Origin of the sequence: Fictibacillus macauensis ZFHKF-1 (assembly GCF_000269865.1) — a bacterium.
In the GTDB taxonomy this organism is placed as follows: Bacteria; Bacillota; Bacilli; order Bacillales; family Fictibacillaceae; genus Fictibacillus_C; species Fictibacillus_C macauensis.
Genome location: NZ_AKKV01000024.1, coordinates 230,687 through 285,739 on the forward strand (window position 1 = coordinate 230,687; position 55,053 = coordinate 285,739).

General features: G+C 40.9%; 73 protein-coding genes and 1 riboswitch (2 of these 74 only partly in view). Of the genes, 4 read left to right on the forward strand and 69 right to left on the reverse strand.

Features of this window, described 5'->3' with window-relative positions; all coding sequences use genetic code 11:
- Positions 1-1,439: the 5' portion of an ABC transporter ATP-binding protein gene (locus A374_RS08575; protein ID WP_007201813.1), read on the reverse strand. It extends 571 nt beyond the left edge of the window; the window shows 1,439 of its 2,010 coding nt (coding positions 1-1,439); its start codon is at positions 1,437-1,439; its stop codon lies off the left edge, out of view.
- Complete coding sequence (locus tag A374_RS08580; protein ID WP_007201814.1) at positions 1,432-3,177, reverse strand: ABC transporter ATP-binding protein; 1,746 nt, start codon at positions 3,175-3,177, stop codon at positions 1,432-1,434. The genes A374_RS08575 and A374_RS08580 overlap by 8 nt, the downstream gene beginning before the upstream one ends.
- 405 nt (positions 3,178-3,582) lie before the next feature.
- Between A374_RS08580 and A374_RS19955 the strand changes: the two genes are divergently transcribed.
- Positions 3,583-3,891 (forward strand): DUF2085 domain-containing protein, encoded by a 309-nt coding sequence (locus A374_RS19955; RefSeq protein ID WP_420794946.1) that lies wholly within the window; start codon positions 3,583-3,585, stop codon positions 3,889-3,891.
- A 26-nt stretch (positions 3,892-3,917) separates the two neighbouring features.
- Positions 3,918-4,148: a hypothetical protein gene (locus A374_RS08585; protein ID WP_007201816.1), complete on the forward strand. Its 231-nt coding sequence runs from the start codon at positions 3,918-3,920 to the stop codon at positions 4,146-4,148.
- 139 nt (positions 4,149-4,287) lie between these two features.
- On the opposite strand, the gene A374_RS08590 is transcribed toward A374_RS08585, so the two are convergent.
- From A374_RS08590 to A374_RS08620, 7 genes are all read right to left on the reverse strand, one after another.
- Positions 4,288-4,812 carry a DUF5381 family protein gene (locus A374_RS08590; protein ID WP_007201817.1) on the reverse strand — a complete coding sequence of 175 codons (525 nt, stop codon included), beginning with the start codon at positions 4,810-4,812 and terminating at the stop codon, positions 4,288-4,290.
- A 170-nt stretch (positions 4,813-4,982) separates the two neighbouring features.
- A complete protein-coding gene (gene ribH, locus A374_RS08595) occupies positions 4,983-5,447 on the reverse strand; it encodes a 6,7-dimethyl-8-ribityllumazine synthase (RefSeq protein WP_007201818.1) in 465 nt (154 codons plus the stop codon).
- A gap of 15 nt (positions 5,448-5,462) precedes the next feature.
- A complete protein-coding gene (locus tag A374_RS08600; RefSeq protein ID WP_007201819.1) occupies positions 5,463-6,656 on the reverse strand; it encodes a bifunctional 3,4-dihydroxy-2-butanone-4-phosphate synthase/GTP cyclohydrolase II in 1,194 nt (397 codons plus the stop codon).
- 18 nt (positions 6,657-6,674) lie between these two features.
- Positions 6,675-7,322, reverse strand: a complete 648-nt coding sequence (ribE, locus tag A374_RS08605) for a riboflavin synthase (RefSeq protein ID WP_007201820.1) — start codon at positions 7,320-7,322, stop codon at positions 6,675-6,677.
- Positions 7,323-7,538: 216 nt separating this feature from the next.
- A riboswitch (FMN riboswitch) is annotated at positions 7,539-7,686 on the reverse strand.
- A gap of 108 nt (positions 7,687-7,794) precedes the next feature.
- Positions 7,795-8,244, reverse strand: a complete 450-nt coding sequence (locus A374_RS08610) for a hypothetical protein (protein WP_007201821.1) — start codon at positions 8,242-8,244, stop codon at positions 7,795-7,797.
- A 14-nt stretch (positions 8,245-8,258) separates the two neighbouring features.
- Positions 8,259-8,840: a replication-relaxation family protein gene (locus A374_RS08615; protein WP_007201822.1), complete on the reverse strand. Its 582-nt coding sequence runs from the start codon at positions 8,838-8,840 to the stop codon at positions 8,259-8,261.
- Complete coding sequence (locus A374_RS08620) at positions 8,758-10,095, reverse strand: FtsK/SpoIIIE domain-containing protein (protein ID WP_007201823.1); 1,338 nt, start codon at positions 10,093-10,095, stop codon at positions 8,758-8,760. Before A374_RS08620 ends, A374_RS08615 begins: the two co-directional genes overlap by 83 nt.
- Positions 10,096-10,377: 282 nt before the next feature.
- Between A374_RS08620 and A374_RS08625 the strand changes: the two genes are divergently transcribed.
- Both A374_RS08625 and A374_RS08630 read left to right on the forward strand, forming a co-directional pair.
- Complete coding sequence (locus A374_RS08625; protein ID WP_007201824.1) at positions 10,378-10,590, forward strand: helix-turn-helix transcriptional regulator; 213 nt, start codon at positions 10,378-10,380, stop codon at positions 10,588-10,590.
- Positions 10,587-11,318: a cadherin-like beta sandwich domain-containing protein gene (locus A374_RS08630; protein ID WP_007201825.1), complete on the forward strand. Its 732-nt coding sequence runs from the start codon at positions 10,587-10,589 to the stop codon at positions 11,316-11,318. Before A374_RS08625 ends, A374_RS08630 begins: the two co-directional genes overlap by 4 nt.
- Positions 11,319-11,792: 474 nt before the next feature.
- Here A374_RS08630 and A374_RS08635 read toward each other — a convergent pair whose 3' ends face one another.
- The 60 genes from A374_RS08635 to A374_RS19960 all read right to left on the reverse strand — a co-directional run.
- Positions 11,793-12,071, reverse strand: coding sequence for a phage holin (locus A374_RS08635; RefSeq protein WP_007201826.1), 279 nt, complete (start codon positions 12,069-12,071; stop codon positions 11,793-11,795).
- Positions 12,071-12,649, reverse strand: coding sequence for a hypothetical protein (locus A374_RS08640; protein ID WP_007201827.1), 579 nt, complete (start codon positions 12,647-12,649; stop codon positions 12,071-12,073). The genes A374_RS08635 and A374_RS08640 overlap by 1 nt, the downstream gene beginning before the upstream one ends.
- A gap of 24 nt (positions 12,650-12,673) precedes the next feature.
- Positions 12,674-13,423, reverse strand: a complete 750-nt coding sequence (locus tag A374_RS20995; RefSeq protein WP_007201828.1) for a peptidoglycan recognition protein family protein — start codon at positions 13,421-13,423, stop codon at positions 12,674-12,676.
- A 19-nt stretch (positions 13,424-13,442) separates the two neighbouring features.
- The gene (locus A374_RS08650; protein WP_007201829.1) at positions 13,443-13,805 is read right to left on the reverse strand and encodes a hypothetical protein; all 363 of its coding nucleotides are present in this window, start codon (positions 13,803-13,805) and stop codon (positions 13,443-13,445) included.
- Complete coding sequence (locus A374_RS08655; protein ID WP_007201830.1) at positions 13,774-14,172, reverse strand: hypothetical protein; 399 nt, start codon at positions 14,170-14,172, stop codon at positions 13,774-13,776. Before A374_RS08655 ends, A374_RS08650 begins: the two co-directional genes overlap by 32 nt.
- 79 nt (positions 14,173-14,251) lie before the next feature.
- Positions 14,252-14,827 carry a DUF4376 domain-containing protein gene (locus A374_RS08660; RefSeq protein ID WP_007201831.1) on the reverse strand — a complete coding sequence of 192 codons (576 nt, stop codon included), beginning with the start codon at positions 14,825-14,827 and terminating at the stop codon, positions 14,252-14,254.
- 13 nt (positions 14,828-14,840) lie between these two features.
- Positions 14,841-17,102 carry a hypothetical protein gene (locus A374_RS08665; protein WP_007201832.1) on the reverse strand — a complete coding sequence of 754 codons (2,262 nt, stop codon included), beginning with the start codon at positions 17,100-17,102 and terminating at the stop codon, positions 14,841-14,843.
- A gap of 10 nt (positions 17,103-17,112) precedes the next feature.
- A complete protein-coding gene (locus tag A374_RS08670; protein WP_007201833.1) occupies positions 17,113-18,705 on the reverse strand; it encodes a hypothetical protein in 1,593 nt (530 codons plus the stop codon).
- A 29-nt stretch (positions 18,706-18,734) separates the two neighbouring features.
- On the reverse strand, positions 18,735-21,155 hold the full coding sequence (locus A374_RS08675) for a phage tail spike protein (RefSeq protein WP_007201834.1): 2,421 nt from the start codon (positions 21,153-21,155) through the stop codon (positions 18,735-18,737).
- Positions 21,156-21,176: 21 nt separating this feature from the next.
- A complete protein-coding gene (locus A374_RS08680) occupies positions 21,177-22,847 on the reverse strand; it encodes a phage distal tail protein (RefSeq protein ID WP_007201835.1) in 1,671 nt (556 codons plus the stop codon).
- Positions 22,848-22,908: 61 nt separating this feature from the next.
- On the reverse strand, positions 22,909-27,327 hold the full coding sequence (locus tag A374_RS08685; RefSeq protein WP_007201836.1) for a peptidoglycan DD-metalloendopeptidase family protein: 4,419 nt from the start codon (positions 27,325-27,327) through the stop codon (positions 22,909-22,911).
- A gap of 207 nt (positions 27,328-27,534) precedes the next feature.
- A complete protein-coding gene (gene gpG, locus A374_RS08690; protein WP_007201837.1) occupies positions 27,535-27,843 on the reverse strand; it encodes a phage tail assembly chaperone G in 309 nt (102 codons plus the stop codon).
- Positions 27,844-27,928: 85 nt separating this feature from the next.
- Positions 27,929-29,989 carry a hypothetical protein gene (locus tag A374_RS08695; RefSeq protein WP_007201838.1) on the reverse strand — a complete coding sequence of 687 codons (2,061 nt, stop codon included), beginning with the start codon at positions 29,987-29,989 and terminating at the stop codon, positions 27,929-27,931.
- On the reverse strand, positions 29,990-30,241 hold the full coding sequence (locus A374_RS08700; RefSeq protein WP_007201839.1) for a hypothetical protein: 252 nt from the start codon (positions 30,239-30,241) through the stop codon (positions 29,990-29,992).
- 118 nt (positions 30,242-30,359) lie between these two features.
- Positions 30,360-30,935: a major tail protein gene (locus tag A374_RS08705; RefSeq protein WP_007201840.1), complete on the reverse strand. Its 576-nt coding sequence runs from the start codon at positions 30,933-30,935 to the stop codon at positions 30,360-30,362.
- Between the two features lie 65 nt (positions 30,936-31,000).
- A complete protein-coding gene (locus A374_RS08710) occupies positions 31,001-31,381 on the reverse strand; it encodes a hypothetical protein (protein ID WP_007201841.1) in 381 nt (126 codons plus the stop codon).
- Positions 31,378-31,743 (reverse strand): HK97-gp10 family putative phage morphogenesis protein, encoded by a 366-nt coding sequence (locus A374_RS08715; RefSeq protein WP_007201842.1) that lies wholly within the window; start codon positions 31,741-31,743, stop codon positions 31,378-31,380. Before A374_RS08715 ends, A374_RS08710 begins: the two co-directional genes overlap by 4 nt.
- A 2-nt stretch (positions 31,744-31,745) precedes the next feature.
- A complete protein-coding gene (locus tag A374_RS08720) occupies positions 31,746-32,066 on the reverse strand; it encodes a phage head closure protein (protein WP_007201843.1) in 321 nt (106 codons plus the stop codon).
- Positions 32,067-32,074: 8 nt separating this feature from the next.
- Positions 32,075-32,266 carry a hypothetical protein gene (locus tag A374_RS08725; protein WP_007201844.1) on the reverse strand — a complete coding sequence of 64 codons (192 nt, stop codon included), beginning with the start codon at positions 32,264-32,266 and terminating at the stop codon, positions 32,075-32,077.
- A gap of 7 nt (positions 32,267-32,273) precedes the next feature.
- Complete coding sequence (locus A374_RS08730; protein WP_007201845.1) at positions 32,274-32,543, reverse strand: head-tail connector protein; 270 nt, start codon at positions 32,541-32,543, stop codon at positions 32,274-32,276.
- 18 nt (positions 32,544-32,561) lie between these two features.
- Positions 32,562-33,713 carry a phage major capsid protein gene (locus A374_RS08735; protein ID WP_007201846.1) on the reverse strand — a complete coding sequence of 384 codons (1,152 nt, stop codon included), beginning with the start codon at positions 33,711-33,713 and terminating at the stop codon, positions 32,562-32,564.
- The gene (locus tag A374_RS08740) at positions 33,710-34,441 is read right to left on the reverse strand and encodes a head maturation protease, ClpP-related (protein WP_007201847.1); all 732 of its coding nucleotides are present in this window, start codon (positions 34,439-34,441) and stop codon (positions 33,710-33,712) included. The genes A374_RS08735 and A374_RS08740 overlap by 4 nt, the downstream gene beginning before the upstream one ends.
- A complete protein-coding gene (locus tag A374_RS08745; protein ID WP_007201848.1) occupies positions 34,438-35,682 on the reverse strand; it encodes a phage portal protein in 1,245 nt (414 codons plus the stop codon). The genes A374_RS08740 and A374_RS08745 overlap by 4 nt, the downstream gene beginning before the upstream one ends.
- 4 nt (positions 35,683-35,686) lie before the next feature.
- The gene (locus A374_RS08750; protein WP_007201849.1) at positions 35,687-37,387 is read right to left on the reverse strand and encodes a terminase large subunit; all 1,701 of its coding nucleotides are present in this window, start codon (positions 37,385-37,387) and stop codon (positions 35,687-35,689) included.
- Positions 37,368-37,736, reverse strand: a complete 369-nt coding sequence (locus tag A374_RS08755; protein WP_007201850.1) for a P27 family phage terminase small subunit — start codon at positions 37,734-37,736, stop codon at positions 37,368-37,370. The genes A374_RS08750 and A374_RS08755 overlap by 20 nt, the downstream gene beginning before the upstream one ends.
- Positions 37,737-38,172: 436 nt before the next feature.
- Complete coding sequence (locus A374_RS08760) at positions 38,173-38,439, reverse strand: hypothetical protein (RefSeq protein WP_007201851.1); 267 nt, start codon at positions 38,437-38,439, stop codon at positions 38,173-38,175.
- 2 nt (positions 38,440-38,441) lie between these two features.
- Positions 38,442-38,777: an HNH endonuclease gene (locus A374_RS08765; protein ID WP_007201852.1), complete on the reverse strand. Its 336-nt coding sequence runs from the start codon at positions 38,775-38,777 to the stop codon at positions 38,442-38,444.
- Positions 38,778-38,862: 85 nt separating this feature from the next.
- Entirely contained in the window at positions 38,863-39,075 is a 213-nt protein-coding gene (locus A374_RS08770; RefSeq protein WP_007201853.1) for a hypothetical protein, read from the reverse strand.
- A 396-nt stretch (positions 39,076-39,471) separates the two neighbouring features.
- On the reverse strand, positions 39,472-39,777 hold the full coding sequence (locus A374_RS21450; RefSeq protein WP_007201854.1) for an HNH endonuclease: 306 nt from the start codon (positions 39,775-39,777) through the stop codon (positions 39,472-39,474).
- A 346-nt stretch (positions 39,778-40,123) separates the two neighbouring features.
- Positions 40,124-40,366, reverse strand: coding sequence for a helix-turn-helix domain-containing protein (locus tag A374_RS08780; protein WP_007201855.1), 243 nt, complete (start codon positions 40,364-40,366; stop codon positions 40,124-40,126).
- Positions 40,367-40,422: 56 nt separating this feature from the next.
- A complete protein-coding gene (locus A374_RS08785; RefSeq protein WP_007201856.1) occupies positions 40,423-40,635 on the reverse strand; it encodes a hypothetical protein in 213 nt (70 codons plus the stop codon).
- A 19-nt stretch (positions 40,636-40,654) separates the two neighbouring features.
- The gene (locus tag A374_RS08790) at positions 40,655-41,107 is read right to left on the reverse strand and encodes an AP2 domain-containing protein (protein WP_007201857.1); all 453 of its coding nucleotides are present in this window, start codon (positions 41,105-41,107) and stop codon (positions 40,655-40,657) included.
- A 12-nt stretch (positions 41,108-41,119) separates the two neighbouring features.
- Positions 41,120-41,509 carry a hypothetical protein gene (locus A374_RS08795; protein WP_007201858.1) on the reverse strand — a complete coding sequence of 130 codons (390 nt, stop codon included), beginning with the start codon at positions 41,507-41,509 and terminating at the stop codon, positions 41,120-41,122.
- 154 nt (positions 41,510-41,663) lie between these two features.
- Complete coding sequence (locus A374_RS08800) at positions 41,664-41,918, reverse strand: hypothetical protein (RefSeq protein ID WP_007201859.1); 255 nt, start codon at positions 41,916-41,918, stop codon at positions 41,664-41,666.
- 15 nt (positions 41,919-41,933) lie between these two features.
- Complete coding sequence (locus tag A374_RS08805; protein WP_007201860.1) at positions 41,934-42,161, reverse strand: hypothetical protein; 228 nt, start codon at positions 42,159-42,161, stop codon at positions 41,934-41,936.
- A gap of 18 nt (positions 42,162-42,179) precedes the next feature.
- Positions 42,180-42,449 carry a hypothetical protein gene (locus tag A374_RS08810; RefSeq protein WP_007201861.1) on the reverse strand — a complete coding sequence of 90 codons (270 nt, stop codon included), beginning with the start codon at positions 42,447-42,449 and terminating at the stop codon, positions 42,180-42,182.
- Between the two features lie 2 nt (positions 42,450-42,451).
- Complete coding sequence (locus A374_RS08815; RefSeq protein ID WP_007201862.1) at positions 42,452-42,877, reverse strand: DUF7448 domain-containing protein; 426 nt, start codon at positions 42,875-42,877, stop codon at positions 42,452-42,454.
- 19 nt (positions 42,878-42,896) lie between these two features.
- A complete protein-coding gene (locus tag A374_RS20575; RefSeq protein ID WP_156793179.1) occupies positions 42,897-43,037 on the reverse strand; it encodes a hypothetical protein in 141 nt (46 codons plus the stop codon).
- Positions 43,034-43,327 (reverse strand): hypothetical protein, encoded by a 294-nt coding sequence (locus tag A374_RS08820; RefSeq protein WP_007201863.1) that lies wholly within the window; start codon positions 43,325-43,327, stop codon positions 43,034-43,036. Before A374_RS08820 ends, A374_RS20575 begins: the two co-directional genes overlap by 4 nt.
- 3 nt (positions 43,328-43,330) lie before the next feature.
- The gene (locus tag A374_RS08825; RefSeq protein ID WP_007201864.1) at positions 43,331-43,768 is read right to left on the reverse strand and encodes a hypothetical protein; all 438 of its coding nucleotides are present in this window, start codon (positions 43,766-43,768) and stop codon (positions 43,331-43,333) included.
- 189 nt (positions 43,769-43,957) lie between these two features.
- Positions 43,958-44,113 (reverse strand): hypothetical protein, encoded by a 156-nt coding sequence (locus tag A374_RS20580; protein ID WP_156793180.1) that lies wholly within the window; start codon positions 44,111-44,113, stop codon positions 43,958-43,960.
- On the reverse strand, positions 44,110-44,571 hold the full coding sequence (locus A374_RS08830; RefSeq protein ID WP_007201865.1) for an ArpU family phage packaging/lysis transcriptional regulator: 462 nt from the start codon (positions 44,569-44,571) through the stop codon (positions 44,110-44,112). The genes A374_RS20580 and A374_RS08830 overlap by 4 nt, the downstream gene beginning before the upstream one ends.
- Before the next feature lie 25 nt (positions 44,572-44,596).
- A complete protein-coding gene (gene thyX, locus A374_RS08835; protein WP_007201866.1) occupies positions 44,597-45,364 on the reverse strand; it encodes an FAD-dependent thymidylate synthase in 768 nt (255 codons plus the stop codon).
- Positions 45,365-45,709: a hypothetical protein gene (locus A374_RS19515; protein ID WP_007201867.1), complete on the reverse strand. Its 345-nt coding sequence runs from the start codon at positions 45,707-45,709 to the stop codon at positions 45,365-45,367.
- Between the two features lie 30 nt (positions 45,710-45,739).
- Positions 45,740-46,420, reverse strand: coding sequence for a hypothetical protein (locus A374_RS08845; RefSeq protein WP_007201868.1), 681 nt, complete (start codon positions 46,418-46,420; stop codon positions 45,740-45,742).
- Entirely contained in the window at positions 46,417-46,767 is a 351-nt protein-coding gene (locus A374_RS08850) for a hypothetical protein (RefSeq protein ID WP_007201869.1), read from the reverse strand. Before A374_RS08850 ends, A374_RS08845 begins: the two co-directional genes overlap by 4 nt.
- A 307-nt stretch (positions 46,768-47,074) precedes the next feature.
- Positions 47,075-47,530 (reverse strand): hypothetical protein, encoded by a 456-nt coding sequence (locus A374_RS08860; RefSeq protein WP_007201871.1) that lies wholly within the window; start codon positions 47,528-47,530, stop codon positions 47,075-47,077.
- A gap of 2 nt (positions 47,531-47,532) precedes the next feature.
- A complete protein-coding gene (locus A374_RS08865) occupies positions 47,533-48,069 on the reverse strand; it encodes a RuvC family protein (protein ID WP_007201872.1) in 537 nt (178 codons plus the stop codon).
- Positions 48,069-48,545, reverse strand: coding sequence for a dUTP diphosphatase (locus A374_RS08870; RefSeq protein WP_007201873.1), 477 nt, complete (start codon positions 48,543-48,545; stop codon positions 48,069-48,071). The genes A374_RS08865 and A374_RS08870 overlap by 1 nt, the downstream gene beginning before the upstream one ends.
- 11 nt (positions 48,546-48,556) lie before the next feature.
- Positions 48,557-48,886: a hypothetical protein gene (locus tag A374_RS08875; RefSeq protein ID WP_007201874.1), complete on the reverse strand. Its 330-nt coding sequence runs from the start codon at positions 48,884-48,886 to the stop codon at positions 48,557-48,559.
- Positions 48,886-49,026, reverse strand: coding sequence for a hypothetical protein (locus tag A374_RS20585; RefSeq protein WP_156793181.1), 141 nt, complete (start codon positions 49,024-49,026; stop codon positions 48,886-48,888). The genes A374_RS08875 and A374_RS20585 overlap by 1 nt, the downstream gene beginning before the upstream one ends.
- Positions 49,027-49,037: 11 nt before the next feature.
- Positions 49,038-49,217, reverse strand: coding sequence for a hypothetical protein (locus A374_RS08880; RefSeq protein ID WP_040340441.1), 180 nt, complete (start codon positions 49,215-49,217; stop codon positions 49,038-49,040).
- The gene (gene dnaB / locus A374_RS08885) at positions 49,217-50,509 is read right to left on the reverse strand and encodes a replicative DNA helicase (RefSeq protein WP_007201875.1); all 1,293 of its coding nucleotides are present in this window, start codon (positions 50,507-50,509) and stop codon (positions 49,217-49,219) included. Before dnaB ends, A374_RS08880 begins: the two co-directional genes overlap by 1 nt.
- Complete coding sequence (locus A374_RS08890) at positions 50,493-50,867, reverse strand: replicative helicase loader/inhibitor (protein ID WP_007201876.1); 375 nt, start codon at positions 50,865-50,867, stop codon at positions 50,493-50,495. The genes dnaB and A374_RS08890 overlap by 17 nt, the downstream gene beginning before the upstream one ends.
- A complete protein-coding gene (locus A374_RS19520; RefSeq protein WP_007201877.1) occupies positions 50,867-51,718 on the reverse strand; it encodes a Lin1244/Lin1753 domain-containing protein in 852 nt (283 codons plus the stop codon). The genes A374_RS08890 and A374_RS19520 overlap by 1 nt, the downstream gene beginning before the upstream one ends.
- Before the next feature lie 14 nt (positions 51,719-51,732).
- The gene (locus A374_RS20905) at positions 51,733-51,888 is read right to left on the reverse strand and encodes a DUF6906 family protein (RefSeq protein ID WP_007201878.1); all 156 of its coding nucleotides are present in this window, start codon (positions 51,886-51,888) and stop codon (positions 51,733-51,735) included.
- Positions 51,889-51,972: 84 nt separating this feature from the next.
- Positions 51,973-52,701, reverse strand: coding sequence for a hypothetical protein (locus A374_RS08900; RefSeq protein ID WP_007201879.1), 729 nt, complete (start codon positions 52,699-52,701; stop codon positions 51,973-51,975).
- 163 nt (positions 52,702-52,864) lie between these two features.
- Entirely contained in the window at positions 52,865-53,746 is an 882-nt protein-coding gene (locus A374_RS08905) for a RecT family recombinase (RefSeq protein WP_007201881.1), read from the reverse strand.
- Between the two features lie 19 nt (positions 53,747-53,765).
- Positions 53,766-54,197 (reverse strand): hypothetical protein, encoded by a 432-nt coding sequence (locus tag A374_RS08910; RefSeq protein WP_007201882.1) that lies wholly within the window; start codon positions 54,195-54,197, stop codon positions 53,766-53,768.
- Positions 54,197-55,053 carry the 3' portion of an AAA family ATPase gene (locus A374_RS19960; RefSeq protein WP_007201883.1) on the reverse strand. Its footprint extends 667 nt past the window's final position, so the window shows 857 of its 1,524 coding nt (coding positions 668-1,524); its start codon lies beyond the right edge, outside the window — the gene reads right to left on this strand; it ends in the stop codon at positions 54,197-54,199. Before A374_RS19960 ends, A374_RS08910 begins: the two co-directional genes overlap by 1 nt.

The window sequence follows — 55,053 nt, forward strand, 5'->3', positions numbered from 1 at the left end:
TCATAATATCGCAGCAACACGTTCAATATGGAACTTTTCCCAGAACCGGTGTGACCAACTAAAGCAATTGTTTCACCTGACTTAGCGTGAAAAGAAAGATTTTTTAACACGGGCTCCTCTGGTTGGTAACTAAAGTTAACGTTTTGGAAAACAACGTCTCCACGTAAACGAGATGTAGCTGCGCTACCCACTTTTGTTCCTTTTTCATCTAACAATGCAAATACACGCTCCGCTGCCGTCAGTGATTGCTCCATGCGTGATAACTGTTCTACCATCCCTGTTATAGGCTCAAAAAGGCGGGTTAAATAGTCTACGAATGCATACAACACACCTGCTGAAATGAGCAGTTGATGATTCAACAGATTGCTACCGAAATACCATATTACAGCGACAAACGATAAATTTCGTAATACGCCAACCAAATTATGCGACGTGAAACTATCTAAATTCAATAATTTCTTTTGATACGTAAAATAAGCTTTATTTTCTTGTTCAAATTGTGCCTGAACCCTTTTTCCTGCTGTAAACGTACGAATGATAGGTAGCCCTTGAATACTTTCATATATCATTCCATTAATGACACCATACAGCTCTCTAAGCTTACGATTATAGCGCGAAGCTAGTTTTCGATAAAATCGAATCCATAGCACCATAATGGGAATGAGTATTAAACAAATACATGCTAGTCGGACATCTAAAAGAAATAATGCAATAAATATACCCACCATATACACAATGCCTGTAAAGAAATGAGCTAATACATTTACAAATAATTCTTTAATCGCTTCTGTATCATTTGTAACCTTTGAGACGATCGTTCCTGCTTGCTGGGAGTCAAAAAATGAAACAGGCAATTGCTGTAGACGCTTAAAGACATCTTGGCGCAATTTTTTCACAACAAGATTGGAGGATCGCAACAATAAGTAGCGTTGTCCATAATGAAACACACCAGCTAACAACAGCAGCACAGCATACAAACTAATCAACGCAATCACACCCGGAACTTCCGGTTGATAAAATGCCCAAATTTGTTTATTAGAGAGTGCTATTGCGTTATATTCTGTTTGTTTTTTTCCGTTTTTTATGATTAATTTTCCGTTTTGATAGGATTTTTCTCCTTTATGTTGTATGGCTCCTTTTACAAAATAATAATCATGTCCGGTTTGAACAATGGATACTTGTTCCCTCTGTTTGCGAGCAGATGAAACGTGGTCACCACGAATATATGCCTTTCCACCGTATAATACGGCGTGATTTTCTTTCGGAGAACCTTCATACCACGTTTGTTCTATTCCGAGTATATGACGATCAATGAGTGCTTTACCGATAAATGGACCGGTTAACTCCGTTCCAACGGCAAGTGCTAATAACAATAGGGCAAGACTAAATGTTTTCTTGTACTGTGCTGCATAGTGATACAGCCGTTTCATACTATTCATTTTTATCAACCTCAATACTCTGTCGATCATACTGCTCTTTATACCAACCATTTTGTTGTAACAATTGTTCATGTGTTCCTTGTTCGACAATCGCGCCCTTCTCAAGAACGATAATATGATTTGCGTGCATAACTGCCGACAAGCGATGGGTGGCGATTAAGTTTGTTTTGTCCTTACGCTCTTCACGAAGGTGCTTAATAATGGTTGCCTCCGTTTTTGCATCTACTGCAGACAGTGCATCATCTAGAAGGAGAATTTCAGGTTGAACGTATAGTGCACGTGCAATGGCAATTCGCTGCTTTTGACCTCCTGATAATGATACACCGCGTTCCCCAACCTCCGTTTGCAATCCATGGGAAAATTGCTGTACATCTTTTTCAAACGCCGCCATCGCTATTACGTGGTGTAATCGTTGTTCATTGATCTCCTCACTACCAAACGTAATATTTTCTTGTAGTGTTTTAGAAAATAACATGACTTCCTGCGAAACATAACCAAGCATTTGATGCAAAGCTTCCAATGAGTAGCAATCAATGGAATGACCAGATAGTCTAATTTTTCCCGATTGTAGGGGATATTCTCGAAGGATTTGCTTTAGAAACGTTGATTTTCCTGAGCCTGTTTTTCCAACAATACCAAGTGTTTCTCCTTTTTTTAGAACAATTGACACATCCTTCAATTGTGGTTCTTGCGCGGTTGGATAACGAAACGTTACATGTTCAAAGGAGAGATCTGTAGCCTCCGGTAATGGAAGAGGATGGCGCGGCTCTTCTACATCGACAGGATAGTTCATCGTTTCATTGACACGATCTAACGAAGCATTACCTTGCTGCATAATATTAATGAGTTCTCCTACCGCAAACATTGGCCAAATCATAAGACCAAGATACACGTTAAACGTTACAAGCTCACCTAACGTCACTTCGTTATGAAAAACGAGATACGCGCCATAGCCAAGACCAATTACATAGCTAAAGCCCGCTAATATTTTTATCGTCGGTTCAAACAAAGCATCAATTTTGGCAAGCTTCATATTTTTTTGAAATACGTCTTCTGTTTTTTGGAAAAATGACTGCATGTCTTCTTGTTCTTTAACATACGCACGGATTACACGAACACCGGTAACACTTTCTAATACTTGATTGTTCATCGCACCAAACGCAGCTTGTGATTCTGTGAAACGATGATGAACTTTTCCACCATATATGCTCATTGCTACAGCCATTAATGGCAAAGGAATCATGGCAGCAAGCGTAAGCTTCCAACTAATAAGAAAGCCCATTGTACAAAACAATACAAGCGTATAAATACTTGAATCTACAAGTGTCATGATGCCAAATCCAGCTGTTACAGAAATGCTGCGCAAATCATTCGTTCCCCTCGCCATTAAATCTCCCGAAGGAAACAGTTCATAAAATCGTGGCGTCATGCTTAACAACTTCTTCATATAACTTGAGCGTAAAGACCGCTCCACTAAAAAAGCACCACCGAATAATTGATAATTCATCACATACGTTAACAAAAAAATGACGACTAACAATCCACTATAAAACCATAACGTTGTCGTTAATGATTCCAAACTTAACGTCTCAGAAGCAATCTCATCGACGACATTGCCTAACAATTTTGGCGGAATCACTTCTAAGACACCAAGAAGAATTAACGTTCCGATGGCTATGCTGTATCTCTTCCATTCTTTTTTAAAGAACCATCGTAAATTGTACAGTACCGAAAACATTCTTTAATCCTCTTTTCTCTCTTTTCTACTATGCAAAAAAGCATACCTCCCTTGTTGGAGATATGCTTCCATTAACATCTTTCACATCCACAAGCGATTGTGACTGATGTTTTTATACGAACGCAAAAAATGTTGAATTAAAACATGCGATTACGGGACGAACAATCAGTCATAAGTTTGTTGTTTTGTTTCATGATGTACTTGTTCATCTTCTTATCCGTCCTTTCTTTTTCTAGAGAATGTAAAATAATCGTACCACTAGTAGAAAGATTTTGTCAAAACGAGCTAAACTAGATAAAAAATAAATCCCATAATCTATTCATAACGAAAATGATTTATAATGTAAATATCTACAATGTAATACTGTAAAGGAGATTACATGCAAAACAAGCACTCATTACACTTATTCCCTGTCATGGACGGCCTGACCAAAGTTTAAAATGGAATGGTAAACCTTTACCGTTATGCGCTCGTTGTACAGCCATGTACGGCGCCTATCTTTCTCTTCCTTTGATCGGTTTTTTTCCATTCATGCATTCCATCATACTTGCTTTCTGTTTACAACTACCGATGATGGTAGACGGTTTCACGCAACTGTGGAAATGGCGAGAAAGCAACAATGGATTACGAGTAGTTACAGGATGCCTAAGTGGTTTTGGACAATGCTTGTTAATCTGGTATTTAGCTGACGTATTATTCACCTTATTAAACTAATTATTACATACGAAAGGAAGGGAACCATGTTTATTGCTCTTATAATAACCGTTATGGCCCAATTGATTGCCAGTATTAACTTTTTTATATCTGGTAGTGTGCTCACGGGTGTTGCTCTTCTTGGAACCAGCTCCACCATTGGTGCAGGTACCTTTGTGTATTATCAACATTTAGAAGAAAAAAAGACCAGATTGCAAAAGGCCAAAACGTGTGTAGATGATACCATCGCTTCAATCCCATGTATTGAGCTTGACTGATGCAGCATTAAATTCGATTGTTGTGATTAATACATATAAAAAAGAAGAGTTGTTCTCAGCTATGAAGAACAACTCTTTATTATATTTCTATACGACTTCGCTTTCGAGCTCGTTTTTTTAATACTGTACGCCACGAAGCCTAACTTATAGAAGAAAGCACTCTATGTTCCCATGCCACTTTACAATCATCGGCTACATTCGGAATGATATACTGTTCTACTACTTGCACGATCACCTTTTCGGAAACAATATTATAAAAGGAAATAGCCTCCCATGTTTGATCGCTCTTAAGAATAGATAGCTGCTTAAAGACCATCCCCGTGCTCGATCGCGTATGCCAATCTGTGCTAAGCACTCTCATTTGCTGAAAAGGCACAACCTCTCCTTTTCGATTTATAATCCCTTCATGTGTTACCGTCATCAATACTTTGTTTTTTGAAAACAAAAGCGTCATGAAGGTAAACAAAGCAAATCCAAAAAAAAGGATTCCCAGACTACAAACGAATATTCCAATCACCATTTTAAAAGAAACATCCGTATCTAAGGCTAACCAAATGCCCACCATACCAACGATCACCATGAGTGAAGCGAGAAACATAAAACGTCCCGCATCTCTAGATCGATACACGACGCGTATACCTTCTTTCGTTTTTTCCGTATTCATCGTTCCATCTTCGCCTCCATATCTGCTCATTCTGTAAGGAAAACATATCCAACTTTATTATCTAAAGAACCTTCTTCCTATTCAATAGGTCCATTTACACTTTATCCTTTGAAAACAAAAAAAGATGAAACCAGTATACTAAAAAACTGGCTTCACCTTTTTATTAAAAATTAAAACTGTTTATTTAAATTGGCCATTTCAATTGCTGCCGCTGCCGCTTCCCAGCCTTTATTTCCAGCTTTCGTACCAGCACGCTCAATTGCTTGTTCAATGGAGTCTGTTGTTAATACACCGAAGATAACGGGTACTCCTGATTGAAGAGATGCTTGTGATACACCTTTTGCCGCCTCATTACAAACATAATCAAAGTGTGGCGTAGATCCACGAATGACCGTTCCAAGCGTAATGACGGCATCATACTTACCAGAGTCGGCCATTTTTTTAGCAATTAGAGGGATTTCAAACGCTCCAGGTACCCAGGCAATGTCCACATTTTCTTCTTCAACGCCGTGGCGTTTTAACGCATCTTGTGCACCGCTTAATAATTTACCTGTAATGAATTCATTAAACCGTCCTACGATAATTCCTACCTTTAACCCTGATCCTACTAAGTTTCCTTCAAAGATATTTGCCATTCTTTGTTCCTCCTCTTAAAACTTCAGCATGTGGCCTAGTTTTGATTGTTTTGTTTTTAAATAGTTTTCATTGTCTTTTAGCGTTGGCATTTGAATAGGCACGCGCTCTGTAACCTCAAGTCCATAACCGCTTAAACCTGTTATTTTACGTGGATTATTTGTTAATAAACGCATTTTTTTAATGCCTAGTTCTTTTAAAATTTGCGCGCCAATTCCATAGTTGCGCAAATCGGGTGCAAAGCCTAACTTCTCATTGGCTTCCACTGTGTCGTATCCTTCTTCTTGCAGCTTGTAGGCACGCATTTTATTTAACAAGCCGATGCCGCGCCCTTCCTGTCTCATATATAAAAGTACACCATTGTCAGCTTCTTGTATTTGTTTGAGCGCAGCATGTAGCTGAGGCCCACAATCACAACGATGGGAACCGAAAACATCACCTGTTAAACATTCGGAATGAACACGAACGAGAATCGGCTGCTCAGGATCAATCGTACCTTTTACAAGGGCGATATGCTCCTTGTCATCAACAAGATTTGTAAATCCGACCGCAGTAAACTCGCCAAAATCGGTTGGTAATTGAATCGCCACTTCTTTCGTAACTAGTTTTTCTTTTTGATTGCGGTAATGAATAAGATCTTTAATCGTAATGAGCTTTACGTTATGTTCTTTTGCCAATTCACGTAATTCTGGCACTCGCGCCATCGTTCCATCTTCATTCATAATTTCACAAATCATGCCTGCGGGCTTTGCACCTGCTAATACTGCAAGATCAACGGCAGCTTCTGTATGACCTGCACGTTGCAGTACACCACCGCCTTTAGCAATCAGTGGAAAGATGTGGCCGGGTCTTTTGAAATCTTGGCTTTTCGCTCCATCTTCCACTAGTTTTTGAATCGTTAAGGCACGTTCAGCTGCCGATATACCCGTAGTCGTTAATTTATGATCAATACTAATTGTAAAGGCGGTGCCGTGAGAGTCTGTATTATGTGTAACCATTGGTGATAGTTCTAATTTAGTCGCTAAATTTTCATCAATTGGTGTACAAATAAGCCCCCGTCCATGACGCGCCATAAAGTTCACACTCTCAGCCGTGACTTTTTCGGCAATCGCCACGAAATCACCTTCATTTTCACGATCCTCATCATCTACTACAATGACTGGTTTCCCCGCCTTTAAATCTTCAATTGCTTCTTCGATTGAATGAAACATATGACACCCTCCTTTTCTTTAAAATCCATGTTCTGTTAAATATTCTAAGGAAATTCCTTGTTTTTTCTCGTTGCCTTGCTTTCCTGTGACAAACTTCTCAACATATTTACCGAGTAGATCGCACTCAATATTAACGGTATCGCCAGCCCCTTTATACCCTAAGACGGTATGTTCAACCGTATGAGGAATGAGGGAAATCGTAAACGAGTAATCGGTCAAACCGAAAATCGTTAAGCTCGTTCCATCTACTGTAATCGAGCCTTTTAATAGCATATAATGGCTTAGTTCCTGCTCAACACCAATCTCATAATAGATAGCATTTTTTTCTGAACGCTTGTTCAGAATTTGTCCAGTTCCGTCCACATGACCACTAACAAAGTGGCCACCGAATCTACCCTGAGCGGACATCGCTCTCTCTAAATTAACCTTCGAACGAAGGGATAGGCGTGTTAGCCCTGTGCTTCGATACGTTTCCGGCATCACATCCACAGTAAATTCTTGAGCTGTAAAAGAAGTAACGGTTAAACAAACACCGTTTACAGCAATGCTATCTCCGAGTTGCACATCCTTTAAAATGTTAGAAGCGGCAATGGTTAACACAATGGTCTCATTGCCTTTTGCAATCTTCGCAATGGAGCCAATTTCTTCAATAATCCCTGTAAACATTTCTGTTCCTCCTCTCCACCTGTCATTGTTTATTTAGCGTTCCTTAGGAATGTTCATAGTTTTAAAGTGTTCAGAAGCATGCAAAAAACCCCGGAAGACATACTTCTCCCGGGGTTTGGATGATCATTTTTTCTGAACAATCTCATCACACTAATTGTTAGCATTGCCAAACAAGCCTTTAGTAGTGTCTTTTTTGACACACTAAAAAGCAATGCTACATTCCTTCTCCCATCCAGACTATACTGTCGGCTCTGGAGTTGCACCAGATCCACCGTCTATGCGAATGCACAGCCGGGTCACGGACTAAGAGGCACTTTGCCTCATCACCGCCGGTTGGGAATTTCACCCGACCCCGAAGACGGCCGTTAAGAAACGGCACGAGTAGTGTTATTAAGTTTGGTTCTTATTATACACTAGATGCCCATATACAGCAAAAAGAGCCGTTTAATGGCTCTTTTTTGCTTATAAAATCTTAATGTACTGCCTTCCCTAGCTCCTGTAAGATATCCAAGAAAAACGGTGACAGCTGAATCAATACATAAGCAATGGATACTTTCGCAATTCCGTTCCAGCACTCTTCAGTTTTGCCAAACATCAATAGGAATATCTTCGCCAGGATCATGACGGATGCAACAGGTAACGATAACCCTTTTAACAACTCCAAAATAGGGTGCAGCATATGCGTAAACATTTCAGTCATTTTATCTGCTGTCCAATCGGTAACGGCATTAACTGGCATTGCTTGTGGCATCGTCATCCCATCACTCGCAAAAGCCATTGGTGCTCCAACAAACGGCACTGCTGCCAACCCAACACTCGCACCCTTTAATAACGTTTTTAAGCGACGTTTTTCCTTGCGATTAGTTTTATACTCTCCGCTCATAAACTCACTAAATTTAATGGATTCTGTACGTCTCATCATGGTGTCAGCTCCCTTTAGATAATGTCTTCCAAACAAAATGCGTTACATGGTATATCCTTGCAAAGTTCTAATAACTTCTTTTGGCGTGCTTCGCTTCTCGTGACCCATAACAACGTTGGAAAGTACCCATAATCCTTATGATTTTGAAAAGCACCGCTCTCGTATAAAGCCTTATACTTTGCTATTTTAACCTTGTTGGCGCTCATGGCGTTTTGATTATCTACCTCTAACAAGTGCCATTTACCGCCCTTTTTAAAGATGGCATCCGCTATAACCTTACCGCCTACTTTCATTTCGTTCTGCCACTGCTGCGGTTGGCTCGCAAAGATGTAAAACCAGTTACGCATAACATGATGATAAGCCTGTGGTGTCTTTTTACGTACAATTTCACTGCCGATCTGTTCGCGCCCTTCTTTTGATAAGTAATAAATCACATCGTTGCCTTCGCGGAAACTTGAGATATACGGCTTTAATAATTGAAGAATACGATTGGCGTTACGCTTGCTTTTAAGGTCATTTAAAATCCGTAATTGCTCCCTGGTCAGATAACCCCGTTTGTTCAAACATGACAAAATCATTTCGTGTCTTGGATTCATTTGCACTTTCCTCCTGTTGTGGTTTTGATCTAATCACGATGTTAGGGCCTATAATCTGTTCCATTTCTTTGTCTGGCAGCCATGGTGTTTGTAAGGTGTATTTGTCGGCACCGCGTTTATAAATGGCTCTCCCTTTAATGTCAGGCAGTTTATCAGCACCGGGCGCATCTAATATCGTCATACTGGCACTTGTGCCATCTACCCTAAAGCAAAGACGCGCATCGCTATTACGCTTGACTTGCACAGGCACTACATCAACGGTTGGATGCTGTGTAGCTGTTACAAGCTTGATTCCCTGTGATCTACCAAGACGCGCAATGTTAGAGAGCAGATATTCGCATTCCTCTTTTATTTTTTTAGTTTCCTTACACACTTCTTTTGCACTGGCCAGCTCTCCAATTTCATCAATCACAATAAAGTGGCGTTCCTTTATGCCTGCATCAATGACGTTTCTAGCGCCTTTTTCTTTCAATGTGGCTAGGGTTTCTTTCATCATGGCAACCACGTTTCGCAACGCTTCTAATGCTTCTTCTGGATGCTCTGCATAATCAACCACTTGCTTACAATTTCTAAACCGGTCAAACTCAATGCCACCCTTTAAATCGATTAATGTAAACTTTGCATGTTCTGGCTGCGTGTATATAAAGTGACTGATAAACATATCTAAAAAGGATGACTTACCGCCCCCTGTAGCTCCACCAACAAGCATATGAGGGATGGTGTCAAAGTCGTGGTATATGGTTTCATACCTTTCCGCACCAACTGGCACGCTCCAAGCTTTCTGGCCATCTAAATCTCTATACAGTACCTTTGTCGGTATTGCTGTGTTGTAGATCCGTATCTTCAATGTGCCATCATAAAGCAACTCAATTTCTTTTCGTGGCTTGTTGTTAATAAAGATTTTTTTAAGCTGCGGTCCTAACTTCTTTTTAAAATCCAGTTCTTTGAGCGCGCTGTAATTAAATGTGTACAGCTTGCTCTTGGCGTTTAAGCCATCCTCAATGACCTTTATTTTTTCTTCGTAATCTCCAAAACTGCGTCCTAATGGTATCCGATACACGTACTCTGTACCCCATTTTTTTTTACGTTTTTTAAGTAATTGAGTGGTAAAGGTTTTTCCGCTCTTTGTAATGTTGAGCCCACTGTTCGTAAAAATCTGCTGTAATTTTTGAGAGTCAGCCGTTACCCCTCCCCCGCTTGATTTTACTTTTGCATAGATAGCAATGCTCCCCAACGCAATGGTCGAAACGATCATTTTATCAGCTCCTAAGTTGTGATGTTACGCCACCGCCTTTAGGTATTTATAAGGATAAATAAGTGCGACAATTGGGAAGAGTGGAGGATAAGCTTAAGGCGTTGGTGCTATTGATGTCCTGCACTTCCCACCACTATGTATAGGTGGGAAACTTGGCGTGCACCGTAATGGGCTATAACATAGGAATATAATAGGACAAGAATAATGATGTCTGTCCACTAAAAAAATATTTTGAGCAGGATTTGACATTTTTTAAAAGAAACCCTAATAGGGTGATGTGAAATGGTAAAATTCAGATGCAATCTTGAGCACGTACTAAAAGATAGAGGAATTAAAAAAAGTTACGTTGCTGAGAAAGCCAAAATTAGTCGTTCTGGATTCAGTTTAATTGTTCAAGGTAAATCACTCCCTACACTTCCTGTTGCTATAAGGATAGGGAAAGTTTTGAATTTACCCATTGAGAAGATTTGGATTATTGAGGAGGAAGAAGATTGAAGATCATCAAGGGATTGTTCACAGGAGTATTGGCGCTTTCGTTACTTACAGCATGTAGTGAGTCAGCGTCTGAGAAAAAGGAAAGAGAAGAGCAGGAAGCTATTTCTGCAAGGCTGAAAAAGGTATCCTATAATACGTTCCCAGACGAAAAGGATAAATGTATGGTGAGCGTACAAGCGAATACCAAAGACATTTCAGATTTAGCAGAACGTATGAAAGAGGACTACTTAGATAATGGCAAGAATGGAGATTGCACAACAATGTATGTTATTGTTGGAGACGAATTTGATATGAATGATCAACCCAAAAAGAAGTTAGGATTTATTCGAATAGCATTTAATGAAATGGCTGCAAAGAGATGGGGCATTCCTTGGAAAGATTATTATAAAGCTTCATGGGATGCAAAAAAATTCAATAATCCAGTGGTAAAAAAAGAAGAGCCGATATTGAATAATGACAAGGTAGAATTATCCTTACAATACACACCAGACAAACCATTTAAAAACCATCGTGACTCATTGCTTGTCTCTGGTGTAACAAATCCAAAAGCTACTGCAACGGTAAATGGTGAAGATGTTACTAAAACAATGAAAAATGGATACTTTTTTAAAGATGTTCCACTTAAAGTAGGGGATAACACCATTGTTATTAAAGCCATGTTAAAGGGCAAAGAAAAAACCATTAAGCTGAATGTTCATAGGAATACAAAAGAGGAAGATAATAAATAATAGCGTAAAAGCTGGTGTCATTTCAAATGACGTCAGCTTTTTTTAATCTGATACAAACATTGTTTGGGTCAGATATTGATGGTGTCGGTTTAAGCGACGTCAGCTTATAGGGTGTCGGTAATAACTACACCCTATCAACAATGGCGAATGACGGCGTCATTTTAAATGCGTCATCAAAGGTGTTGTATTAAATACAGACCCTTGATTTTGTGTGTCCGTATTTCGGACGCACAAACCTATTAATTGAACTCGGGATGAATTTCGCCCCGAGTTCATTTTTCTTACTCCGTACGAATTTCGTACAGAGTTATTTTTAGTTTGGACAAAAGCAAAAAAGGCCCCCTCCAATTAAGGAGAGGGCTTTTTACGTTCAATGGAGCTGGAATAGGGTTGGTATTCATTATAACCAATTTGTAGAAAGAATAATACCGTCATTTGAAATGACTGTACGTTGTTTTGCTTTCCTACCAGCTTTTATAATTTTTTCTGTAGTGGCTCTTCTCGATCTAATGCCCTTTGGCTGTCACCTAATCCTTTAACGGTCGGGTCCTGCACAATGCCGAGCGACGCAAGTACGACAAAGACAGCATTGACCACCGCAATCACCCAATCTTTAATGGCATCCGATAAAACAAAATCCGTTATGCCCACAGCGTGTGCACCAGTTAAAAGAAGCTCAACTAAAATAAAGACCTGCGCAATAAAGGCAGCTCTCCAAAGAGGGTTCTTAAATCTAATTTTCCAGTTAATCATTATTTGTTCTCTCCTTCCGCTTGTTTGTAAACTTCCCAATCGTTCACATCACTTAAGATTTGGTCAATGCTGAAAACTGTATAACTAACCGTCTTCAATGTATCTTTGTTGAGTATGGCCACCATTGTTTTTTCATCTTCTTTTTTGCAACTACCGAATGATTCTTTTTTCAACTGATAAAGCTTTCCAGTCGATTTTTCCAATAGAATTTCATTTACTTTCAGTAAAGTGACCATATCAACGAATTTCATTTTTACACTCTCCCCTTTCTTTTCTCCTGCCTTTTCATCATCGGAAGGTTGTTTCCCTTGATTTTCCCACGCCGCTTTCATTGCAAGATTTTGTTTTGTTTGCGGGCTTAGAAGATTTTCAATCAACTTTTCTTTTGTGATTTTGCCATCTACAAATGATATTAACCACGTTATTAGCCCTACTTGGCCAATTTCAATATGATTTAAAATATCTGCTTGTTCTTCCGTTAGAAAACCATGCTTTACTTCGCTATCGTTTGTTTTCATGTCATCTACGTTGTTTGTCATTAACTCCACTAACAACTCTTTTGTGATTACATTACCCATAAATAAAAACCTCCCAATTTTTATTTAAAACATCATGTTCCAAGTGTCTAAACCGACAACGCCATCAACGGCAAGGTTATGCGCTTTTTGATAAGCCATAACTGCTTTTTTCGTTTTTTCGCCAAACTCGCCATCGTCTTTTACACCTACAGCGTTTTGGATACGGCGAACGTCAATCCCTTTAGATCCAACTTTGAGCACCTTGCCTGGATATGGCACAATTGCAACGCCATCGCCTTTCATGCCACTTGGCTTTGGATGTGGTGTTTTCTTTACATTCGATACAGGCGTCCCGTCATATACAGATTCGAGAAATCCTTGCCAAGTAGGGCCCTTTTCCCCGCTTCGAAGATAACGAGGACAGTTTTTACCTGATGCCTTGTTATGTTGGATTACACCATCTTTTACCGTTTTGTACTTAGGGCGTAGGTACTTAACCAACTCAATGGCATTTGCCACCGCTTTTTTGTAATCCACCCCGTCATTTACGCAAATTTCAATACCGATAGCGTTGTTGTTATAAAAAGAGTTAGCAGCGTGCCAGCAGCGTGTACGATCATCAAATGATTGAATAACTTCTTTGTCGTCCACTTGATAATGCCAAGATGCTTGACGGCTGTTACCATTCTTTTGCAAGTTCGCATGAGCCATGGCGTTAGCACCACGTGCTGTATTGTCTGTTTCGTGAATAACAATATAGTCGCAAGTGTTATAACCATCAGACGTGACCTTTGCTTTCACATCAGCAGATACCAAAATCTTCTTAATTTCCATAATCGACTCTCTCCCTTTATTAAATTTTACCTGTCACAAATAGACCGATTAACGCAACAACTGCACCAACTACCACCTGCACTATAGATACAACAAGGTTTTTCTTTGAGTCCCTGCGGTCTTTAGAGTTGATAAACGCATCAATCTTTTGATTTTGTTTGTCCGTTTTGTCATTAAACGTCTCAACTACCGTTTTAATATCGGTCATGGTTTGTGACATAAAGCCGATAGTTTGGTCTATCCGCTGTGTCATGTTTTCCGTCATCATGATCCGTCGCTCCAAATCCTTCAATTCTTCCCGCATTTCCGCTTTAAATTCATTGAAGTCTCGCCGATTGTTTTTGATTTGCTCACTTAAGACTGCGTTTGTCGGCTCCCCCATTTTTTGCACCCACTTCCTTTGACATCCACAGGCATAATATCCCGTATCCGCTGTAAGCAACGGCGCCAGTGTTCCAATTGATGTGGTCATTACCTACAAGCAGGCATACAGATACAAACACCCAAAAAACAGCTGACAGGATTAAGCCCATTTTTCTGATTTTTATATTGTCCAAGGCGATCCCTACGATTTTGATTAATGCCAAAGTTAAGGTGATCACTCCAAATATCCACTCATCGGCAACGGAATCCATAACGCCCCAAGATCCTGTGTTACCGCTAAATAGTCGGGGATTGGAAAACAAAGCTACCGCCCACCCGAGACTGACATAAGTCACAATAATTTCTACTGCTGTTATTTGGCGCACCGATAAAAACTCCCTTCTAATTGCCCCCTATACACCCGTCGTTCTCTACACGCTCCCCACCTCCTTTCAGTGAAAGTACTTACCAAGTTATAGCTCGTACCTCTTCCACAGTTGTAGCTGCTTGAAGGATTGGATAAAGAACATCGCGATACTTCGCAATTTTTTCCTCTTTGTGGTCAGCGATAACAACAAGAAGATCGTCCATGATTGATAGAGTAATAGGAATACGTGTGTAATTGCCCAGACCCAATGCCCCTGTACCGCTTGATACAATTTGCACCGTCCACATGATTGATTTTTTTAATCCCTTGCTAAGTAAGCGTTCTGCCGCTTGGAAGTTAAATTGTGCATCCATGTCAAAAGCAAAGTGATATTCAACGCCATTGATGGTGTGATTAAAGCCTGCGGTGATTTCCGCATTACATGCATCATTAATTTCTCTGTCCTTCGCTTCTTTTTCGTTTTGCAAATAAAACTCATAATCAAAAACAAGCTTGCCATCCTCCATTTTGTAGTTGTACGGATCCGTCCGCAAAAACAAATCATCAGCTGGCATATCGTAAGGAATCGTGGTTTCTTGTGGTGTCGATGACCATCCACCGATACGGCCATTTTCTCTTACCCATAAATGAATTGTAATGATGTTGTTATCCATTGGTTAATCTCCTTTAATAGGCCCATACTTGGCGTAATATGACCGCTTTTTTATCTACTGTCGCTTCGTTATTGTCATTACCTCTTACTGTTGTTTCATCGATGTACACATATTTTTGAGCTATTCCTGTTGCGGTGTTGGTTGCAGGAGCCACACTATAAACACCTACACCATTCGTATTCGAGCTTAAAACATGCAGTTTAGGAATGAATGTGTAAGTAACATCGTACCAGCCATCTTTATCTGTCCACACAAGCACCCATCCATTTGGACAGTCTGTTATTTTTTTCTTTGGCGTGATGGTTTGTGCCGCGGTCATAGTGTTTGTGCCATCCCAAAGAACCTCTACTCCTGATTGGAATAAAGGTTTGTTGTTTAAAAGTAGATTGTTGTTTACTGCGCGCAGCGTACCCCCCAAAAGATCTATACTTTCACTGGTTACTTTTTTCGCTTCAACCTCTCCATCAATTTGAAGAGCATTCTTTTTTGTAGCAAACTTCCCAATGCCCACACTATTTAAATCTGGATTTAGATCAACAAGCGGTTTACCAGCTTGAATGGTTGCTATTTTCGTAATGTCTGTCTTACTAATGTTGTCCTTGATAACAAACTGGATTTCATAAGCCTTATCGCTTGCCAGTCCATCCAAGTTAGCCACGTTCGTTTGCACGCTTGCTTCATTGGTAACAAACGTCATTAAAGTTTCTGGTGACCAAGGCGGTATGTCCGCGCTAGATGCCATAGCATTGCGCCATCGATATGCCACTTTAATAATCGTGTTTTTAGGCACACCATTGATCACAACCGGATTATAAGCAGCATTAAAAGAGAGCACGCCCGTTTCGCCAAATCCGTTTATCCTGCGTGTGCTTGTGGCCATAATGACAGGCGGTGTATATGGGATGACATTAACGGATTTATTTAACGTTGTACTCTGTCCTCTACTGTCGATTGCTGTTACTTTTAACGTACCTTGTCCACCCATAGGAACAGTGCCAAGGTTGATAACAATGTCACCCGAACCATTTGGCGTAAAGTCCCGAGACAGCGAACCAAAAGAAGCGGTGTACTTGGCGATTGTAGCCCCGTTTTGAGCTTGAGCAAGCTGTGATGATGGAATGCTTACCGTAAGCTGTGAAAGTCCTTGTATGAGCTGTTGTGAGCTTCCAGTGATGAGTACACTGGATGAATTGCTGTCATAATGATTCAAGATACCTGTAAAAACAGGTGGATCACTTGGAGCATAAATCTTCGCGTATTTGATTAATGGACCATCTAATAAATAAGCATTGCTGTCATTCAAATAATACGAAGTGAGTTCATAACGAATCTCTGCACTTGCATTACTAGCGCCCATCGCATTCAAGATGGCATCTTTATACTTGGCACTATCCAATGTGGCTTGATACCCAATGTTTCGAAATGTGGTGATTAGCTTATCCGCTACGTATACCGCGATATTTGTAACATAAAACTCTGTGAGGTTTGTTAGGTAAAGAGACACCGTTTCGCCCACTGTTAAGCTTGGGATGTCGGACATGGTTTGCCGACCATTGACATACAGCAATCCAGTCTTTTCCGTATCACTGCCAACCGTATCAGATCCGCTATAAGTCGTGAGGACAATCTTAACCTCACCGTCTCCCCTATATCCTTGCATCCGATTAAACACCTTGATGTGCTCATCCTCTGAAAACTTAACGAGCTTTGATGTACCGATTCCCTCCACTGTTTTAATAAGCAACCACGAATCACTGCTATTCTTACGAATATAAAACTTCGCGCGGTGTTTAAAACTGGATGAAGCTGCGGCAATACTTAAACTGTAATCTTCACCCGCTACCCACCGAATACCACCGCTTACTTTTGATTCGCGCGGGATTGTGTTCAGACGGAATGTTTCTTGGTCAAGGTTTACGCTGCCATAATACTTGCCGCTCAATGTGACCTTTGGCTCAAAATAACCGTCAATAGAAAAAGAACACTTGCCCTCTGAATCATGAGTAAGTGTTTTGGTATACGTATGAATTAACTTTTTTTGATTACCGCTCAAGCTTGGTGATGCTGTATCTGTTGACCAGGCGCCGTCATTAATTTGAATTGCGCTTTCCCCTCTTGATCCAGAAGAAATAGCACCATAACCATCTAATGCTTCCCAGTACAGTTTTGCGGTAATGGTACTTTTATTTGCATCCTCATCTTGTGTAGCGGACCATGACAAACTTAATCGCCAATGACTGCCCACGTTTGTATATAAACTGCCACTCAGTGCCATCTAATCACTCCTAACCATTTCTAACAAATGCCCATCCGTTCGCTGTTGGCAGTATGGCCATTAATCCCATAGCGATGCCACGCTTCGCTTGTATTTTGTTTACTTCTGTCGTATCTCCATTGAGCGTAAAAATGCGCTCCATTGTCATTTTGTTCGTTTCCTCATTCAATACAGGATAATATCCAGCAAACTCACTTGGAGACATGATTGTATAACCGCCGTCAGAACCTTTGATTTTCATACCATTTAAGTTCATTTGAATATTGGTATTTGCGATTTCTTCCGAATGTGAAGACCACTGCAAAGCGGTCGGTCCTTCGTTTAACATCGTGCCTGCGAAAAAGCCCTCCACGTTTAAATCACACTCAAAGCTGACAGTAAGCTGCGTTTGAGAAGCATTGGTTTTAAAGTTAGCGATACGCAAGCCATAGCCTTGACTGTTGCCGTTATCAGTCCCTAACCCTATCTCGTATCGCTTGATATTGTTTTGGTCATAGATGCACACTAAGGCGTTTCCAGTGCCGTTCGGTTTCTTTAGAAAGGTGGACAAGGAATAGAATGTATCGGGCTTTACTTGCACCACCTGTTTGGCAATCAATCTTGAATCTTTTGGCGAATAAATAGCGTGACCAATACCAAGGTTTTCGAGCTCCAGATCACCAAGGTTTCGCATGACTCCTGTCACTTCATAAAAATCAGTGCCAAACCAACCTGTGCTGTTTCTAAGTAAGTTAACCCCTTTGGCAAGCTTAAACTTTGCCTGTATGTCTAACACACTTCGCTCGAGCGATGAGGACACCACGTTTACTTTTTCGGTGACTCCTGCCACTTGCGTATCGATGTATTGTTTGTTCTCACTAATCTTTGTATCAACATCCGTAACAGTTGCCATGTCCTCTACATCTTCAATGTCTACCTTTTGGTTAAAGACAGATATAAACGACGGATCCAGTAAGACTGTTTGAACAATTCGTTCTGGCTGTGTGGCATCTTTTAAGCCTGTAACATCATCGCTAAGCCCACCTAATATGTTAGATATGTCCTCTGGCGCAGGTGACCAGTTTGCTTCCATCGTGCCCTCAACCATCATTAGTCCGCTAAAATCAATGGTCGCAATCGTTGCTAATCCAATGTTTGGTTGCAATAAAATAACGCCATTTGTAGTGGCGTCCTTTGGTGCAGCTGTCCGTATTAACTTGATAACTACCTTGTGGATGTTCATGTCATCTGGCACAAATACACCGCTTGTTAAAGATGGTTGCAGCATGCCATCCACATAAAACTCTGTGCATTTCCACTGCGGTTCTAAAAACCCACCAAAGCTTGTGATTGTGCCATCTACTTTCTTATAACTAAAACTCAAAACAAATTCTGTTCCTTCTTTTACAGCAGTTATGTCTTTTAATGTAATTCCCAACCCTGCACCGATACCCGTATTCTTAAACGTGACGGATCCGCTCGAAAGAAATTCATCCAGTTCAAACGTTTCATAGGATAGGCCGAATAAATTTGATTGCAAAATTAAGTTCCTTGAACCTGCCTTGAGTCGGTCAATTAGCGACTTATTTTGAGTAAAAGAAATATCGATAGAGCCGAGCAGCATAAGCGTTCCTCCTTTCTTTTCAAGAGGGTTTACGTGTCTGCCCTCTTATATTCTTTTGCCTTATATAGTGAGTTGTTTGCCCGAGCATAGTTAGGGTTTTCGTGACGTGTAGCAAAGCCCTGTAGCATCCATTTCACGCCGTCTTTGTCATAGTAATAGTTAATGGTTTCCGCTTCGTGCAAATCATCCAGCGGGCGAATACCTGCGTTAAATGCAAAGTCAATCTTGTAGACGAGTGCCTTAGTTCGTACATCGATACAATACGTAGTTGGTCTATCCTTGCTATCATCCTCTCCGTTGCCATAACCATAACCATATGTGGTGTACAGGTATGGAAAGTCCAAGCAAGATGACTGATACGTTTGCGTCGATTTGATACCAATATCAGATGCTTTCATCGAGTATTTGACATCTAGTTTGTTTTTCTCGAAATCTTCTCTCGTTACAATGCGATGTGTGGCTTTTTCGCGCTGTCCTGCTACAAAGAGTACATAGCCATTACGCGTATCCAGATTAAAACGACCGTAACTGTAGTCCTTTTCATTAGCGATAACTTTTACAATTGGATCACCGAACAAAAGCACCTTGTTAGGCGTGTATGGGAACTTAACGTAGTACCATTTCTTATTCGGTTTGTCCCATAGTGCTGAATATATCCAAACCTTGCCGTTAACGTTTTCTACTCCGTAATGGCTACCATGACCACCATATTTAATAACCATCTTATCAAGTAAGTTTCCTGCAACATCGGTACGAGATAAGCTATAAGACTCGCATAGCGCAATGTCTTCTTTTGTTACCTGTGCTCCCTCGTACTTTTGGGACCAATAGATTTGATTACTGGTCACATCGTAATGAGCATATTGACAAACCTTATAATTAATCTCCGGATCCGTAGCCGTTGCACCAAATTGAAAACGACTGAAATGCGAAAAATCCGCTTCAATTGTGAGACGGATTGGTTTGGGTGGTTCTTCTTCATCTGGCTTTTCTGGTTTTTCTGGCAGGCTTACGTTACATCGAATTGTACCTGCTTCAAGGTAATCAATTGCAATGACGTTGCCAGAGCCCTTGTGCACTTCTTGGAACGTTAAATCAAAGTTACCTAACCTATCTATTCGCTCCCACTCAAACGCATCAGCAGGAAGCTCTGACGTTACCTGTATCAATCCTTTAAACACTTGCACAACAATTCGCTTTTTCTCTTTGGTGTCTGCAAAATCAGTGCCATCAGGCGTAGTGTAGGTAATCCGATAGTCTTTGATGTCTCCAATCTCTTTTAATGCTTGGTCCGCTTTTGCTTCTAGCTGCTTGATAAGGTTTGGTGGGACTACCTTAATCGTTGTAAACTCCCCGAACACTACCGAATCCGCTTTTGGATCCGATGTTGAAAAGTTAGTTTCTACAACCCGAGCTGTAAAGGCCATGGGTGGTAACATTTCAAAATCAACTACTGGAACTGTATCTCCAATGTTGGGACGTTCGCCAAGCAGTGATACATCCACGCTATATTGATACTTCGGATGGTTATAATATTTCATTTGTTCTTTGCCCCAGGCTAAAAGTTCAGCCGGCTTGCTTAATGTTTCAGACGTGATAGCACCCTCAATATATGCTTTACCATCATTGTATTTATCGTTTGCTTCATCATCGACTATGTACGGGAGATTAGTAACAACGCCCGCGCTGTTTTTCACCTTGTTTACACTGGTGATTGTAGATGGATTCCCTTTGTCATCTGCTACCCCATACACAAAAAGTTTTGTATAAAAATCAGCGTCCAATCGTTTTCGAGAAGCACCTTTTATATTGTGGCGGTACTCAAAAAGCTCTCCTGTTTTTTCTCCAAGTTTACTAACCAACCTCACACAACGCTTGATGGAGTTATCCTTATTGATTTCTGCGTATGCTTCAACTTCCACTTTAAATTCTTTGATGGCGTTATCCAGTGCCGCTTGACTTGTTCCTGCTTCAATAGCGATGGTGTTAACCGGTGCATCAAACTCATTGAATGGATTCAGCGTCCAGCCGCTCCGCTGAAAAATGTAAGGAAAGATTTGTGATGACTTGGCATTTGTAAAGGTCTTGGTCTCAATTTGTGTATGAGCAAGCTTCCATATACAGCTATTAAATGCTTCAATGTTTTTGTAATGGGTTTGTCCTACAACATCATCGCTCACTTCGTAAATCGTAAAGAGTTTCCATAGTTTACTTGCTTTGTCCTGTATCAGTAATTCCGTTCCGTTCTCAAGCATTTCTATTTCATCTTTGCCGTTATAAGGTACGGAGAGGGATAGCGATTCTGACCATATCTTGTTAAGTTGACCATTATCTGATTCGCCCGCTTCTGCAATTTTATTGTTATGCAGATCCGACACATAACGGCAGCCATTTCCTTTATTGGATAGTACCCCTTGTATCCTCTCATCCTTATCAAGTATATATATCATCTATCCTCAACTCCTTCCGCGCTAGTTATAACGTGGCGTGTAATCCAGTTGCCACTCATTGTTGGCGCTTGGTGTAGGGTACACACTAAACACACTCACTTCATTTGCTTTCATTTCAAAAAACTGACTGCCGATTAAAAAGTTACTCATGTAAGAGACACCATTTTTATAAACCCTATGATTCTCACAATCTATAATGATTTCGTCTCCTGCTTCGAGCACCACTTGTTTGGTATCACCTTGGATGCCATAAATGGACACATGCGCCAGCTGCATAAAGTTTGGTGTGTAAGCGACAGGCGTATCAAATGTATCTTCTGTGATGTCATGCTTGCCCAAGAAAAGAGCAATACCACCCAACTTGTCACCAAAAGCATTTGCGGTGTCTGTATACGTAGTTGTAAACTTCTTGCCAATCTCGATGCCTTTATCATTCAATTCCGACACCGTTGCTGTATATTTATTGCCTTGTTTTTTTAATCGAATGTATCCATAAAAATCTGTAAATGTATTTTCCATCGCAGACGTTGAAAGAGTTTTTGAAGTTGTGTAAACCTTCGTTTTCCCCTTGCTGTCTGTTGTTTTCATTTTCCCTCTGACGGATATTTTCTTTGTCCGCGATTTTTTAGTGATCTTCGAACCATCGCGCGTTGATAGAAACACGTCTCGATACTTACCAGGTTCGGACTCATAACCAATTTGAGCGGCTACAAGGTTTTCTAATGAAATATCATTATCTTTAACCATCAACTTTCCGATACGTTTTCCATTTGAATCTAATAAATATAATTCCAGTTTGTTCATGGCCCGCTGTGATTTGTTGTTAAAATTTACGCGTGCATATACTTCCCAATCTGTTAATGATTGTGTTAAAAACTGTTGATAAGCTGCACCGTACCATCCCTTTTTACCTTTGCCATTTGGATTTGTGCCGAAAAAGTCTTTGCCATTTTTCTGGCCAATCGCTATCGCTTCGGCTGTATTTCTAAACGTGGCATCAGAAGCAATCTTTCCGTTTTCAATTAAAAAGGTTGGCGTTGTTATCTTTGTCCACTTGGTTAATGTTTTACAATCATCATCCATCACTCGTGGTTTCTGATCTACTGGACTATCTTGTGACTCATCATCAAAGCCAGCACCTAAATACACGTATTCTTCACCGTTGCTTATACCGACTTTTGTTAGCGGATCTTTAGTAACTAACGTAAAGACCGGACGTGTTATTGCTGTGCCAATTGGTGTGATTGTACTTGTAAGAGCGTTGAGATTGACCGTTTGTTTTAAACCTTGTCCAACACCTTCACTACAGCTAAATTTAATGGTGATGATTGAATCCGAAACACCTTGAGCCACACGCTGCGGCTGTGTAAATTCAACAGGGTGCACCCACCATGTAACGTCTGGATCATCACTCAAAATTAAAGGGTAATCTCTGCCATCACTTGTTTGCACAATCAGTGATGAGATGTCTCTAATAAGTTGAGTGCGTTCCTTGTCTGTATCCACAATGAGTAAGCACTCAATCTCAATTGTGGTTGCACCAAAGCTAGTTCCGTTATAAATCACACCAAACATTCCTGGTATGTCCTCAACTTGTTCCGTCATGGCAGGCGTTGAGTCCTTGCGTATATCCGTAACATTTAGGTTTAAATCCTTTAGGCTGTCATAACCACAATAATTAATACTAGGCATCTAGCGTCTCCTTTCCAATGCAAAAAGGGCGTCAGTTTAAATGACACCCTTTGCACCACTATTAAATAATTCCTGTCGCAAGATTACGCTTAAACTTTTCTTTGGAAGCATAGTGCTTGTTGCTATCGTGGATTTCTTTACTGTCTAAATACACCGATGTATCCTTGAGCAAGATTTGAGTAAGCAGCTTGTTGGACTCAGCCAATGCATCTACTTGTTGTTGCATTAACATAAGTTGTTTAGCCAATAGCGCCGTATCTCTCTGATCTGCAACAGGTGTACTGGATGTGCCGCGGTAGTTATTTAAACGCTGTAAGCCTACACTGCGGTTTTTGTTTTCGTTCAAAATACCAAGCTGTTTTCCGGCCTGTACCCACAGTGCTTTAGCGCGTTCTTTGTAACGCTCAAGCGGTATGACTACCTCGCGTTTGTTTCCTTCACCAACCATGGCCATGTGCTCTTTGTTGATAAAGCCACCCTTTGCATAACCCATAGCCGACGGACTAAAAGCCACGCCATTTCTGCGTGTTTCAAAATGCAGATGGGGACCAGTGGAGTTACCAGTGGAACCAACCGCACCAAGGTATTGACCTAACGATACACGCTGTCCAGTCATTACACCGCGACGGCTCATGTGGCCATAAAGATAAGACATACCGCCACCTGCAGCTACATGGACCACGTTACCATAGCCACCATAGCCCGAACCACTTACGCCATAGCCTGAATAGATTACAGTACCTGCTGACTGCGAAGGAATGGGCGTGCCGATCATCGCGCCATAGTCATGCCCTTTGTGGAGTCTACCCCACCGCATACCATAGTTCGATGTTTTACGGAATGCAGGACCGAAGCCGCGCCCATGAGAAGAACCAACCATGGCTGCATAACCACCGTTTTCACTTCCACCCATTAATCCTTGTGCAATCTTATAAAGGTAAGACTTACCTGCATCAACCGCTTGTACCACTGCGCCTTTTGCCATAGACAAAGGTACGGTGGCCATACGACCGAATCCAGATTCAGCAATCCGGTTGATTAGGAGTTTGCCAATTGAAGCTTTATCTTTTACCCAATCCCAAATCCCCGAGCCCCAATCCTTTACCTTATGATAAGCACCTTTTGCGGCTTCTGCTGCCTTACTCCACATACCGCCTGTACCATCTTTAAAAGCAGGAATGTAATCGCTAGGTTTGCCACCACCAAATAACTGTTTTGTTTTCTTACCGCTAACAACTTCAGTTCCTTTTGGCAGATTAACAAGTGTATCTTTATTTGGTGATAAGCCCATCTTGCCGTTTGGTAATACGATTAATTCATGTTCGCCACCATCACCAACAACTGCAAGACCACCTTTATGGCCGCCTTGAGGTGTACCGTTTTTGAAATGTGGCGCTTCCCATTTGCTAATACGTGTATCTGATCCGAGTTTATCTAAAACCCAGTTGACACCACCAATGGCTTTATTAACACCCCACTCAATACCAGATATTAATCCGTTACCGAGTTTTTTTGCACCATCAACAAGCGCATCCTTACCTTTAGCCAATCCGTCTGCCATCTTACCTGGCACCTTTTTGACGTAATCAACCATGTCTCTAAACTTATCAATGGCTCTATTTTTCAAGTCACCGAATTTACTAATCATGTTCCCTGCGAATCTACCGATGCCAGATATTACGTTGCTGATCCCATCGGAAAAGAAATTCTTGATACGACTCCACAAGCTTTTGATTTTGCCTATGACATTAGAGACAAAGCCACCTATTGCCTTGACGATATAAGCAATAAATTTATAAGCAATGGTTGACCGAATGGCACTAATCGCACCAGAAAAAATAGTTTTAATTCCTTGCCAAACCTTTGTCATATCTCCTTGGACAAAGCCTGTAAAGACTTGTTTAATCCCTGAAAATATCTTTTTAATCCCATTAATCATGCCCTTGAATTGCTCTTTAATTAACCTTACAGCCGTTTGTATTTTATTAATGGTTTCTGGTGTTAAGCCAATCTTAGCAAGTAACTTGGCGCCTTTATTATTATCACCCTTAAACAAGCTAACAATAGCAGACCCAAAATCCTTAACCCACTTTAACCCCTTTTTAATAGCACCCCATAATTTATCTACAATGGCACGAAACGTTTCGGAGTGTTTGTAGGCAAGTCTGAATCCTGCTACTAAAGCAATAATACCTGTAATAATGAGTCCTATTGGATTCATAAACATGGCACGCCCAAGAATTTTAAAACCAACTGCAGCTAATCGAAGTGCTGTGACCAATCCCTTACCGATCACGCCCGCTACTTTACTAAGGACACCACTAAACATGCTGAGCCCTCTGCCTAATCCCCTGACCGTTGCCAAAAAACCTCTGCCCATTAAAGACCCTACCCGAGCAATTTGTGAGCCGAATGAGCGCAAAACACCTGTAGCTCTACTAAAACCACTGCCCATTGCCCGAATTGCACCAGTAGCCCCTCTAGCGATTCCAGAAAAGGCACTTGAAGCAACACCTCTAATTCGACCGAACACGCCACCGAGACGACTCATGGCTCTGGACATTCGGCTTGTTCCTTCTTCCGAACGACTAAACAGCCCGAAGATTTTGCCGAATATACCAAAGAACGATTTAACACCTTTGCCAACAATAGAAAAAGCGATGCCCAATGGTGCCATGGACGCCGCTATTCCAGTAAACGCAAGTATGGCAATTTTTGAGCCGTCACCTAACTTTGCAAACCACTCCGAAAAGCTTTTGATGTAAGGAGAAACCTTTTCCAGAATGGATGTGCCTAGCTGTAACAAAGTATCTCCAAGCGGTTTAAGAGCCACTTGGAGCTCACGAGTTGCTTTTGTGAATTGAACCATCGGCTTAGAGTCATATTGCTCTTTTAAATCGCCCGATTTTCCACTTTCTATTTTCTTGCCTTTTTTCAAACCGCTGACGGTTGCGTTAATGGTATCTAAGTCAATGTCTTCCCCTTGAGTACCACTGACTGCTGCCCACATTTGTTTTTGTTTAGTAACTGACTTTCCTTTTGCTTTTTCTTGCGCTTTACCAAGAAATTCAGTGTAATCTATTTTTTTATTTTGGAACTGTTTAAACTCTTTACCGAGTCCAACGGCACTATAAGTTTTTTTATCTTCACTGTTGATTCGAATAGCGCCCTCTTTGATAAAGTCCTGAACCTTATCAGCATTCCAACCGCCCTCTTGTATTCCTGCGGCAATGGCACCTGTAAACTGACTTGTTGTAATACCCATATCTTTCATGAGCGGTAAATACTCTCTGATCTCGTCTAGCTCTGTGACTCCCGCTTCTCGTAATCGAAGCAGTTCATCATAAGCTTGGTTTGCGCTTAAGTCATACTTTTTCATGAATGTATTGAGTGTAGCTATAATTTGCTCTTGTTCATATCCAGTGGCCTGCGCAATAACATACGTCATGTTGGCTACATCTTGTGCTTTTTTACCCTTTAATCCTGTTTGAGCTTGTACCCCCGCTCTTGCTTCCGCGCCCTGCTCTGGGGAATCTGAATATACTTTTGCATAGGCTTGGGTAATGTCCCGAGAGATTTTCTTGGCGCTATCCTTTGTGGTATTCATTAAACCGGTTATTTTTAATTCCGCATCACTAACCATGTTTGAAACTTCGACACCGATTTTTGTTATAGCTGCAAGCGGTACGGTAAAAGCAGCAGTAAGGGCAAGGCCTATCTTACCTATACGCCCTCGCAATGCTTCAAAGCGACTGCCCGCTTCTTCTGTTGAGTCATTGACCTGTGTCATTGAGTTTCTAACTGCAATACCTTGTGTGCTTAACTCTTCAAATTGCCGCTCTAATCTTGCTAGGGACTCTCGTGCGTTGGCAGTTCTGGAATCCGTCTCTCCAAACTCATCATTCATTCGTTGCACAACTCTGCGCTGTGCTTCAATGGCTCTTTCGGACAGTTGTGTTTGACGTGTGATACCGTCTAACTGTCTTTGATAAGACCCCATCACATCCCCAGCACTCCGTAGCGCACGAGATGAGTTGGCTGTTTCCCGCTCGATGTCGCGCATCTCGTTTGTTAGTTCGTTAACCCCTTCGCTTGCATAGATCATCTCACGACGAGTTGAATTGAGCTGTCTCTCATAGTTGGAATAAGTCACGACATTACGATTGATTTGTTCCGCGAGTTTTTGAGCCTGTCTGGATGACTCCCCATGCACCCTTACAGCATCTTGGTGCTTACGGTTCAACTCATCCATCTTACGGCGTTGCGCTTCCATGACTCGTTCTAAATTTTCGGCATGGCTTGCTAAACCACCATAAGACTTTTCGGCATCACCCAATGTGCGGAGATTGGCTTTCATGGCTGACTCTGCCAGTCTCACTTGTTGATTAATGTTATCTAATGTGTTCTGAAACTGTGAGCCATTCATGGATAGATTAATTATCATATTACCGATTGGATTGCCGTTTTGACCTTGCGCCATAAGTTAACCTCCTTCCCTCTTAAATCTTTGCAAAGAATTCTTCTGCACTCATGCGGTCGTTGCTTATCTTCTCACCTTTGGTCATGATCTCCATAAAGTAACTCATGTCCATTGAATCTATGTCATGAAGCTTCCACCCATTTTTGAGCAAATCTGCATACATAGCTTCCAGATTATCTACTGCTTTTTCGTAGGTGGGATTATCAACTACTTTCCCTCAACCATGTCCACCTGTCCCATTACGCCACCCGTTACACCTTCAAGCACGCTGTTAAGTACGTTTAATAAATCACTGGCAGATACACCATCGTAAATGCTGTCAAAGCTAACTGCTTCTGAGTCAAACATGCTTGCTACCAATGCCACCATTTCATCAACCACTTCAAGCTCCGATAATTCGCCTTTTTCGACCTTTTGACCAAATTTCATAGCTGTACGAAATTTACGGCCACTTACAAAATCCTGTGTGTATGTTTTGATTTCTCCCGCTTCGTTACGCAATTCAATTTTTAACATTTATAATTCCTCCTATAATTTAAAAAAGCGACCCTTTGCGGATCGCTTAGCTTGATTTTTTATTTAAGATTCGAACACCGTTAGTTTAAGAAACAGTAAATGTAATTGTGTCACCTGCATAGACGTCAAACCATGTTGTTAGTAGCTCATTTTCGTAAGTGTACTCCATTTTTACATCACCATTCTTCACTGTGTTAAACTTTTTCATAGGTACTCTGAAAGTGATACCATGAACAGTTTCTTTCCCACGATTTCTAACTGTTACAGTTGTTACACCATTTTTATCTGTGACATCATACCAAATGTGCTTGTTGATGTACTGGTATCTGTCCTCATATTTACTACGAGTTGACCAGTAAACATTTTGCTTGTCAAACTCCGCAATTAACCACGTCCAAAATTCTTTTGCGTAAGCACGAGTAGAAGCTATATCACCTTTCTTCCAATCAGAACTATACTTGGAACTGACCGTCAAACCATCACTTGCTTTTTCACTATACATAAAGTCATGTAAATAAAAGACGTGAGGGAGTTCCATTTCCGCACTGCGCTTGAACGCTTCTGGAAAATACGTTGTTTTAAGTGTATTTTTATCGTATTTAAAAAAGCTTATGTCTAATACTGGATCATTCCAACCATGCTTCATCATGTTCCCAACTGGCAATGGGCGTTTAACACGCATTCGAGAAATAGTCTCGGCAAATGCGTAACCAGGGAAGTATTGCGGTGAACATAAGGTTGCATCTGTTTGGTCTGCGATGGTAACAGTATTAGGATGATGAGAGTACCAACCACCTGTTAAAAAGATAAAAGGTTTAGTTAATGCTCCTTTATTTCTTAAGTCGGTAATACTGCCCAGCATGATTTGATTTTCGTCAAAATAGGTATAAGAAACCTTAACCGTTTTACCAATCTGACTTGCATTGAATTTAATATACCCGTCAATTAGAGATGCTTTATTGTACGTTGTTTCTTCATTGATTGCGTACTCTGTTGCTCCCGGATTACCACTGTCAATTGATGTGCTTTGCTTAGTAAATGTGATAGTATCATCCTGTGATTTAATACCTGTTAAACTAGCTTTAAATGGCTTATCAATTTTAACCAACTGGTCACTACCTACTACACAAAGTTCATCAGTAACCGTCATAGAGTCTTCGTTAAAATGATTGTGAGTATGTGTACCAATGCCAAAACGTTGATTGTCTGTAAATCCTCGCATCCAACCTGCTAACTCTGGTGTAACTTTCTTGGATACAAAACCAAACTCCATCGGCTTTCCGTCAAACGCATCAATTATTACTTGTATAGCATCACGATCAGTTGTTCCACAACAGTCAAGACCTAAACCTACGATTCTTCGTCCGTATGCTGCATCAAGTGCTAATCGTGTATTTTTTTCTTTATCTAAAATTATAGGGAAGAAGTTACCTAGATTAATGTATTTATAAGCAGCTAATGTTGTTGTATTACCTCCACCACTACCACCATAACCGATGATCATAAAAGAGCCCGGACGATAAGCCACTGTATTAGCTGTGAGCGCACCTTGTGTAGCCTTAATTGGAAAAACTGTCTTTGGATCAGTAGATGTATAGCTGTTTAGATAAGCAGAAGATGGGATACATTCGCTTCTTAAAATGTTACTTGGAAAAGAACTGTCAACTGAAAAGCTTCCAGTAAGTGCGCTCATGTTTTGTGTTGTTCGTGCTAGTCCATTTAATAAGTCCGTCATATCTGCTGCGTTGGCATCCATGCTTCCGTTTGCCGCATATTTTTGTAATTTCAGTCCTGCAATGGAGAACCACATGAAGAATACGCCAGCATCCATAAACTTTTTCGCTGCTGCTTTAACTTGTGCAGGAGTGCATTTTGTTGTATATGGCATGATGTGTGCGTGTTGGAAACAGAAGATATCAAATTCGTTTTTCCAAGCATCTGCATTGTCAACAAACGCTTCGTAACCACACACTTCCATTGTGATACCAGCTTTAAATTTATCTTCTGGCATAACTAGAGTGTACTCAACTTCGTCTTTTGATGGGCGAACAAACAGTAGGCGATGCTTTCTTTTTAACTTTTTTGGCGATAAATAGCTTAATTGCTCATGTGCTTTTTTAGCCTTGGCGTAAGAAATAACATCCAATTAAATCACCACCCATTTTGCACCATCGAACATGTAAGCTGTAGTTGTATCAATTTCAAAAAACGTTGCGCCAACTTTAATATTAGATGTTGGTTTTGTATCGGAAGAGTTGCCGAAGTATTCCATATTACTCCCCGTTAGTTTAACATTCATCTCGCCTGTAAATGGCTCATAAGCATTAGTTGCTGGATTGAAAACCTGCGGTATCGGATCGCCGCTCGCATCTCTTAAAATCTTTTTATCATTAAACACCGCCTAAACCCCCTTCATTAATTATAAAAAAAGAGAGGTCAAATGACCCCTCTACGTAGTCCGAGAGCTTTATGCTCGTGCAGCTGTGTTAAAAGGTGTGAGAAAAAAGCTCTCTCTTTTAGGGTGTGTTACCTGCTTTTGTTGGCATAATCCACTGTTTAAATTTTTCTGGCGTAAAACCTGGATCAGCTGTAGAACCTTTACCAAACACATACTCATCAGATCCACGAGCAATAAACTCACCAGTAATAGAGTCCGTTTGTAATTCTACACCTTTATCTTCCTGTGTTTTCAATTCCCCGCCGTCTTGCGTAAACTTACCCTTGGTAAAGCCCAGATACAATCCGTTACCATCTTTATCTGCCGACTTAAGGATGAGCGCCACATAAGGTGGACGTGTCTTGGCACCAATTTTAATAATGCCATCCTCCCCTTTTTCTGCACCCATGATGTCTGTATATACCTTAGATGGCAAGTCTGCCACGCTTAAATCCACTTTAGGATTAGATGTACCTTGAGCCGATACGTGGAAAGGCACGTTTGATGCATAAGTGGTATTCATGGCTGCGCCAAGACCACTAATCTTTGCATCAATAGCACCACCCTCCATTGCATTGATTTCATGTACTTTCGTTGCGTATCCGTCTTTATCTAAAATACCGATGTATGCTTTTTCAAAGCCAACTGTTGCCATGTCAAAACTCCTTTCAATTTTGGTGCTTGGGTTTTTTAGTCAAAAAAAATAACACCCAATAGGTGCTATGCGAAGTTAAGTTTTTGCGATGTCGTGTATCGTTTGTAAATGCGTAAAATGTTGTTGAAATCTTTGTCACGATCTACACCAGATAAATTGCAGGCCCAGCCGTTATGATTCATGATTTTATCAATTTCATAGTAATATTTATTGGCATCCTTATAGCTGCGAATCCAAATATCCACTTGGACAGTTATCGACATGCTATTTGCCAGATTGGATGCAAATCCATTTTGATACGAGTTGATTTCATTCACCCGCACAATCGGTAAAGCAGTGAGCTTTTGATAATCTTCGTCCACATCCACCAAATGAATATTTACGCCTTTGAACAAATCAGAAGCGGACAAAATATCATAAACCATGTTAATGGGAATTTTTATCATAGTCCTAAGCCCCTTCTGATTTCTTCCTCAAGCATCGAGATAATGTCTTGTTGCATGCTTTCTGCTGTGCGCTGTACAAAGTTTTGCGGACGTTGCTTAATTGTACCTAATTCCGCAAAATGTACCCTCCAAGACACTTCTTTGTCATAACCGACTTGGATTTCACCATCTTTCGGTGTGCCAACTACAATATGTTCTCTTAAATGGGCATCATTGTAACGACCTAGTGGTGTGTTTACACTTAATTGATCCGCTACTTTTTGAGCCACTGTTTTCATAGCCTTTGTTTCCACATTTCTATTTGCACGAGCAAGCCGTTGGAGCTCCGATGTCACACTGTTTGTATCAACATCTAATCCCATACTTACGACACCTTCTTTACAATGACGGCCGTAATATCTTTTTTTACATGATCGGGATTAACTTGGATGATTTCATACGGTTGCCCTCTCCATTCGACTTTCCAAGCTGTATCGATCTCTTGTTTTTTGTACCGAATGAAGAAAGTAATCGTATTTTCAAGCACTGTACCAATGGTTGCCTGTACTTCTTTTAAATATTGCGTGCGGACACTCGCCCAGCACGCATATTTGTCCACTTTTGTTTCAATTTTGTCGCCATAGTCATCTTTTTTAGACTCGATACCGTAAAAGGTGATACGCTCATTCATCTTCCCTGGATTCATAAGAGCACCTACTTATCATCTTTTTTCGATGGCGCTTGCTTCTTGCTATCCTTCTTTACGGCGGCTTTCTCCGCTTCCAAAAAACCCTCTTCTTGCAAAAATTCCACACGTTCTTTTTCGGCGCATTCGTAAGAATCACCCTCTTCATGCAAGATATGGGTATTTTTATCAATAAAATCCTTTAAAACCTTGTATTTCATGGGAAAATCACCTCGATTTCAGTTTTAACAGTAAATTTTGATACATTGTGTTGAATTTCTCCACATTTACCGTCGAATCACGATTTTCGTAATACATACCAACATGCAGCATAATCAACAAATCGTAACGCTGATCAACAAAACCGCCTACCGGTTCAGGTACGCCCGAATCCATCAAATCTTTTTTCGCTGACTCGACCAAAAGAGCAAGAATGTCATCATCCTCGCTCCCGTCGATTCGTAAATATTTTTTGAGTAAATCCATGTTTAAAGGCATCAAAATGCCCCCATTCTATTAAACTTTTGGCGCCGCTGCCACTTTAGCAATGCGGAATGCTGATTTCAGCTTAATTTTGTGGTCAAACCACGCTGTAAGCACAAAAAGCTCCACACCTGTTTTAACATCTTTGTCACGATCTTTAAGCATTTCGATGTCGTAGTTAAAGTGTGAGTAACGGAAGTCACCGATGATTGGATCAACCGCACCATCTGCAAAAATAACTGGCTTGCCAAGCACACGTTCTGGCGGTGCATCATAAAGCGTTGTGTTGCTGTTGGAAAGTTTTTCGATGATGTCTGAGTAATCCGCAAAAGACATAAGGATTTTCGCGTTTTCGCGGTAGTCTTCATGCAAGTTTGCAATAGCTGCCTTAATTGCAAGGTATTTATCTGTTGCTGTGACAGCTTTAATACCTGTTTGCGTAGAGTAGAAGGACATTTCCTCTTCTCCTACTTTTGGCGTTGTTGCTAACGCCACTTTCTTTTCTTTAGCAGCAAGACCGCTTTCGAGCGCTTGATCCACTACTTCCTCAAGGTTAGAATCCGAACCTTTTAAAATCGTTTCGGAAATCGGAACAAATACTTTAAATTTGCGACGACCGAATACAACCGTATCTCCTGTAGCCGACATTTCCTTTGCCGTTTCCAAATCATTGATAAAATCATCACTATCCAACTGGAAAGAGATTTTCGGCACTTCAAGGTTTGTTTCATTGGTAAAAGTAGAGATGTCACGCAATGGGTTTTTTACAAATGGTTCATGAAGCAGCTCGTCCGAAACAGTCTTAGGTAAAAGTTTCTCACCACCAGTGTTGTTGCGGTCACCAAGAATCGCCTTTGCTTCATCGGACATGGAACGTCCTTGCATTGTTGCGCGAATCATTTCAGCTTTTGCAGCTGTCATTTTCGCTTTTGGATCTTCAATACCACCCAACGTTTGTTGTTTAGCTTGGAATTGAGCTTGTTGCTCTTTTTCCATTTGATCATGTTGCGCTTTTAGGATGTCGAAGCGTTGTTGCACATCTTCTTTTTGCGCTTTTAATTTTTGTACGTCCGTAATATCTGACGATGGATTTGCAACCAGTGCCACAATTTCATTTTCTAGCTTTGCTTTTTGATCTCCAACAGTTTTAAGTGCATTTTTCAATTCAAATAGGCTCATTTTCATTTGGTTAATCCCCCTAAGATTAAGTTAGTAAGTTGTAAATCTGCTTTTGTTTCTTCTAAAATCTGCTTGCGAAGCTCGCTGTCATCTACAGCTACTGGCTCTGGTTTTGAAATAAGGCTCTCAGGTGTGTTTTTGTATTGTGCAAAGAACTCTTTATTCACACTTGCAGCTACATCAACAGCACCCTCAACAACGTCACATAACCCGTAGTCATAGCACTCTTGAGCTGTTAACCAAGTCTCTGCATCTAGCAAGTTAATAAGTGTGTCACGATCCATCTTGTCGCCCGTCTTAGCTTGATAAGCGGCAATCAAACTCTCACGCATCTTGTCCAAGTCATCAGCGACTTTGCGGAAATCTGATGAGTTGCCATAAGCGATAGTCCAAGGATTGTGAATCATCATCATGGCGTTTTCGGGCATAAAAATAGTGTCACCCGCCATTGCGATGACACTTGCGATAGATGCAGCCAAACCATCTACATGTATATTTACTTTTGCTTGGTGCCTTTTCAAAATGCTATAGATTGCATTCCCTTGAAAAACAGAGCCGCCCGGTGAGTTTAAATAAATATTTAATGTCTTAATGTCACCGAGTGATTTAAGATCATCACTAAAACTCTGTGCAGTCGTGTCCGAGTCATCCCATTTGTAGGAAACAATGTCCCCATAAATTGAAATCTCTCCAACTTGATCCGCTGCCGCTTTTACTGTCCAAAACTTCTTCATTCGTTCTCACCCCCTTTCAGTGCTTGTGTTGGTGCTCCTTTACCTGTTCTTTCTGCCACTGGCGTATCAATTGGATACAAGTCACCACTAACAAACGGCATGTCTCCACCAGTTACTGGCGGTAGCTCTTCCCATGCCCGAATCTCGTTCGGTGAATAAATACCAGACCGAACGCCTTTAAAATACGCTTCGGCTTGCGTGGCCGTATCTGCTCGCAATAAAGCCTTAAGGTTAAATTTGTAGTAATAACCTTGCAAACGTTGCTCTCTTGTGAGCATTTTTCGGTTAAATTCTTGTTCATACTGAGTGACGATCGGGAGCAAGGTTTCTTTCACAAATTGAAGGCTTTCCGCTCCACTACCAGAACCGCCACCTTTTGTGTCACCAAGCATATAAGCTGGTAAATTATAAACACTGGCCACCCTACTACGAGTAATTTGTTCCACTTCAAAAAGTTCTGATTTAATAAAGCTTCTTTCGTTCAATTCGCTGATTTCAAACCCTTGTTCTTGGAAGATAATGCCCCCATTGTCCGTATAAAAATCGATGAAGTTTTGCACAATTTCTTTTTTCTTCTCTTCACTCACATTGCCAGTGTACTTTAGGAGGAACGATCGTTTTGCACCGTTCATTTGTTCTGTGCTAAACGTCCGAATCTGCTCATCAAATTCCAATGTATTGCGAAGAACATCGATTGGACTAATACCTTTAAAGCCAAAACCATGAATATGTTTGAAATGCAGCATGTCGGTGTTGTAAACGTAATAAACGCCTTTATCACCCTTAACCTCGTACCATAATTCCATTTTTTCTTCTTCAAACACCGGTGTAACTTTTAACGGGTCAATAATGTGTAGCGACTCCACTTGAAAGCCGGCACCATAGATTTTAATGGCATACGCATTGCCTGTTGTATTGCGCAAAGCTTCCAGTGTTCGTTTAAAATCGAACGCTGTTTGATTAAGGTTAGGTTCAAAAGAAAGCAAGTCAGATCCTGGGTTCTGCACTGGCTCAAAGTCTTTATAGAGTTTTAAGGGCAAACTAGCGATTGAATTGGATAACTTGGACACTGCGGAAAAGATGGTTTCATTTGTAGCCAGTTCCTTTCCCGCTTTGCTGTTCATATTTCGTGATGTCTTAATTTTTTGCGTGCTGTATCCAGATCCAGCATAAGGATTAGCAGCTGCCGCAAAATACTGCACCTTGGTATAAAAGTTTTTCATACTTTGCCATAGTCCCAAATAATCACCTCCTTCCAAGAAGTTCACTAAAGCTCATGGATTTTATTTGGCCAGTGCTTTGCGGTTGAGCCATTAACTTAACCACTTCGGTGTGCGCATTAAGCAAGGCGGCAAAGCCATCAATTTTTCGGTATCGATTTTGTTTGGTAGGTAACCAGTTACGATTACGGTCCTCTTTCAACTTCACATTATTGATATACCAACGTAATAATTTATTGTTGTTAAAAATCACCTTGCCATCCAAGAATAAGTTTTTTAAATCCTTGAGTGGATCACTAAGCGTAAGAGCACCCTGCCTAACAATTTCCATCGGGAACCCAAATGCAATTAAGTCCTGAACCAAGCGATATGCCTTGGCTGGGTCATAAGCAATCTTTTGTATTGAGTATTTTGAAGACATGGCCACAAACCAGTCATAAACCAGTTCGTGTCGCACATATTCACCCTCAACAATGGTGAGCAAGCCCGCTTTTGCATATGCTTCATAGTTAATTTTTTCATTGTCTGCAATAACTTTTTTACGCGGAATCCATGAATGGGAGAGTGCAAAAACCTCACCTGTGGCCATCATCGGAAATTCCAAACAAGCAGATGTGAAATCCTCTGTCTCTGACAAGTCAAATGCTCCGATACATGTGGCGCCAGCAAAGAAATCAATATCCACAACTTTGTTATTTCGCTTTAGAACCTCGTAACTCAAAAAGGATTGCTCGTCCGATTTAACAAAGAGGTTCAAACGTTTTGTGATAAAGTCGTTCTTCTCTCCTGGAATGTGCTTCACCTTATCCCAATCATCAATCATTCCTGCAATTTGTTGCGTTTTCCCCAAACTTGGATTTGCTTTGCCCCACATTTCCGGATTGTCTATTTCTTTTGGATCATCAAGCTCGGCCATAAAATAAAAACTCCGCTCGTCATCCACAATGCCCTCTAATACATCCGTTCCATGTTCGTAATAATCAATAAGCGGGCCATCTAATTGAGTGCCCGCTGTTGTGATATATACGATGAGTGGTTGCTTGCGGGATCCGCGCGAGTTTTTGATAACGTTAATCAACTTGTAATCTTTGTATTCATGGATTTCATCGAACGCTCCGAAACTTGTATTCTTACCATCTAGCTTTTTACTGTCTGTTGCCAACGGCTTGATGGTGGATATAGTTTTCGGAAATCTAATTTCATGCTGTCTTGCTTCAAAATGGCGGTTCAGCAATGGCGAACTTTCAACCATCGCCTTACACTCTTCAAACATTTCCCTTGCCTGTTCTTTTGAGTTGGCAAGTTGAAAAACCCTTGCCCCTTTTTCGCCATCTTTTGCCGCAGCATAAAGTGATAGCCCCGATGTCAGCGTCGTTTTTCCGTTTTTTCGAGCAACAAAAATAAGGCCCTCTTTAAAGCGCCTTAGTCGTGTGTCTTTATGCACCCATCCGTAAAGAGAACCAACACAAAAGTGCTGCCATCCATCCAGTTCCAAACGGCTGAAATCCCCTTGAGACGGCTTGCAAAACTTTTCGATGAATTGAATCGGTCGATATCCTGCATCCTCGTCAAAAACATAGGGGAATTTTTCTGTCCCTTGCCTTTCCAGGTCTTTTAAATGGCGTTGACATGCCAGAAATACTTTTTTTGATGCAATGATTGTGTGGGTAGTCACACCTATTGCATATTCGGTGGCTTGCAGTTTTTTAGAAGGACTCGAAATCATCGCTACCGCCGTCCTCTGGATCTACGACACTGGAAACCTTTCTATCCGAGGCAGGGGTAAGTTTTAATTCCGCTTGTAGCTTTCTTTGTTGCTCCACGATTTTTAAAATTTTATCGACCGATTTATTTTCTCTGAACATTTCTTGAGAGCCGTTTTTAAATAATTCCACAGCGCCCCGCAGTTTTATGTCATCGATTGCCGCTTGTTTCAATTGTTCCAGCAACACAATATTATCAACTAGCATAATTGTCCGTTCGCTCAAGTTCGCATCAATGCGTAATTCTTCGACAATTATCTTAAACATAGTGCGCGCAGCTCGATTTTTTATGTTGGTTTTTGGCTTAAACATCAAATTGGGACCCCCCCTCATCATATAAAAGGTTTCCGCGTCGCAAACGAAGGAGCCCATCGACCGAAAGAGAGGATAATTCTCTAATCCCGACGGTAGGGGGGCTATTCGCTTCACCACGCCATTTTATTTTTGTTCGTGACTCAAAGAGACTGAAAATAAAATCGTCTCTCTATCGCTTTGTTAGACACCTTAAAATCAATTCATGAAAATAACACTTTTGGTAGTATGAAAATCATCATCACGACTTCAATGTTTCATGTTCACTCATCATCAACGGCATATCATTCATTCAGACCGCCATAATGAGCCACTGTTGCACGTTTGCATCCCTTTGAGTGTTTTGGTAGCCGAAAGGAAAGAAAACGCCACACAAGGCGATTACAGGAGTTTAAACAGAAAAGGATTATAAGAACCCATAATCAAACAACTAGCATTACTGCATCCCCTCTCGTTCTTTCGCTCTCTTATGTTCGAGCTCTTCTCTGCTTTTGAATAACCTAACGCCATAATCTGTTTTCTCTAAAACAAATTCGAACTTTTCACATGCTTCTTCAATGGTCGCCTTTAATTCCGCAACTTGTTCTTCTTTTTGATCAATTATGATTTTGTCATATTTGAGCGCTTCCGCAATGTTCGTCATTACTCGTACATCATTACTAATCATTTCATAAACCTTATCCCTTAAATTAAATTGACCCATCCTTACCACATCTCCCTATTTGGTTTTGACGTAATCACATTTACGCCCCTTGGTTTTCTTTGCTGAGTGCCATGATGTATTTTGTTATGACATGCATTACATAAGCTTATTAAGTTATCAAGTACCAAGCCTAGCTCTCTATGATCCTTGTACTCTTTGATGTGATGCACCATGTCTGCTGGCGTAATCACTTGATCATGCTTGTAGCAATGTTGGCATAAATAATCGTCACGCATTAAAGCAAGCTGTCTGCACTTACGCCATGCTGTGCTGCGATAGAATCGATACGACTCTGGATCACGTTTGTATTTGTTGTACTGCTGATGTTTACTTTCCATCTGCTCACCTCTTAGCAAAAAGAAAAGAGGACAGCGGTTGGCCATCCTCTTGAAATATTATTTAAGCTTATCGAGATCTAGCTCATCATATTGTCTCGGCAACGTGCTGTATCCTTACCTTGTGTCCTAGTTGCTCATACCATCCTATCGTTATCTGATTAGGGTGTCGTGAACTTTCATCATTCGTTTGATATTCAAACTGTACATCTGTCAGCATTTCCACCTTCACACCATTCAATTCGACCTCTGGCACACTGGATACTGTATCAAGTGTAATAACAAGAAAGGGTTTGTTCATCATTTTCTCCTTATGCCTTTGACTTTAGAATTAATCATAAGATTTTCCCCATTTGCTCTTAAAGATCTTAAGTACTTAAATATATCTTTTACTTTTACTTTTACTTTACCTTTTACTTTAGGGATTATCGTCAACATTATGTTGCATTAATGACCGTTCAACGGGCAAAAATGACCACTCAAAGGGACATGAAGAAAATCAGTAACATGCAAAGTGTCCGCTTTATCCAGTATTTAGGTAAGAACAAGTGAAGTTGACGTGACTAAAAGAAAGGTCATAGAGTTAATGTCAACATAAACCCCCTTTGAGCGGGAGTTAATGTTACATTAATGACCACTCAAGAAAATTGAAGAAAACTGAAAGAAATTGAACGGACGTGAATGGGAGTTAATGAGATTACTCACTAACGTCTTTGCCAGCATTGCAAAAAGAACAAAGTGTTTGAAGGTTGTTATAAGCGTTTATAACTTCTGGTGGCATACATTCCTTATATCCTTTATAAACAGAAACGATATGATCGACTTGAAGATTATCCTCACTGCCACACCGTACACATTTATAGTTATCACTTTCAAAGACACAATTCCGTACCTCTTGTTTTTTTATGAAGTTACTGGAAATGTTTCGATAGTAATTCTTGAATGCTTGCTCACCCTTATTCTTTGCTCTCGCAAAGTTCCTAGTCATTCGCTTAAATTGCATAACCTTTTTTCACTTCCTTCTGATAGCACCTCGTACACGTTTGAATGTATCGCGTTTCATCCCCATCATATCCGCCCAATCAATAGACTCTGGTTTCTTCTTTTTACGTTTCTTCTCTTTACGATCAGCACGCTTCATTGTTCTCACCATCTTCTTTGAATGGCATAAAAAAAGGCACTCATTAAATGAGCACCTTCAAAGGGTAGTTGAATTTACATACAACACAACAACCAGGTAGCCATAACCTCGATTGTTGATAGTACAAATATAACAGGGTTAAAACCAAATGAATGAAAAGCCTGTGAAAATATTCCTAAAAAATTAAGAAAAGATTTTATAGCGGGAATTAAACATTGTTCTTTTCGCCGAACCATCTATCCATCGCAGCTGCACTGATAATCCAGTCCTTGCGCTTCTTTTCTGGCGCTTGAAAGAACTTGATAAGACCTTCATCAATTAGCTTTTGCGTGAGTTCTCTTTGCGATATGATGGATGGTTTAAGTTTGTTTTTGAGTGTATCTACAGGCACACCCCAACGGTATGCAGCTTCTATAATCGTCATGTATTGATCAATTGTTTTCTTCTTCATATTCATTCCCCTTTTTAAAAGAAGATTAGCCACCAGTCACCCAGTGGCCATAATCTTTACGCTTGTTGTACTTCGTATTGATTCCAGTCGCACATTTCTGATTCGTCTTCAATCTCTTCCCAGTTGTCCTTTACGTCCCAAGTAACCAGGTACTCATTGCCTTCAACATCCTCGCCAGTTGCTTTGTAATGTGGACGTTGACCAGATACTCCATCGATATACGGATCTTGCACCAATGTGATTTCTTTACCTTTATAAGTTACTGACATTTGAAATTCCTCCTAATTTTTATTGGTCTAAGATTGGCTTAAAATATTTTTCTTCTGCTTCTTTTCGTGCGGCAACGGCATCCTCTAGCTTTTCGTAATGCCCTAAATTAATACGATCACCTTTGAAACAGATATACGCCCGCCACTTATTTCTTGGTTTGTACCAACACACACCTTTATGGCCACTCTTATTACCGGCATGTAATTTGGATGTTAAAGCACTTTTTCGAGTGCCATCTATCTGATCGGATGCAATATGTTCTTTTACCTTTTTATCTCGTCCAGTACGTTGCTTGCACCCGCAGCTCTTTTGTTGACCAGACCTTAATGCGCCACTGGATACATAGGCAAGGTTACCGCAACTGCACTTACATTCCCACAACTTAGTGTTGTACTGATTTGTTTTATCGCTGAGTTTAATGACCGTTAAATCATGAAAGCTCTGACCTGTTAAATCAATGCGTTGTGCCAAGCTATCCTCCCCTTAGTTAAACATAGCCGCGATGCGATCACGTTGCTCTGTGCGAGTGTACTCACCATTTTCGATGATAAGGAAGTATCTTCTTTTGCCATCGTATAGCTCGTAAGCTCCATCATTTACCCAAAATACTTTATCGTCATATTGGTCAAACTCATCAGGCGTTAAAAACTTGCGGTCAAGTACAAATTTAGGATGTTTACCAACGATTTGAGCAACCCATGTTCTACATTTACGGCTGTCACCAGTAATTTCGATGGAGACTTTTCGTGATACTTTTTTGCTTTCTGCCCACGCCATGGCAAGTGCTTGAGCGAAGTATTCTTTTACTTTGCCACCGAATTTGTTTACTGCTTCCTTAGCGATTGCCCAAGCTCTTACCATAACGTTTTTCATTTTTATTTCCTCCTTGTTTGTTTCGATTTGATACTCTTAGTATAACCCACTTAGGTTATAAATACAACCTACTTAGGTTATTTTCTTTTCGTCATTTATCGACAAACAAAAAAGAGGACTGCAATAGCCCTCTCGTTCTTTAGTAGTGGTATAGTTAGTTGAGTCTTAAATAAATCAATATACAAATACCAGTCATGTCCTTTATGTGTAAAAAATCCGTCGCTCCCTTCCTTAGGTACTTTAAATCACTTCTAAGTGCTTCTGAATCCACCTCAAAACAAACGTTACATTGTACATGATCTATTAACTCTTCGATGCATTCAAAACATTCTTTCGAGCCCCCTATAGCAACTTCAAATTTATCAGTCATTCTCCATCCTCCCTCATTTTCTTCAACGTGCTTTGTCATCCTTTATCCTCCCTTTCATACCCATATTGTCCCCGATTGAGCAGTAACCCAATTTTTCTCACTTGTAATTGTACATTGTTCGAGCTTATCGAAATACACTTTTCTAAATTCAATTCGTGTGTATCCATGTGTAATTGATTTTACTAAAAAATAATCATCTTTTATTTCTATAATGACACCACTAAACGTTTCAGAATCCCACCTGCAAATTACACCATATCCAACTTGCAGCTCTTCTCTCATCCTTCACCCTCCTTATAATTATCTTTCTTTCTTCCAATCAATCGGATGCTTTTTATTTATAACATCTTCAAGCACGCTCAAGCCATAACGCATAGTCTCATCTTTATTTGTAAAAACATAATACTCTCTCGAATCAATAAGTACATCCGCACGCGAATGATTTCGTTTTATTGTGAAGTAATACATTTCCTTTTCAGTACTGCTACGAAATGTTTCGACAGCCCATCTTTTTTTAACTTCTTTATTTATACTTATACCCTTCGGCAAATATATCTCATCTTGTTTCATCATTAATCCTCCAATTCCATGCCAACAGGTCCATATGGACAGTTTGCAGACACTACAGGGAAATGTACTCCATTCACAACAAACGAGCCTATCGAATAATAATATCCGCAGTTCCCTGCATCTGCACTCATTTCAGCTAATGCGATTGGGTTCTGATTATGATACAAGGTCACTCTGACTTCATTCACAAACTCATCATTTCCATGTGGAATATTTACTTGCTCGCCAATCTCCACGTTGGTGATTACTGCATCTAATTTCACATTACTAAATTTGCCGTCTGCCGAAGCACAACAATCATTTTCACTTTCTTCCAGCGTAACGATTGTCCCGTCATCTAGTACAAGTTTATTTTCATTCCATTCTAAAATTCGTTTATATAGTAGGTGCTTTTCTAAATCCTTTGGATTACCGTAATTTATTTTCATTCTTCATCCCCCCAGATTTTCATTTTTTTACCCCACCATTATTACGGAATACATTCTGCAGCTGGTACACATGGCCATCTACTTCAATAACGGTCGCTATGCCCTTTTTCATTTTCAGCACCGTTACTTTTTGCTTGTACACGCCGTTTTTTACTTTCATCCTTCATCCTCCTTTGTGATTGTAGCAGCGGAAATGTTTTTCCGTAGCATCCTTGCCAAAACATCTTCCATATCATCGACCAATACTTCTTTTATAAATACCCCTCTCTGCAATGGCAATTCATCGACAGTTATAGGGTACCGAATGTCCATTTCTAATGATCTAGCTAGTCTAGAAATTTGCATAGCTCTACGTTCATCAAAGCAAACAATATAAAGACCACGCTCATGTGCAATTTTTATAAGTTCAGTTGTTTTTCCAGATCCTCTATCTCCATATATTAGTTTCATCCTTCATCCCCCTAACAATTTATTCTCCCAATCTCTCCCGTACTTCTCGTACAGTTTCTTAGTTAATTGCCTGTAATCCCTTTGGTACATTTCCTTCTCTTTCTTCTCATAACTTATCTGACGGTTTAAAGCATCAACCGCAATAGGGTTTCCGCTTTTGTATTGTTTATTAACTTCTCTGGACAACGATCTAACTAATGAGTTTTTTAATATTTCTTCATCCACATGCAGCTCTTGTTTCTTTGCTTTCTTCACACATATCCCACCAATGTAAACACCTATATGTTTCGGGATGTCATCTTTAACAATTTCGTATAGTTCTTTTGTCAAAACAAAGTAATTTAAATGTCCCACAAATGTTTTCTTTGCCTTGCTATAAAAATCACTCTTTGACACTTTTATTTCATAGCAACGCCATACACCTTTAGTGTCATAAGTCATATAGTCAACTCGTTCACTCCCAAACCACCCTATTGTTACCTCGAAGCACCCGAATGTACCTTGTTTGTGTGTAGCTAACCATATTTGCCTTTCTAAAAGAGTGGTTGTTTCTGTTTTAGCAATGACTCATCACCTTCCTTTGGACCTGTTTATAAAAAGAGGACTCCCCACCGGAAAGCCCTCATTCAGTTAAATGTTGTATTCCTTTTTTAACTTTTCCACTCGGTCCTTTACTTTGCCAACTAGTGCCTTTTCCTCTCGAATCTCCTTATCGGTTGCAGTCGGACGTTGTAAGTAATAAATCAATGCATGCTTGATGATTTGTAAGGACTTGTACTCTGTCATTGGCCGTCATCCTTTCCTGTTTTTAATGATGCCAAGTTAAGGTTTAACGCCAACCGATAAAAAGCTTTCCAGCGGATCTTTGCGTATGTCACATGACTGATCGGTGGCTGGAACTTATGACAGTACACGTTCATGTCTGTGAGGTATTCTGCTTCTGAGCACATGTACCGTTCTTCGATAAGGAACCTTTCCATCTTTGGTAACCGGTTGACTGCCCGCTCCACTCTATCAACAAAGTTAGTCCGTAACTGTTGCTCATTGACGTTGTAGGTAGCAATATCACCTGTCTGATCACTGGTTTGATTAGTTGGGCCATGATAACGCACCTCACTGCTTGCTGTAATGGCTGCTTCCCGTTCTTCAAACAAAACAAATTTATATAGCCTGTATCTTTCGAGGGCAGATTCGACCGCACGTTGCGTCGCCCTTCTATCTAGTTCTGGAAGTTCAAAACTCATTTGCATCCCCCTCATCGACATGCTGTTATTGCCCTTCGAAAAATGGTTTAGTCCAAGGCTCTACATTCACCACTTCTTCTTTCAGCCGTTCAGCGAACTGACTAATCTCATGCTGTGCACCACTACCAGGCTTACGCTTGCTGTAAAAGTTGAGTAAGGCCGTTAGGTTTGCGCTCATAACCAGGTTGCACGCTGCGGCATTAGGAAGCACTGCCCTGGCATCTTCTGCTGGTATGCCTAGTTCTCGCAATTTGTCATAGGTTTTTTGAGCGTGTGCCATTGATTCCAGGAACAGCAAATCTGCTTTTGATTCAAAGTAAAGTGCGTCGGTTGATTCTCCGTCCACCTCGATTTTAATTCCATTTTTTTTCACGCTGTCAGGTACAACAAATTTAAAACCGCCGCTTTTATCACCACTACCGAATTTCGTGTATCTCTGGCTCTGCACCGAAAAACTAAACCCTACTCTATGCCTGGTTAACTGCGCCAGTAACGACCGACTCACACCAGATATAACGAAGTGGAAATCAATATGTTCGAGCGTACTCGTGTGTTTTGATTTGACGATGTGCCTTATTAAGCGATCTGCTTCACTGCCAGTGCCGCCATCTGTTGCCACTTGACCAAAATACTTTTCACCTTCAATTTCGAACAGCTCGGCAGGCTTATTACTGCTGTAACAAGTACGGATAGCGGTTAATGCTACCGCTTGTCCGTCTGTTACGCCCCATTGTGATACCTTGTCCTTAAACGCTTGTGTGAGCTGCGTGTGAGCCATCAACATTACGTCCATTCAACGTGTCCCCCATTTTGTCTCGCTCTGAATTGTTTCAAAAGCTTCCTTTGCAGCATCATCATGTTCAGCTAGTTTTTGCATGACCACCATCAGATAATTGATGGTGGTTTCTTGCCGAATTACTTTATCTCTCAGACCAGTAATGTAAACCGATTGGTCAAAGTTTTCTTGCATGGCATGTTCAGCAAGCTGCGCGCCTGTCCAATGATCTGGATTAAAAGGATTTTCATATTTTTCAGCAGCCTTCATTAACTGCGCAATCTTGATTTCTTCTCTAAACTTGTCCACTGACTGATAAAACGTGTTGTCTAGTTGTCTTAAAAATGAATAGTTGTTCTTCAAAACTTGTTACCCCCTGCATTAATGGTTTATTTACAAGTGAACCTTGAGCGCACCGACCAAAGAGTTATACTTGATTTCTAGTTTTTGAAAAGCATCGTTTGCTAAAGTTAGACTACCTTTGTACTTTTCAATTTCGCCGATCAATTGCGCATTTTCGGCATACATCTTTTTATTAAATTCAGTGGCAATGGCAGACTGTCTTAAACTTTCATTTTCCTGTTGCAATACCGCCACTTTCGCTTGAGCCTGCTCTAATTCATTTTGGAGACGTTTGACTTCATCAGATGGTTTACTTTCAATCGTTTCTGTTGTTCCTACAGGCGGAAGAATTGTTGCAGATCCGTTGCTAAAATTGGCCATCAATTCTTTTAGTTCTTTTTTTACTTCTTCTTTTTTCTCTGGAGAAGATGAAGCGGCACTCACTTCTTTTTTGATGACAGGCTTACCTCTTTCCCCAATAAGCCCCCATTGTTTTTTCAAATTATAAAGTCTGTTGTTATCGATACCTAAGTGGGATAGTGACTCCTTATCTGTCATGCCTTTTTCCTTACAAGCCAGATACTCTTCTCTTTTGACCATTTTAATGGTTCCCCCTTTTCGATATTGCTCCAATTCTTCTGGAGATAATTGATAAGTAACCACTTCACTGTTTGCTTTTACATCACTGGATCCAAAGCGCGGTGCACCTAACTGCCGCTTGGGTATATTCATACCGATTGAGCCCCCATATAACCAAGCTGTTTGAGTTTTTCGCGCAACTCGTTATACCAAGCTTTATCATTCATTTCCACTGCTTGCCGCTGCAGTTCCAGATAATGAGGTATGTCTCGATGAATATCATCTTTGCCATGGATCACATAGTATTTGCAGCCGTCCAGTTCCATCAACATATCTGACTTATAATGCAGTGTTTGTTTGTAATTGATAAACTTCCTATGATGACAATCGATAACCCGAACGACATAACCCGAAGACTGGACAGCCATAATTTCAACTTCTTGCCACTGCATAGTGCCATGCATCAAAAACAACCGTTGTCCTACTGGAAGGTCTTTCATCCCCATTGCCCCCTTGTTATCTATTTTGTGGCCATCGCCAATCGATTACTGGTCTTTGATAGGACTTGACTGTGTTCTGCCTTTTCTTCCAAGAGTTTAAAGCCATGTTGACGTTGTTCTCTGCGTATCCGTCCAAATTTTTTCCTGTTTGTTTCGGCATTGCTCTGTACGCTTCCAACTCTTCTGGCGTAAGGTAATATGTTTTAACCTCGTTTATAGGATTTATCCCACTTGCTTGCATGCTGCTCCCACCTTTTCTTTTTAGGACTCCTGCCCTCCTAGATCAAGGAGAGCAGAAGCACATAATTTATTTGTTTTCTTCCGCAAATGCTTCTTCTGTGTCAAAGTCCTCAAATTCGTCATCTTCAATGTCATCCAATGACATCTGATCTGGATTATCTTCCTCTACCTCTGATGGACCGTTATCCTCATAAAAGTCATCCAGTGACATTTGAGACGGTTGGATCATGAGGTTAACGTTTTGCCCCGCAAACTTGTACAGCTCCTGCGCTTTCTTCTCCGAATCTCCTTTAATCGCAAACTTTAAAACTGTCTTTTTAGAGTCGCGTTGGATATTCATAAACTCCGCTGTCACTTCGCCTGCATTACAACCTTTGATGGTAAAGACAACGATGCTACCAGATAAAACAAACACATCATTGCCAGACTGCTCATCCTCATTACCTTTGATTTCAAACTTCAGAACCTCTTTCTTGTCATCCTTTTGCATCATCTTAAAAAACACGTTCATTTCGATTGTCATAGTTAGGCTCCCTTTTTTGTTTTAGTTTTTTTCTTCTTTGGCGCTGGGTTCTTGATTGCTTCAAGCACCTCAATTTGATAGTTTGTTAGGTAGTCCGTTTGTTTGCTTGATAAGCAGCGGGCAATTTCGGCAAGTACATACGCATCTCGCACGTTATCGCTGTTATGCTCAAACCCAAACTTTTTATAGATATGGACAGCAAGCTCGTCCTTTTTCGTGTTACCTTTACCACTGGCAAACTTTTTGAGCTGACTTGGCGCAATCTCAATCCATTTGTGGCCACGTCTAGCAAGTGCCATTCTGATGCCCCAACCAATACCGCCAAGCTGTATGGCTTGTTGCGATGCAAAACCGAATCCCTCGATGCAAATTACATCACCTTTTTGCATGTGATCCATGATGTCATCAATCATTGTAATCATGCGTTTTGGGTCAACCGTACCTACACCAGTAATCTCTTTTTGGCGCAAAACCACGCCACCGTCACTCAATGCCACAAAACCAGTTTTAGTTGATGGGTCAATTCCGATGAAGCGCATCAGTACCCACCATCCTGCCGTTCGTGATTGACCTTGTTCTTCGCAAAGTATGCTTCTTCTACCTCGCCCCAGGTAAAGCCAAGCATTTTTATAAGCCCAATAAAGTAAGACACTAACCCGATATGCACCCTTTCTTTTTCAAATTCAACAATCAATTCGGATGCCAAAACGAACATTTCCGAAAACTGCCTTGTTATTGTTTCTTCTACATATCCCATTTTCCAATCTGTTTTCCTGTACCCCGACTCAATCCCAACCTCCAACATAAAATGCAGTACGTCCACAAGTTCCTCTAATAGCTTTTTCCTTCTCGGTTCTTGGTCTTGGCTCCAAAATTTGAACCCACGCCATTCGTTACTCGCTTCGCCAATCTCGACCATCAAGGCAAGCACTAACTTTTCATATCTGTCTTTGCCCTGATAGTTGATGCGATCACGCAGCGCCTTTTGTGCTTCGTACATTTTAGCGATGTTCATACTCCAACCTCCTACGATAAATTACTTACGCTATACGACTCCGTCCACACCTCATAGCCGTCAAAACTGACTCTAAGGTCGCAACCATGCCAGCTATATTGTTTATTGATTACCACGCCTTGGGCGCCTTCCTTAATCACGTCATCATCACCTGTCCAAAGTACTGGTCCACCGATTTCAAAGCTGTCGTAGATTGCTTTTGCTTTGGCGGTTTGTGACTTTCTAATCTCTTTTACAAAAATCTGTTCACCTTCTGTCTTATCAATACAGATGCCATTAATCGCATAGACACCTTCATCAGTTCTTGTAAACACATCGCCGTTTTCCAATGTAATTTTCATTATTTTTCCCCCTCCCGATCCATACGACCGAAGCTCATTAGTTCGTCTTCTTGTTTAGCCGCAGCCATTAAAGCAAAGAGAAACATGCCAAGCGATGACGCTAAAGGTAAAAGCCATAACAAGTGCCATAAACTCATCATCTAAAGCCCTCCTATAAAATCGCTAATGTGTTGCTACGTAGCGTTAAATACCTCTCAAACCTACTCATTGCATTAATCATGTCGCTACCTTTGGAGTAGTAAGCAAAGCGATTAAATACATGGTCATCAATCATCTGGCCAGTAAGCTTATAATGGATTTTTAACTGCTTGTAGATCTCGTTAGCTGTCATCAAATGCTCACCTCCATTTGGCGGTCTAAGTCTAAAAATTGACCGTATTCTTTTACAAATAGGGCATCCACTGTGCCGACTGGACCGTTACGCTGTTTAGCAATAATGATCTCTACAATGCCTTTCGCATCACTGTTTTTGTTGTAATACTCATCGCGGTATAAAAAGATAATGACATCAGCATCCTGCTCGATACTGCCTGAGTCCCTTAAGTCGGACATCATCGGACGCTTGTCCTGTCTTTGCTCAACGCCCCTTGATAACTGAGACAGCAAGATAACAGGGATGTTAAACGATCTGGCCATGTTTTTGAGCTCTCTTGTCACGCTCCCAATCGCTAAGTCGTGACGATCATGTTTACCGGCTATGGTGATCAGTTGTAGATAATCGATGACAACCAAGTGCGGTTTATCTGGATGCTCTTTCATGGACCTGCGAACCTTTGCTTTTATATCAAATACCGTTTGTCCAGGCTCATCATGAATGTTAATGTGATACTTACTGTACTGACTCACCGCATGAGAAAAGCTTTCATGGTCGCGCTCTGTAAAGCTCTTGTTTGGGTTACGCCACTTTGAGCCGTCTATACGCCCGATAGATGAGAGCATTCGGTGTGTTAATGACTTATCACCCATTTCTAACGAAAAGATGTCAGTTACACCCTTGCGGTGCGCGTTGTGTACCGATTTACCTAAAGCAAAAGCCGTTTTACCCATTGATGGTCGAGCGGCTAAGATGATTAAGTCTCCGTTTTGCCACCCGCCTGTCATGTCGTTTAGATCCTTGAGTCCAGTGTTAATGCCTGTAATGTCACCTTTTGGCGTGTTAATGTCCTCATAGATTTCAAAGAGCACATCATTTTTCGAGCGTTGCTTGTTGATACCTACTTCCTGCAGTTCTGATAAGTCGTTGTATACTTCAACAATCTTTTCTTCTGTAGGTGAGTTAACCAAGCTTGCAGCTAGTTCTCTGGCACGCCTTAAGCGGTACGACTCCAAGACCATTTTTTCGTACATCTCGAAGTTTTCTGTACTCGCAACGGCATCCGTTAACTGTGAGAGGTAGGTCACGCCACCGACTTGCTCAATGGCGCTCCCTAGCTCTGTGACCACTGTTACCATGTCCACAACTTTGCCAGCTTGATCTAGCTCCCGCATGGCTCTAAAAATTTGAACGTGACTCACTCGTCCGAAATGTTCTGGAGACATGCGGCACTCTTGTATTAACTCTGGTTCATATAAAATACTGCCAAGCACCGCTTGTTCCGATTCGATGTTAACAAGTCCGTCCATTCGCTTTCTGCTCCTTTAACCTAGCAAACATTGCTTTTATATCTGGCGCCAAAAAATCCTCTGCTGTCTTAAAATCGCCACTCTGTTTTTGTGCTGCCACTTCCTGCTCCCACTGCTTCATCTTTCCAAGATGCCTGTTTTCCGCTTTATCAAAAACCGATATATCCGCGATGGCTGGCATGTAGCCACTCTTAGCAATGTGGTGCATGAGTCGTTGCAGTACAGGCTCATAGGGCATTTTAATGAGTTGCTTCAACCAAATTTCAATGCGCTTTTCTCCTAACGATCCTGTTAAGTCAAACCTTGGATAAGCAGCTGCCACTTGTTCGATGATGCTTAACGCTTCTTTTTCGGTCATTACTCAACACCTCGCTTATCTGCAAATCGCTTCAAAGCATCAATACTGTTTTCTTGCTTTGGTGCTGTTGGTAAAGCTATGTCTCTCGGATTCTTGTAACCTTCTTTACGCCAACCGTTCAGTTTTTTATAGATAAACTTCCACGTGCGACCATTTCCTCTGGCTGCATCTTTAATCGCTTCTTGGACCATTTCAAGCGGGTTATCAAAACCAAATGCTTCAAAAACATCGTCCAGATCCTCGCGCAAAGTATGGTTAACCTTGTCCTCAGTGATAATCTTGTTAGCCAGCAACAAATCGATGACGTTATCGCCTTTTGGCGGTTCTTCTTTTTTTGGTGCCACTGGCTTTTTAGGTGGCTTGTCAGCCCTTAATTGCGCATTATTTGGGTTAATATCTGGATCAATGACATCGCGATTGATGTCCACCAACTTAATGCGTATCTTGCTGTTGCCTATGTGATGACTTGGTTTAATCAGTAAGTATTCTTTTATGACAACAACCTCTTTACGTCGTGCGGTTGCTTCTATATAACGTTCCTGTACGCCCTTGGATGTTAATATCTCTTGCTCTTCATAAAGTTTTTTGTCGAAGAGATCCCAATTGATGCAATCGTCAAGTATGTTGGTCATGATGGTGTAATCAACGCCCACTCTGCGGGAAAAGAGCAGTTGTTCTTTTTCGCCCCATTCGTAGTAATAGCCGTTCTTGTATATCTTCATTAACAACTTGACGATGACCGAAAACCCGACAAGACCATGCTTTGCTTCGATGAGTGCAATCTTGTCATCCTGGTCCATGTCTACATCAAGAGGGAAGTATTCCAGCCCTTCTTTTTTGGGCCTTGCCATAAAACTAGCCCCCTTTAAAAAGTTTCTAAAACCCTTAAACTGCCTGTCTCACGATGCACAATGTGAAACTCTTTCGGAAATACTTTTATAACCAACCAGTTACGTGTATTTAAGCCCCGTAACTGCATATTTTCTTTTTGAGCACGTGATGGTTTTTTACCATGTTTCATTTGCCATCCTCCTTTAGCGACCATTTATAAAAACGTTAGCGATTATAAAGCAAACTGACACGATCAAAACAGAAAGTAGCAATGTCATTCCGTTTCTGCCTTTCGTGACCACTTGCCTTTTGTAAGTCTTTCGCCTACAAGCGAAGTACCTCGCCATTCACCCCTAGATGAAACCTTTAATTGTAAGTCACCCTCAAATAGGCGATACTCACTGATGACGTTTCCCATGTGGCTCAAAACCGTTTCCCCTTCGCCTAGCAACTTGATTGCTTCGTACGGCTCAATAAAGTCGTATTCTGGTTGTTTTTTGACGATACGCCATTTTGTATTTAGATCCGATTTGTCCAAATAACCATACGGATTTTTCGATTCGATACCCTTGAATTCAAAAACGCTATCATTCCAATACGCTTTAATCGACCAGTCACTAGATATCGCTTCCTCATCTTCCTTCAAGTGGTCAATCACTTGCCCAATCGTTACCCATTCCGGTTCTTTTGGTGTTACGATTGTGAAGTATCTCTCGTTGTAAGCAACGCTACGAAACATCACTTCCCAATGGTTATGACCAACATAGTTTTTAAGAGTATGAATTTTGCTACGCCCTTCTATAATCACTTTGTCCCCCACCTTGTACGGCGTTTCTAGTTCAACTTGGTCAAGGCGTTCATAATCGCGTCCGCCGTCATTTGTTGCATAGGTGAATGTTTTACTTTTGCCGTCTAGCTTTAGAACCTCTACAACGTAACTAGACCTATTAAAATTGGTGCCATCCTTCTTTTTCACAATGCTCCCAACCTCAACCTTGCTCATTCGCCCTCATCCCTTCTCTCGCATAACGCGAATCCGTTTTTCACACCCTTAACGATGTAATGCGGATACCGCTGCATATACTCTTTAACAGCTTGTACAATCTCGGCTTTAGTGGAGCACTCCCGCCATATACGCTTTGGCAGGAGCACCCGATAAGGCACCATTACTCAACTTCGTCAAAGTCGATGTCCAGCACATCGCTCTCTGGTGCTTGTTGTGATTGCAGATCAATGAGTTTTGCTAAGCCCGCAACTTCTTGGAGAGAAAGGTCTTTAGCGTTTTTGTTAAACTTTTCAGCGATGAGAGACTTGAGGTCATCCTTGCCCCATGATGCTGTTTTTTCTTTAATGACCTGCCATTGAGCCTTAAGCTGCTCTTCTTCGGACACCAATTCGCCTTCTTCTACTTGGATGGACTGTGGTGTGATGTCGCGGCGTTCTTGGCGTTGCGGTTGATAATCTTCTTGTGTATTGCCCATGACGCTATCATCAGCATCGATACCAAACTGAAGCTTTAGAGCACGCTTGAGCGTATGTTTTTTAAACATGTCGTTAAAGTAGGTGTTCCACTGGCTACCTTGTTTTTTCTTGAAGTGCTCGACCTCTTCTGTTTCGATGATAACCACCTTATCTGGGCTACCTTCTTTACGAGCGACTGCATAAGCAGCTACCACTTTCCCACGCGGGAATTTAACCGAATGCTTCGTTACTTTTAACTCTTGAGAGTCTTGGTCAATCTCCACTTCAAACTCATCATTTTCGTGCACCAGCTGCGTTGTTACGCCTTTAAAATCTTCACGCTTTTGAGCCAGATGCAGGATACCTTCAACAGCAACTTGGATGCTCATTTGATTGCCGTACTTGATAAAGTAAATGTGGTTTTTAAAAGGGTTTAAGCCATTGTTCGAACAGATCTGGATGAAAAGAGCAAACTCTTCATTTGATGCATTGACAGCGTAAGTATTTTTGATTGTTGCAAGTTCCGTCTCCGAAAAGAATCCAGTAAGTGCTTGCGTGTTAATAGGTGCTAATTGATTTTTTGCCATTGTAAGTTCCCCCTAATTTTTATAGTTCTTGTGAACCTTCGTTATCCGCAATCATCATGGCGCAGTTAGCGATCATGGTACAGTATCGCGTGATTGCAAACTTGTCTTTATCACGTTTGTTAAGCTCTGAAATTAAGAATCCACTTACTTCTTCCAGAACTCCAAGTTCTTTGTTCTCGATTGAAAACATCTTCGGAAATTGGTGCTCCATCAATAACGAGAAATCATGTATCATTTTGCGTGGTGCTGGCATTGGAGGTAATTGCTGAACAAAGTTAGCAACACCGCCGTCCAGGTTATAAACATCGATACAATCTCTGTATGCGCCCATTCTTAAAGCAAGAAGGCTTTCGTCACTGCTTCTATAACTTTCTAAACGTGGTGACTCTTCAAAAGCTTTTCTTGCTTCTTCTACAAAATCCAAGTGCCGTTTTGTAATTTGAACAGTCATTACTTAACACTCTCCTTTTCTGCTTTTATAGCAAGCTCTTGGTCTGCTACTCTCGCAACAATTAACTGCCCTGTTGGCTTTGGAAAGCGCAAAATGCTTTCGGCGTTATCTACAAAGCATGGAGCAATTAACTCCGACTTACTGCTTAACACCTCAACCAGTTCCAAGCCTGCTCTAATCCGTTCGGCGGTGCTCAACTTACCAAAAGGCTTGCCGTCCATTTCAATTTCAAAGATGACACGTTGCCCGCCGTTCTTTAGGTCTTCGAACAGCCGTACTGATATGGTCGTAAACAGTTCATCCATTTTCTTCATCATTAACTCTGTCCGTTTCGCATGAAACTCTTTGATGGCATCCACAATCTTTAATGACTGATTGCGCTCTGATCGGATGGATTGTTGGTCCTGCTCTGCTTCTGTTACCGCACTTTCTAACTCTTTGAGCCTGTCTGTTTCTTTTGATTTATACACAAGCTCGAATATCTTTTGGTCATACTCATGCAGCTTGTCACGAGCGGACAAATCAGCATCCGGCATGAGTACCAATCGATCACGTAAAGCAATAAACTTTTCTTGTAACGCTTTGCCTTGTTCTGCTTCGGCTCTGGCGCGGTCTGCTCTATGTTGCTTCACCTTTTGGACAGATTCTTCATCTAAAGGCTGTCCGCATGTTGTGCAGTTTTCTTTAATCACTTCGCCTTTAATTTGTTTAAAGCGTGCTTGTATGGCCTTGATGTCATTGCGCATACTTTCAAACTGAGACATTAGCTTCGTTTTTTCTTGATGCTGTTGCACCGCATCCGCTGTTGAGTCTTCCAGTGCCTTACGTTCGCCCTTTAACTGCTCAATTTCTTCCA

Bases quoted from the DNA above. Each gene is read 5' to 3' on its own strand.
- A374_RS08750 (WP_007201849.1), bottom strand. From the start codon at position 37,387: ATGATTTCGAGTCCTTCTAAAAAACTGCAAGCCACCGAATATGCAATA.
- A374_RS08665 (WP_007201832.1), bottom strand. From the start codon at position 17,102: ATGGCACTGAGTGGCAGTTTATATACAAACGTGGGCAGTCATTGGCGA.
- gpG (WP_007201837.1), bottom strand. From the start codon at position 27,843: ATGTTAAAAATTGAATTGCGTAACGAAGCGGGAGAAATCAAAACATAC.
- A374_RS08680 (WP_007201835.1), bottom strand. From the start codon at position 22,847: ATGCCTAGTATTAATTATTGTGGTTATGACAGCCTAAAGGATTTAAAC.
- A374_RS08660 (WP_007201831.1), bottom strand. From the start codon at position 14,827: ATGGATAACAACATCATTACAATTCATTTATGGGTAAGAGAAAATGGC.
- A374_RS08675 (WP_007201834.1), bottom strand. From the start codon at position 21,155: ATGATATATATACTTGATAAGGATGAGAGGATACAAGGGGTACTATCC.
- A374_RS08615 (WP_007201822.1), bottom strand. From the start codon at position 8,840: ATGAATCCAAGACACGAAATGATTTTGTCATGTTTGAACAAACGGGGT.
- A374_RS08800 (WP_007201859.1), bottom strand. From the start codon at position 41,918: ATGACAAAGCACGTTGAAGAAAATGAGGGAGGATGGAGAATGACTGAT.
- A374_RS08875 (WP_007201874.1), bottom strand. From the start codon at position 48,886: ATGAAAATTACATTGGAAAACGGCGATGTGTTTACAAGAACTGATGAA.
- A374_RS08905 (WP_007201881.1), bottom strand. From the start codon at position 53,746: ATGGCAAAAAATCAATTAGCACCTATTAACACGCAAGCACTTACTGGA.
- A374_RS08685 (WP_007201836.1), bottom strand. From the start codon at position 27,327: ATGGCGCAAGGTCAAAACGGCAATCCAATCGGTAATATGATAATTAAT.
- A374_RS20580 (WP_156793180.1), bottom strand. From the start codon at position 44,113: ATGACAGAGTACAAGTCCTTACAAATCATCAAGCATGCATTGATTTAT.
- A374_RS08825 (WP_007201864.1), bottom strand. From the start codon at position 43,768: ATGACTTATGACACTAAAGGTGTATGGCGTTGCTATGAAATAAAAGTG.
- A374_RS08725 (WP_007201844.1), bottom strand. From the start codon at position 32,266: ATGAAATACAAGGTTTTAAAGGATTTTATTGATAAAAATACCCATATC.
- A374_RS08735 (WP_007201846.1), bottom strand. From the start codon at position 33,713: ATGAAAATGAGCCTATTTGAATTGAAAAATGCACTTAAAACTGTTGGA.
- A374_RS08880 (WP_040340441.1), bottom strand. From the start codon at position 49,217: ATGACAGCTAACGAGATCTACAAGCAGTTAAAAATCCATTATAAGCTT.
- A374_RS08910 (WP_007201882.1), bottom strand. From the start codon at position 54,197: ATGACTGTTCAAATTACAAAACGGCACTTGGATTTTGTAGAAGAAGCA.
- A374_RS08760 (WP_007201851.1), bottom strand. From the start codon at position 38,439: ATGGGTCAATTTAATTTAAGGGATAAGGTTTATGAAATGATTAGTAAT.
- A374_RS08805 (WP_007201860.1), bottom strand. From the start codon at position 42,161: ATGAGAGAAGAGCTGCAAGTTGGATATGGTGTAATTTGCAGGTGGGAT.
- A374_RS08770 (WP_007201853.1), bottom strand. From the start codon at position 39,075: ATGAACAAACCCTTTCTTGTTATTACACTTGATACAGTATCCAGTGTG.
- A374_RS08620 (WP_007201823.1), bottom strand. From the start codon at position 10,095: ATGATCGTTTCGACCATTGCGTTGGGGAGCATTGCTATCTATGCAAAA.
- A374_RS08890 (WP_007201876.1), bottom strand. From the start codon at position 50,867: ATGACCGAAAAAGAAGCGTTAAGCATCATCGAACAAGTGGCAGCTGCT.
- ribH (WP_007201818.1), bottom strand. From the start codon at position 5,447: ATGGCAAATATCTTTGAAGGAAACTTAGTAGGATCAGGGTTAAAGGTA.
- A374_RS08580 (WP_007201814.1), bottom strand. From the start codon at position 3,177: ATGTTTTCGGTACTGTACAATTTACGATGGTTCTTTAAAAAAGAATGG.
- A374_RS08585 (WP_007201816.1), top strand. From the start codon at position 3,918: ATGTTTATTGCTCTTATAATAACCGTTATGGCCCAATTGATTGCCAGT.
- A374_RS08870 (WP_007201873.1), bottom strand. From the start codon at position 48,545: ATGAACATCGCTAAAATGTACGAAGCACAAAAGGCGCTGCGTGATCGC.
- A374_RS20575 (WP_156793179.1), bottom strand. From the start codon at position 43,037: ATGAAAGTAAAAAACGGCGTGTACAAGCAAAAAGTAACGGTGCTGAAA.
- A374_RS08765 (WP_007201852.1), bottom strand. From the start codon at position 38,777: ATGGAAAGTAAACATCAGCAGTACAACAAATACAAACGTGATCCAGAG.
- A374_RS08830 (WP_007201865.1), bottom strand. From the start codon at position 44,571: ATGAGTTTTGAACTTCCAGAACTAGATAGAAGGGCGACGCAACGTGCG.
- A374_RS08865 (WP_007201872.1), bottom strand. From the start codon at position 48,069: ATGCGCTTCATCGGAATTGACCCATCAACTAAAACTGGTTTTGTGGCA.
- A374_RS08730 (WP_007201845.1), bottom strand. From the start codon at position 32,543: ATGCCTTTAAACATGGATTTACTCAAAAAATATTTACGAATCGACGGG.
- A374_RS08780 (WP_007201855.1), bottom strand. From the start codon at position 40,366: ATGAAGAAGAAAACAATTGATCAATACATGACGATTATAGAAGCTGCA.
- A374_RS19520 (WP_007201877.1), bottom strand. From the start codon at position 51,718: ATGGCAAGGCCCAAAAAAGAAGGGCTGGAATACTTCCCTCTTGATGTA.
- A374_RS08755 (WP_007201850.1), bottom strand. From the start codon at position 37,736: ATGTTTAAGCCAAAAACCAACATAAAAAATCGAGCTGCGCGCACTATG.
- A374_RS08650 (WP_007201829.1), bottom strand. From the start codon at position 13,805: ATGGGGGAGCCGACAAACGCAGTCTTAAGTGAGCAAATCAAAAACAAT.
- A374_RS20995 (WP_007201828.1), bottom strand. From the start codon at position 13,423: ATGGAAATTAAGAAGATTTTGGTATCTGCTGATGTGAAAGCAAAGGTC.
- dnaB (WP_007201875.1), bottom strand. From the start codon at position 50,509: ATGGACGGACTTGTTAACATCGAATCGGAACAAGCGGTGCTTGGCAGT.
- A374_RS20585 (WP_156793181.1), bottom strand. From the start codon at position 49,026: ATGATGAGTTTATGGCACTTGTTATGGCTTTTACCTTTAGCGTCATCG.
- thyX (WP_007201866.1), bottom strand. From the start codon at position 45,364: ATGGACGTAATGTTGATGGCTCACACGCAGCTCACACAAGCGTTTAAG.
- A374_RS08705 (WP_007201840.1), bottom strand. From the start codon at position 30,935: ATGGCAACAGTTGGCTTTGAAAAAGCATACATCGGTATTTTAGATAAA.
- A374_RS08795 (WP_007201858.1), bottom strand. From the start codon at position 41,509: ATGAAAAACGTTATGGTAAGAGCTTGGGCAATCGCTAAGGAAGCAGTA.
- A374_RS08785 (WP_007201856.1), bottom strand. From the start codon at position 40,635: ATGTCAGTAACTTATAAAGGTAAAGAAATCACATTGGTGCAAGATCCG.
- A374_RS20905 (WP_007201878.1), bottom strand. From the start codon at position 51,888: ATGAAACATGGTAAAAAACCATCACGTGCTCAAAAAGAAAATATGCAG.
- A374_RS08860 (WP_007201871.1), bottom strand. From the start codon at position 47,530: ATGACAATCGAAATGAACGTGTTTTTTAAGATGATGCAAAAGGATGAC.
- A374_RS08820 (WP_007201863.1), bottom strand. From the start codon at position 43,327: ATGAAACTAATATATGGAGATAGAGGATCTGGAAAAACAACTGAACTT.
- A374_RS08720 (WP_007201843.1), bottom strand. From the start codon at position 32,066: ATGAATCCAGGGAAGATGAATGAGCGTATCACCTTTTACGGTATCGAG.
- A374_RS21450 (WP_007201854.1), bottom strand. From the start codon at position 39,777: ATGCAATTTAAGCGAATGACTAGGAACTTTGCGAGAGCAAAGAATAAG.
- A374_RS08715 (WP_007201842.1), bottom strand. From the start codon at position 31,743: ATGGGATTAGATGTTGATACAAACAGTGTGACATCGGAGCTCCAACGG.
- A374_RS08810 (WP_007201861.1), bottom strand. From the start codon at position 42,449: ATGAAACAAGATGAGATATATTTGCCGAAGGGTATAAGTATAAATAAA.
- A374_RS08635 (WP_007201826.1), bottom strand. From the start codon at position 12,071: ATGATTAACTGGAAAATTAGATTTAAGAACCCTCTTTGGAGAGCTGCC.
- A374_RS08640 (WP_007201827.1), bottom strand. From the start codon at position 12,649: ATGGGTAATGTAATCACAAAAGAGTTGTTAGTGGAGTTAATGACAAAC.
- A374_RS08815 (WP_007201862.1), bottom strand. From the start codon at position 42,877: ATGAAAATAAATTACGGTAATCCAAAGGATTTAGAAAAGCACCTACTA.
- A374_RS08610 (WP_007201821.1), bottom strand. From the start codon at position 8,244: ATGATGAGACGTACAGAATCCATTAAATTTAGTGAGTTTATGAGCGGA.
- A374_RS08850 (WP_007201869.1), bottom strand. From the start codon at position 46,767: ATGAAAGACCTTCCAGTAGGACAACGGTTGTTTTTGATGCATGGCACT.
- A374_RS08710 (WP_007201841.1), bottom strand. From the start codon at position 31,381: ATGATAAAAATTCCCATTAACATGGTTTATGATATTTTGTCCGCTTCT.
- A374_RS08900 (WP_007201879.1), bottom strand. From the start codon at position 52,701: ATGAGCAAGGTTGAGGTTGGGAGCATTGTGAAAAAGAAGGATGGCACC.
- A374_RS08600 (WP_007201819.1), bottom strand. From the start codon at position 6,656: ATGTTTCATTCAATCGAAGAAGCAATTGAAGATTTAAAGGCGGGGAAA.
- ribE (WP_007201820.1), bottom strand. From the start codon at position 7,322: ATGTTTACAGGGATTATTGAAGAAATTGGCTCCATTGCGAAGATTGCA.
- A374_RS08590 (WP_007201817.1), bottom strand. From the start codon at position 4,812: ATGAATACGGAAAAAACGAAAGAAGGTATACGCGTCGTGTATCGATCT.
- A374_RS08845 (WP_007201868.1), bottom strand. From the start codon at position 46,420: ATGAATATACCCAAGCGGCAGTTAGGTGCACCGCGCTTTGGATCCAGT.
- A374_RS08625 (WP_007201824.1), top strand. From the start codon at position 10,378: ATGGTAAAATTCAGATGCAATCTTGAGCACGTACTAAAAGATAGAGGA.
- A374_RS08670 (WP_007201833.1), bottom strand. From the start codon at position 18,705: ATGCTGCTCGGCTCTATCGATATTTCTTTTACTCAAAATAAGTCGCTA.
- A374_RS08740 (WP_007201847.1), bottom strand. From the start codon at position 34,441: ATGAAGAAGTTTTGGACAGTAAAAGCGGCAGCGGATCAAGTTGGAGAG.